The sequence below is a fragment of the Amycolatopsis sp. NPDC051128 genome, from assembly GCF_040682715.1.
In the GTDB taxonomy this organism is placed as follows: domain Bacteria; phylum Actinomycetota; class Actinomycetes; order Mycobacteriales; family Pseudonocardiaceae; genus Amycolatopsis.
Map to the genome: position 1 here is coordinate 86142 of NZ_JBFBBN010000025.1, position 41892 is coordinate 128033.

At 72.4% G+C, this 41892-nt stretch carries 46 protein-coding genes; 15 read left to right on the forward strand and 31 right to left on the reverse strand.

Annotated features, from left to right (window positions below; genetic code table 11):
- Positions 1 to 120 precede the first annotated feature (120 nt).
- Together AB0M82_RS24540 and AB0M82_RS24545 are read right to left on the reverse strand one after the other, a co-directional pair.
- On the reverse strand, positions 121 to 1668 hold the full coding sequence (locus tag AB0M82_RS24540) for a multicopper oxidase domain-containing protein (protein ID WP_364725984.1): 1548 nt from the start codon (positions 1666 to 1668) through the stop codon (positions 121 to 123).
- Positions 1661 to 2056, reverse strand: a complete 396-nt coding sequence (locus AB0M82_RS24545; RefSeq protein ID WP_364725987.1) for a hypothetical protein — start codon at positions 2054 to 2056, stop codon at positions 1661 to 1663. The genes AB0M82_RS24540 and AB0M82_RS24545 overlap by 8 nt, the downstream gene beginning before the upstream one ends.
- 76 nt (positions 2057 to 2132) lie before the next feature.
- Between AB0M82_RS24545 and AB0M82_RS24550 the strand changes: the two genes are divergently transcribed.
- A complete protein-coding gene (locus AB0M82_RS24550) occupies positions 2133 to 3014 on the forward strand; it encodes a LysR family transcriptional regulator (RefSeq protein WP_364725990.1) in 882 nt (293 codons plus the stop codon).
- 91 nt (positions 3015 to 3105) lie between these two features.
- On the opposite strand, the gene ligD is transcribed toward AB0M82_RS24550, so the two are convergent.
- Both ligD and AB0M82_RS24560 read right to left on the reverse strand, forming a co-directional pair.
- Positions 3106 to 5097, reverse strand: coding sequence for a DNA ligase D (gene ligD / locus AB0M82_RS24555; RefSeq protein ID WP_364725992.1), 1992 nt, complete (start codon positions 5095 to 5097; stop codon positions 3106 to 3108).
- Between the two features lie 82 nt (positions 5098 to 5179).
- Positions 5180 to 5731 carry a helix-turn-helix domain-containing protein gene (locus AB0M82_RS24560; protein WP_364725995.1) on the reverse strand — a complete coding sequence of 184 codons (552 nt, stop codon included), beginning with the start codon at positions 5729 to 5731 and terminating at the stop codon, positions 5180 to 5182.
- Between the two features lie 121 nt (positions 5732 to 5852).
- Here AB0M82_RS24560 and AB0M82_RS24565 point away from each other — a divergent pair, with 121 nt between their 5' ends.
- The gene (locus AB0M82_RS24565) at positions 5853 to 6557 is read left to right on the forward strand and encodes an alpha/beta hydrolase (protein WP_364725998.1); all 705 of its coding nucleotides are present in this window, start codon (positions 5853 to 5855) and stop codon (positions 6555 to 6557) included.
- Between the two features lie 21 nt (positions 6558 to 6578).
- On the opposite strand, the gene AB0M82_RS24570 is transcribed toward AB0M82_RS24565, so the two are convergent.
- Entirely contained in the window at positions 6579 to 7478 is a 900-nt protein-coding gene (locus tag AB0M82_RS24570; RefSeq protein ID WP_364726001.1) for an RNA polymerase sigma-70 factor, read from the reverse strand.
- Between the two features lie 168 nt (positions 7479 to 7646).
- Here AB0M82_RS24570 and AB0M82_RS24575 point away from each other — a divergent pair, with 168 nt between their 5' ends.
- Positions 7647 to 8120 (forward strand): carboxymuconolactone decarboxylase family protein, encoded by a 474-nt coding sequence (locus tag AB0M82_RS24575; RefSeq protein WP_364726003.1) that lies wholly within the window; start codon positions 7647 to 7649, stop codon positions 8118 to 8120.
- A 1-nt stretch (position 8121) separates the two neighbouring features.
- Here the strand turns inward: AB0M82_RS24575 and AB0M82_RS24580 are convergent, their stop codons facing one another.
- Complete coding sequence (locus AB0M82_RS24580; RefSeq protein WP_364726006.1) at positions 8122 to 8874, reverse strand: HAD family hydrolase; 753 nt, start codon at positions 8872 to 8874, stop codon at positions 8122 to 8124.
- Positions 8875 to 9054: 180 nt separating this feature from the next.
- Here AB0M82_RS24580 and AB0M82_RS24585 point away from each other — a divergent pair, with 180 nt between their 5' ends.
- The 3 genes from AB0M82_RS24585 to AB0M82_RS24595 all read left to right on the forward strand — a co-directional run bounded on the left by AB0M82_RS24585 (position 9055) and on the right by AB0M82_RS24595 (position 10634).
- Positions 9055 to 9213 (forward strand): hypothetical protein, encoded by a 159-nt coding sequence (locus tag AB0M82_RS24585; RefSeq protein ID WP_364726008.1) that lies wholly within the window; start codon positions 9055 to 9057, stop codon positions 9211 to 9213.
- Positions 9214 to 9301: 88 nt separating this feature from the next.
- Entirely contained in the window at positions 9302 to 10027 is a 726-nt protein-coding gene (locus tag AB0M82_RS24590) for an ATP-binding protein (protein WP_364726010.1), read from the forward strand.
- A 154-nt stretch (positions 10028 to 10181) separates the two neighbouring features.
- Entirely contained in the window at positions 10182 to 10634 is a 453-nt protein-coding gene (locus AB0M82_RS24595; RefSeq protein ID WP_364726012.1) for a hypothetical protein, read from the forward strand.
- Here AB0M82_RS24595 and AB0M82_RS24600 read toward each other — a convergent pair.
- The 8 genes from AB0M82_RS24600 to AB0M82_RS24635 form a co-directional block, all read right to left on the reverse strand.
- Positions 10607 to 10825, reverse strand: coding sequence for a DUF2188 domain-containing protein (locus AB0M82_RS24600; protein WP_364726014.1), 219 nt, complete (start codon positions 10823 to 10825; stop codon positions 10607 to 10609). The two genes, AB0M82_RS24595 and AB0M82_RS24600, sit on opposite strands and share 28 nt — an antisense overlap.
- A 62-nt stretch (positions 10826 to 10887) precedes the next feature.
- Positions 10888 to 11754: a 4-hydroxyphenyl-beta-ketoacyl-CoA hydrolase gene (gene couO, locus AB0M82_RS24605; RefSeq protein WP_364726016.1), complete on the reverse strand. Its 867-nt coding sequence runs from the start codon at positions 11752 to 11754 to the stop codon at positions 10888 to 10890.
- Positions 11755 to 11767: 13 nt separating this feature from the next.
- Positions 11768 to 12679: a 3-hydroxyacyl-CoA dehydrogenase NAD-binding domain-containing protein gene (locus AB0M82_RS24610; protein WP_364726019.1), complete on the reverse strand. Its 912-nt coding sequence runs from the start codon at positions 12677 to 12679 to the stop codon at positions 11768 to 11770.
- Complete coding sequence (locus tag AB0M82_RS24615) at positions 12676 to 14601, reverse strand: acetoacetate--CoA ligase (protein ID WP_364726022.1); 1926 nt, start codon at positions 14599 to 14601, stop codon at positions 12676 to 12678. The genes AB0M82_RS24610 and AB0M82_RS24615 overlap by 4 nt, the downstream gene beginning before the upstream one ends.
- Complete coding sequence (locus tag AB0M82_RS24620; protein WP_364726025.1) at positions 14598 to 15380, reverse strand: crotonase/enoyl-CoA hydratase family protein; 783 nt, start codon at positions 15378 to 15380, stop codon at positions 14598 to 14600. Before AB0M82_RS24620 ends, AB0M82_RS24615 begins: the two co-directional genes overlap by 4 nt.
- Positions 15377 to 16927 carry a long-chain fatty acid--CoA ligase gene (locus AB0M82_RS24625; RefSeq protein ID WP_364726028.1) on the reverse strand — a complete coding sequence of 517 codons (1551 nt, stop codon included), beginning with the start codon at positions 16925 to 16927 and terminating at the stop codon, positions 15377 to 15379. Before AB0M82_RS24625 ends, AB0M82_RS24620 begins: the two co-directional genes overlap by 4 nt.
- An 11-nt stretch (positions 16928 to 16938) precedes the next feature.
- Complete coding sequence (locus AB0M82_RS24630; protein WP_364726031.1) at positions 16939 to 18048, reverse strand: NAD(P)-dependent alcohol dehydrogenase; 1110 nt, start codon at positions 18046 to 18048, stop codon at positions 16939 to 16941.
- Between the two features lie 18 nt (positions 18049 to 18066).
- Positions 18067 to 19560, reverse strand: coding sequence for an aldehyde dehydrogenase family protein (locus AB0M82_RS24635; RefSeq protein ID WP_364726034.1), 1494 nt, complete (start codon positions 19558 to 19560; stop codon positions 18067 to 18069).
- Positions 19561 to 19917: 357 nt separating this feature from the next.
- Between AB0M82_RS24635 and AB0M82_RS24640 the strand changes: the two genes are divergently transcribed.
- Complete coding sequence (locus AB0M82_RS24640) at positions 19918 to 20340, forward strand: STAS domain-containing protein (protein WP_364726037.1); 423 nt, start codon at positions 19918 to 19920, stop codon at positions 20338 to 20340.
- A 63-nt stretch (positions 20341 to 20403) separates the two neighbouring features.
- On the opposite strand, the gene AB0M82_RS24645 is transcribed toward AB0M82_RS24640, so the two are convergent.
- The 3 genes from AB0M82_RS24645 to AB0M82_RS24655 form a co-directional block, all read right to left on the reverse strand.
- A complete protein-coding gene (locus AB0M82_RS24645; RefSeq protein ID WP_364726040.1) occupies positions 20404 to 20736 on the reverse strand; it encodes a MerR family transcriptional regulator in 333 nt (110 codons plus the stop codon).
- Positions 20737 to 21535: 799 nt separating this feature from the next.
- Entirely contained in the window at positions 21536 to 23518 is a 1983-nt protein-coding gene (locus AB0M82_RS24650; protein WP_364726043.1) for an amino acid transporter, read from the reverse strand.
- Positions 23519 to 23638: 120 nt separating this feature from the next.
- Positions 23639 to 24571 carry an NAD-dependent epimerase/dehydratase family protein gene (locus AB0M82_RS24655; RefSeq protein ID WP_364726045.1) on the reverse strand — a complete coding sequence of 311 codons (933 nt, stop codon included), beginning with the start codon at positions 24569 to 24571 and terminating at the stop codon, positions 23639 to 23641.
- 134 nt (positions 24572 to 24705) lie between these two features.
- Between AB0M82_RS24655 and AB0M82_RS24660 the strand changes: the two genes are divergently transcribed.
- Positions 24706 to 25386 carry a TetR/AcrR family transcriptional regulator gene (locus AB0M82_RS24660; protein WP_364726048.1) on the forward strand — a complete coding sequence of 227 codons (681 nt, stop codon included), beginning with the start codon at positions 24706 to 24708 and terminating at the stop codon, positions 25384 to 25386.
- Between the two features lie 7 nt (positions 25387 to 25393).
- Here the strand turns inward: AB0M82_RS24660 and AB0M82_RS24665 are convergent, their stop codons facing one another.
- Genes AB0M82_RS24665 through AB0M82_RS24680 form a run of 4 tightly spaced genes read right to left on the reverse strand, consistent with a single transcriptional unit; the run spans position 25394 to position 27756 of the window.
- The gene (locus AB0M82_RS24665) at positions 25394 to 25720 is read right to left on the reverse strand and encodes a hypothetical protein (RefSeq protein WP_364726051.1); all 327 of its coding nucleotides are present in this window, start codon (positions 25718 to 25720) and stop codon (positions 25394 to 25396) included.
- Positions 25707 to 26096 carry a hypothetical protein gene (locus tag AB0M82_RS24670; protein WP_364726053.1) on the reverse strand — a complete coding sequence of 130 codons (390 nt, stop codon included), beginning with the start codon at positions 26094 to 26096 and terminating at the stop codon, positions 25707 to 25709. Before AB0M82_RS24670 ends, AB0M82_RS24665 begins: the two co-directional genes overlap by 14 nt.
- Complete coding sequence (locus AB0M82_RS24675; protein ID WP_364726056.1) at positions 26093 to 27325, reverse strand: divalent metal cation transporter; 1233 nt, start codon at positions 27323 to 27325, stop codon at positions 26093 to 26095. The genes AB0M82_RS24670 and AB0M82_RS24675 overlap by 4 nt, the downstream gene beginning before the upstream one ends.
- On the reverse strand, positions 27322 to 27756 hold the full coding sequence (locus AB0M82_RS24680) for a hypothetical protein (RefSeq protein ID WP_364726059.1): 435 nt from the start codon (positions 27754 to 27756) through the stop codon (positions 27322 to 27324). The genes AB0M82_RS24675 and AB0M82_RS24680 overlap by 4 nt, the downstream gene beginning before the upstream one ends.
- A gap of 102 nt (positions 27757 to 27858) precedes the next feature.
- Between AB0M82_RS24680 and AB0M82_RS24685 the strand changes: the two genes are divergently transcribed.
- Positions 27859 to 28416: a phosphatase PAP2 family protein gene (locus tag AB0M82_RS24685; protein WP_364726062.1), complete on the forward strand. Its 558-nt coding sequence runs from the start codon at positions 27859 to 27861 to the stop codon at positions 28414 to 28416.
- On the opposite strand, the gene AB0M82_RS24690 is transcribed toward AB0M82_RS24685, so the two are convergent.
- The 4 genes from AB0M82_RS24690 to AB0M82_RS24705 are packed head-to-tail and all read right to left on the reverse strand — an operon-like array spanning position 28347 to position 32568.
- A complete protein-coding gene (locus tag AB0M82_RS24690) occupies positions 28347 to 29303 on the reverse strand; it encodes an anti-sigma factor RsbA family regulatory protein (RefSeq protein WP_364726065.1) in 957 nt (318 codons plus the stop codon). The genes AB0M82_RS24685 and AB0M82_RS24690 overlap by 70 nt on opposite strands.
- Complete coding sequence (locus AB0M82_RS24695; RefSeq protein ID WP_364726068.1) at positions 29300 to 30391, reverse strand: SDR family oxidoreductase; 1092 nt, start codon at positions 30389 to 30391, stop codon at positions 29300 to 29302. The genes AB0M82_RS24690 and AB0M82_RS24695 overlap by 4 nt, the downstream gene beginning before the upstream one ends.
- A 31-nt stretch (positions 30392 to 30422) precedes the next feature.
- The gene (locus tag AB0M82_RS24700; RefSeq protein WP_364726071.1) at positions 30423 to 32216 is read right to left on the reverse strand and encodes a thiamine pyrophosphate-requiring protein; all 1794 of its coding nucleotides are present in this window, start codon (positions 32214 to 32216) and stop codon (positions 30423 to 30425) included.
- Complete coding sequence (locus AB0M82_RS24705; protein ID WP_364726074.1) at positions 32197 to 32568, reverse strand: DUF6292 family protein; 372 nt, start codon at positions 32566 to 32568, stop codon at positions 32197 to 32199. Before AB0M82_RS24705 ends, AB0M82_RS24700 begins: the two co-directional genes overlap by 20 nt.
- Before the next feature lie 144 nt (positions 32569 to 32712).
- On the opposite strand from AB0M82_RS24705, the gene AB0M82_RS24710 reads away from it, so the two are divergent.
- Positions 32713 to 33195, forward strand: coding sequence for a DUF6098 family protein (locus tag AB0M82_RS24710; RefSeq protein WP_364726077.1), 483 nt, complete (start codon positions 32713 to 32715; stop codon positions 33193 to 33195).
- A 150-nt stretch (positions 33196 to 33345) separates the two neighbouring features.
- Here the strand turns inward: AB0M82_RS24710 and AB0M82_RS24715 are convergent, their stop codons facing one another.
- The 4 genes from AB0M82_RS24715 to AB0M82_RS24730 are packed head-to-tail and all read right to left on the reverse strand — an operon-like array spanning position 33346 to position 35829.
- The gene (locus tag AB0M82_RS24715; RefSeq protein WP_364726080.1) at positions 33346 to 33717 is read right to left on the reverse strand and encodes a VOC family protein; all 372 of its coding nucleotides are present in this window, start codon (positions 33715 to 33717) and stop codon (positions 33346 to 33348) included.
- Positions 33714 to 34478 (reverse strand): MarR family transcriptional regulator, encoded by a 765-nt coding sequence (locus tag AB0M82_RS24720; RefSeq protein WP_364726083.1) that lies wholly within the window; start codon positions 34476 to 34478, stop codon positions 33714 to 33716. Before AB0M82_RS24720 ends, AB0M82_RS24715 begins: the two co-directional genes overlap by 4 nt.
- 32 nt (positions 34479 to 34510) lie before the next feature.
- Positions 34511 to 34645 carry a hypothetical protein gene (locus AB0M82_RS24725; RefSeq protein ID WP_364726085.1) on the reverse strand — a complete coding sequence of 45 codons (135 nt, stop codon included), beginning with the start codon at positions 34643 to 34645 and terminating at the stop codon, positions 34511 to 34513.
- On the reverse strand, positions 34642 to 35829 hold the full coding sequence (locus AB0M82_RS24730) for an oxygenase MpaB family protein (RefSeq protein ID WP_364726088.1): 1188 nt from the start codon (positions 35827 to 35829) through the stop codon (positions 34642 to 34644). The genes AB0M82_RS24725 and AB0M82_RS24730 overlap by 4 nt, the downstream gene beginning before the upstream one ends.
- Positions 35830 to 35965: 136 nt before the next feature.
- Here AB0M82_RS24730 and AB0M82_RS24735 point away from each other — a divergent pair, with 136 nt between their 5' ends.
- The 4 genes from AB0M82_RS24735 to AB0M82_RS24750 all read left to right on the forward strand — a co-directional run bounded on the left by AB0M82_RS24735 (position 35966) and on the right by AB0M82_RS24750 (position 40231).
- Positions 35966 to 36631, forward strand: coding sequence for a helix-turn-helix domain-containing protein (locus AB0M82_RS24735; protein ID WP_364726091.1), 666 nt, complete (start codon positions 35966 to 35968; stop codon positions 36629 to 36631).
- A gap of 268 nt (positions 36632 to 36899) precedes the next feature.
- Positions 36900 to 38144: an MFS transporter gene (locus AB0M82_RS24740; protein ID WP_364726094.1), complete on the forward strand. Its 1245-nt coding sequence runs from the start codon at positions 36900 to 36902 to the stop codon at positions 38142 to 38144.
- Positions 38145 to 38407: 263 nt separating this feature from the next.
- Positions 38408 to 39673, forward strand: a complete 1266-nt coding sequence (locus AB0M82_RS24745; protein WP_364726097.1) for a GGDEF domain-containing protein — start codon at positions 38408 to 38410, stop codon at positions 39671 to 39673.
- Positions 39674 to 40090: 417 nt separating this feature from the next.
- Positions 40091 to 40231, forward strand: a complete 141-nt coding sequence (locus AB0M82_RS24750) for a hypothetical protein (protein ID WP_364726101.1) — start codon at positions 40091 to 40093, stop codon at positions 40229 to 40231.
- A gap of 182 nt (positions 40232 to 40413) precedes the next feature.
- Here the strand turns inward: AB0M82_RS24750 and AB0M82_RS24755 are convergent, their stop codons facing one another.
- Both AB0M82_RS24755 and AB0M82_RS24760 read right to left on the reverse strand, forming a co-directional pair.
- Positions 40414 to 40542, reverse strand: a complete 129-nt coding sequence (locus AB0M82_RS24755) for a hypothetical protein (protein WP_364726104.1) — start codon at positions 40540 to 40542, stop codon at positions 40414 to 40416.
- Between the two features lie 108 nt (positions 40543 to 40650).
- On the reverse strand, positions 40651 to 41073 hold the full coding sequence (locus AB0M82_RS24760) for an HTH domain-containing protein (protein ID WP_364726107.1): 423 nt from the start codon (positions 41071 to 41073) through the stop codon (positions 40651 to 40653).
- Between the two features lie 74 nt (positions 41074 to 41147).
- Here AB0M82_RS24760 and AB0M82_RS24765 point away from each other — a divergent pair, with 74 nt between their 5' ends.
- A complete protein-coding gene (locus AB0M82_RS24765) occupies positions 41148 to 41768 on the forward strand; it encodes a GNAT family N-acetyltransferase (RefSeq protein ID WP_364726110.1) in 621 nt (206 codons plus the stop codon).
- Positions 41769 to 41892: the final 124 nt, after the last annotated feature.

A 41892-nucleotide genomic window follows, 5' to 3' on the forward strand; every position in this document is an offset into this window, starting at 1 on the left:
TTCTCGCCTCTTGTCCCCATGCCTTCTAATCCCTCCCAATCCACCCCCCAACCACGGCTGTGGGCGAGCACCTGAAACCGGTCCAATCGGGCCAATCGGGCAGAGTTGCGGGTTTCCGGGTCAGGTCACTTCGAGGTTGGCCATCATGCCCATGTCCTCGTGTTCGGCGTTGTGGCAGTGGAAGAGGAACCGGCCGCGGTAGCCGTCGAACCGGGTGATGATCTCCACCGCTTCCCCCGGCCGCAGCGAGACGGTGTCCTTGAGCCCCGCGTCGTGCGGCCGCGGCGGCCGGCCGCCGCGGGACAGCACCCGGAAGCCGGCCAGGTGCAGGTGGACCGGGTGGTGGACGTCCGCGACCAGCCGCCACACCTCGACGTCGCCGAGCCGGACGGTGACGTCGGCACGGGCCGGGTCGAACGGCAGCCCGCCGACGAGCCAGCCGTGCCCGCCGCCCGGCAGCCGCCCGGCGCGGAAGGAGAACTCGCGCACGCGCACGGGGTGGTCCCACGACGGCAGGTCCGTCGACAGGACCGGCGGGATCCGGCTGTCGTCGCGGGCGGTGCGGGCGATCCGGAACGCCATCACCTCGCCGGTGCGCCCGGAGCCGAGCCGGTTGACGAGCCGGACGCGGCTGCCGACCGGGAGACCCGTGAAGTCGACGACCAGGTCGTAGCGTTCCGCCGGCGCGATGGGCAGGGACCCGTGGGAGACCGGCGCCGCGAGAAGGCCTTGGTCGGCGCCGATCTGGACGAGGTCGAGCCGGCGGCCGTCGTCGGTGACCGCTTCGAGTTCGTAGTGCCGCGCGTTCGACGCGTTCAGGACGCGCAGCCGGTACCGCGCCGCGTCGGCCTCGTGCACCGGCCACGGGGCGCCGTTGACCAGGATGACGTCGCCGAGGACGCCGCCCAGGAAGCTGTCCCGCACGCCCGGCCGTTCGCGCAGCGTGCCGTCCAGCGACGGGTAGTCGAGACCGCCGTCGGCGGTGAAGGCCCGGTCGGCGATCATCAGCGGCAGCTCCCGCGGCCCGGACGGCAGGCCGAGCGCGTCCTCGGCGTCGTCCCGCACGACGTGCAGCCCGGCCAGGCCGCGCCAGATCGCCGGGGCCGTGAAGTCCATCCGGTGGTCGTGGTACCAGAGCAACGCGGACCGCTGGTCCAGCGGGAACGTGTAGTCGCGGGTCAGGTGCGTCCGCACGGCCCGCGGGTCGGGCATGGCGTGGTGGTCCGCCGCCCAGTCTCCCGGCAGCACCAGGTCGGTCGGGTAGCCGTCGGAGTCCGCCGGGGTGCGCCCGCCGTGCAGGTGCACCACGGTCGGCACGGGCAGCTCGTTGCGGTGGGTCACGGTGATCGGCCGACCGCGGCGCGACTCGATCGTCGGCCCCGGGAACGTGCCCCCGTAGGTCCACATCGGCGTCCGGATCCCGGGCAGGATCTCCACTTCCGCCACGCGCTGGGTGATTTCGTAGCGGCCGGGTGCCACCGGCTTCAGCACGGCGGGCAGCGGGAGCGGCACCTGGAACGCGGGCGGCAGCGGCACGGCGCTGCGCAGTTCGGCGCCGGTGACGGCCGGGCGCCGGGACAGCGCGGCCGCGGTGGACAGCCCGGTGGCGGCCAGCAGGCCCAAGGCGCCGCCGAGGCCCAGCACCTGGCGCCGGGAGAGATCACGCATCGCCGGCCTCCCGCGGTCGCAGCGGCTGCCGCCACACGGCGACGACCAGCACGACGAGAGCGGCGATGGTCAGCACGCCCAGCGGGAGGTGCAGCCACAGCGCGCCGTCCAGCCCGGCGAAGTACTGCGCCGTCTCGGCCGCCACCAGCGGTACCGTGGCGAGGAACGGCCAGGCCAGCCGCAGCCGGGCCCAGACCACGATCGCGACGATCAGCTGCAGGTAGGCGACGGAGGAGACGACGTCCGCGCCGGCCGCGTGCAGCCGCAGGCCGTCGTAGTCGCCGCTGAGGTACACCCCGGCGAACACCGGCTGCCCGGCGATCGCCGCGACGTGCGCGCTGGTCACGGCCCGCAGCACCCAGCCAACGGGGTTCGTTCTCGGTTTCACGCCTCGACGCTATGACTTCCGAGTTATCCTGTCTAAGATCAATATCGCTATGCGGTTATGTCCTGGGAGGCATGACGTGGACCTGAGCACGCTGAGGCAGTTCCTCGTGGTGGCGCGGCTGGAACACCTCAGCCGCGCGGCCGAGGAACTGCGCGTCGCCCAGCCTTCACTGAGCCGGACGATCGCCCGGCTGGAGAGCGAACTCGGCACGCCGCTGTTCGACCGCGCGGGCCGGCTCCGGCTGAACGACGCCGGGAAGCTCTTCCGTGGCTACGTCGAACGCTCCCTCGGCGAGCTCGACGCGGGACGGCGCGCGGTCGCCGAGGCCGTGAGCGAAGGCTTCGGCACCGTGCGGCTGGCGTCGGAAACGTTCCTCACGCTCATCGGCCCGCTCGCGGCGTTCAAGCGGGCCCACCCGGCCGTCGAGGTCGAGCTGCACCAGCTGCCCGCCGACGGGATGGCGCGGGCCCTGCTGGCCCAGGAGGTCGACCTCTGCGTTGCCGCGCAACCGATCCCGGTCGAAGGCCTGACCGGCGTCGAGCTGCTGGACGAACCGGTGTGGGTGGCCACGCCTCTCGGCCACCCCCTGGCGGGCCGCGCCTCGGTCCGCGTCGAGGACCTCGTCGGCCAGCCGTTCATCACCGCCCGCCGAGGACACTGGCACCGCCGTCTCCTCGACCGGTTGTTCGCGGCCCGCGACCTGACCCCGAAGATCGTCTTCGAAGGTGACGAGCCCGGCGCCATCCAGGAACTGATCAGCGCGGGACTCGGCATCGGCCTCAACCCCGCGATGGCCCGGCGGGTCGCCGCCCGGACGCCGGTGGCCTGGATCCCGGTGGACGATCCCGACTGCCGCCGCACGATCACGTTGTTCTGGAACACCGGCAGCCACCTCCCGGCCGCGGCGCGGCTGATGCGCACCGCGATCACCGAGTGGGACTGGGACCTTCCGTCGTGATCCCGGCGAGGAAGTGGCGCCGCGCGAAGAAGAACACGATCAGCGGCGGCACGGCGGGAAGCGGTCCGAACCACCGCGGCCGGCGCGCGGCCTAACCGGCCGGGAGCGGCGCGCGGCTGTCGTCCAGGCCGGCCAGGAGGTCGCCGTGGTCCTCGACGCGGTCGAGGACCTCCTCGGCGGTGAACGTCAGGTGGTGGACGTGTCTGCAGGCGCGGACCTCGTCCCAGGTGACCGGGGTCGACACCGTCGGGTGGTCGCGGCCGCGCAACGAATACGGCGCGACCGTGGTCTTCGCCGGGTTGTTCTGGCTCCAGTCGATGAACACCCGCCCGGTGCGCCGGTCCTTGGCCATCACCGCCGTCACCGACTCCGGTGTCTCTCGCGCGAGCCGCTGGGCCAGCCGCTTGGCGTAGGCGGACGGGGCCGCCGGGTCTTCGGTGCGGATGCCGCAGCAGAGCTGCATGCCCTTCGAACCCGAGGTTTTCGCGTACGGGGTGAGGCCGTCGGCGACGAGGACGTCGTGGAGGCGTTCGGCGACGCGGCAGCAGTCGACGATCGTCGTGCCGGGTCCGGGGTCGAGGTCGAACACCAGCCGGTCCGGTGGCCGCCGCGCGCCGCCCGGCTCCACCGTCCACTGGGGAACGTGGAGTTCGAGCGCGGCCAGGTTCGCCGCCCACACCAGGTCCGGGAGCTCGCCGAGAAGCGGGTAGTCGATGGTTTCGCCGCTGCCGCGCGAGCCGGTGCTCGGCAGCCGGACGGTGCGCAGCCAGGAGGGCGCGCCGTTCGGGACGTTCTTCTCGAACCACTTCTCGCCGCTGACGCCGTTCGGGTAGCGGACGAATGTGACCGGCCGGCCGGCGAGGTGCGGCAGCAGGACCGGGGCGACGCGGGAGTAGTAGTTGATCACCTCGCCCTTGGTGAACCCGTCCGCCGGGTACAACACTTTGTCCAAATTGGACAAAGTGAGCCGCCGGTTCCCCGCCTGGACGGTGATTCGCTGCCCCGCCGGTTCGGGTGGGGGCGGGGCGGCGGGCGGCCGGGGGGCCGCGCGCGGAGCGAGGACTTCCCCGGGTTCCTTGTCGGCCCGCAGTCCGCGCCACGCGGTGTGGCGGACGCGGCCGGCGCGGGTGAACTGCCGGTAGACGATCTCGCCCACCAGCAGCGGTTCGACCCAGCGGGCGCGGACGGTGTCCTCCCGCGGCGGCGTCTCGGCGAACGGATGGGTGCGGCGTTCGAGCCGCGTCAGCCGGTCCCGCAGGTCGGCGCGCGTGGCCTGGCTGAAGCCCGTGCCGACGTCGCCGATGTAGACGAGGTCGCCGGTGCCGGGGTCGTGCGCGCCGAGCAGCAGGCCGCCGAGGGTGCCGGTGAAGCTGTGCTGACCGGGGCGCCAGCCGCAGACGATCACCTCCTGCGTCCGGATCAGCGGGTGCTTGAGCCAGTAGTCCGGCCGCTGCCCGGGCGCGTAGCCGGAGCTGCGCAGTTTCGCGACGACGCCCTCGTAGCCGGCGGACGCGGCGTCGGCGAGGAAGTCGGCCGGGGTGCGCCGATCGGCGGCGAGCTCGTCGAAGGTGACCGCGCGCACCACCGAGACGCGGTAGGGGTCCGGCATCGGCAGGCCGGTCAGCAGGCGGCGGCGTTCGTCGTACGGCGTGGTGAGCAGCGGGCGATCACCGAGCTGGAGCAGGTCGAAAGCCAGGAACCGCACGGGGATGTCGTCGAATGGTTCGGCGCGGCGCAGCGAGCTCTGGTGCCGGACGTAGCGGCCACGGCGCTCCTGCATGAGTTCGAAGTCGATCCGGCCGTCCTCGCCGTAGACGACGACCTCGCCGTCGAGGTAGGCGGCCCGGCCGTCCAGGGCCGGTGCGAGCACGCCGGCGAGGTCGGCGAATTCGGCGGTGAAGTCGATGTTGTTGCGGCTGGTGAGCATGGTGGTGCCGGTCGGGCCGATCCGCATGGCCGCGCGGTAACCGTCCAGCTTGTATTCGTAGGCCCACTCCGGGCCGCTGCGCAGCCGGCCGCCGTCGGCCTTGGCGAGCATCGGCTCCAGCCACGCCGGGACGCGCGACGCGTCGCTTGCCGCCATGCCGCACCTCCGTCACCTTACGTGCTCAACGTAACCCGTTCGGCGTAGTTGCGCTGGGTTTACGCAGGTGAAGCTGGTCCGCTCAGGCGGGGAAGAAGTCCTCGACGGCCCGGCGGAGGGTCGCGCGCACCGTCTCGGCGTCGTCGAGTTCGCCGCCGTGCAGCGCGCCGTCGCGCAGCAGGACGAGCACGCGCGCCGCGTGGTCGGGGTCGGGGTGGCCGAGCGCGGCGGCCTGCTCGCGGAGCACCCCGAAGAACCAGTCGCGGTGGTCGTCGATGACCTGGCGCACCCGGTGGCCGGGGTCGGGGTACTCCGCGGCGGCGTTGAGGAACTGGCAGCCGCGGAAGTCTTCGCCGCGGGTCGCGTCGCCGACGACGCCCAGGGTGTCGGCCAGCGCCGCGCGCGGGGGCTTGCCCGCCCGCGCCGCGTCGACGGCGGCGCGGATCTGCCGGCTCGTGGCGGTGAGGTAGGCCGCGACGAGGTCGTCCTTCGTGGGGTAGTGCCGGTAGAAGGTCGCGCGGGTCACGGCCGCTTCGGAGACCAGCCGCTCGACCCCGACCGCGTGGATGCCCTCGGCGTAGAAGAGCCGGGACGCGGTCGCGAGCAGCCTCTCCTTCGGGTGCTCAGGCTTCATCCACCCACCATAGAGAAAGACCGATCGTTCTGCCAGATCGGCTTCGTCACATTGTCACGGCGGTGCCGGAGGGTCATAGTTGCAGGCAGAAAGACCGATCGTTCTCCCTAAGGAGCCAGCCATGAGCAAGCCCACCATCGTCCTGGTCCACGGCGCGTTCGCCGACTCCTCGAGCTGGACCGGCGTCGTCTCGAAGCTGCGAGAGGACGGCTATCCGGTCGTCGCGGTGGCGAATCCCCTGCGCGGTGTCGAGTCCGACGCGGCGTACGTCGCTTCGGTCGTCAACGGCGTGTCCGGTCCCGTGGTCCTGGCCGGGCACTCCTACGGCGGCGCGCTGATCAGCCGCGCGGCCACCGAGACGCCGAACGTCCGCGCGCTGGTCTACGTCGCCGCGTTCCAGCCCGACGCGGGGGAGAGCGTGTTCGAGCTGTCCGGCCGCTACCCCGGCGCCAAGCTCGGCCCGGAGACCACGAACGTCCTCGTCCACGACGGCGAGCCCGAGCTGTCGATCAAGGCCGCGGACTTCGCCGAGGTCTTCGCCGCCGACGTGCCCGCGGACACCGCCGCGGTCATGGCGGTCACCCAGCGGCCGGTCGCGCAGCAGGCACTGGCCGCGCCGTTCGAGGGAACGCCGGCGTGGACCAAGCTGCCCTCGTGGACGCTGATCGCCACGCAGGACAACGCGATTCCCGCCGCGGCTCAGGAGTTCATGGCCGAACGCGCGTCTTCGACCGTCCAGCGGGTCGAGGCGTCCCACGCGGTCGCCGTGTCCCGGCCGGACGTCGTGGCGGAGGTCATCATCGCCGCGGCCACCGCCACCGAGTGACGACGGGGGAGCGCGGGTGGCTCAGCGGCGCAGCGGGGTCGCCCGCGCCAACCGCGACAGCTTCTCCGGATTGCGCACCGCGTACAGCCCGGTGATCAGGCCGTCGTCGACGCGGACCGCGACGACGGTGTCGATTTCGGTGCCGGTTTCGGTGTCACGGTGGAGGATCAGCGCCGGGTAGCCGTTGACCTGGGCCGGCCGCAGCGATCCGGCGGCGGCGAGGTTGCCCAGGCCGGCGGTCAGCAGGCGGGCGACGTCGCGGGCCCCGACGACCGGGGCGAGCACGGCCCGCACGACGCCGCCGCCGTCGCCGAGGAACACGACGTCCGGCGCGAGGATGTCGAGCAGCTCCCGCAGGTCTCCCGTGGCGACGGCGCGCCGGAACGCTTCGAGGGCGTCCCGCGTGGTCGCCGGGGAGACCGTTCCGCGCGGCCGGCGCGCGGCGACGTGGGACCGGGCCCGGTGGGCGATCTGGCGGACCGTGGCCGGGGTCTTGCCGACGGCTTCGGCGATCTCGTCGTAGGCCAGGTCGAACACCTCCCGCAGGACGAAGACCGCCCGCTCGGCCGGCGTGAGCGTCTCGAGCACCAGCAGCATCGCCATCGACACGCTGTCGGCCAGCTCGACGTCGTCGGCGACGTCGGGCGCGGTCAGCAGCGGCTCGGGCAGCCACGGGCCGACGTAGGACTCCTTGCGGCGGCCGAGGGTCCGCAGCCGCATCAGTGCCTGGCGGGTGGTGATCCGGACCAGGTACGCGCGCCGGTCCCGCACGTCGGCGAGGTCCACGCCGACCCACCGCAACCACGTCTCCTGCAGGACGTCTTCGGCGTCGGCGGCCGAGCCGAGCATCTGGTAGGCGACGGTGAACAGCAGGTCGCGGTGGGCGACGAACGCCTCGGTGGCGGGGTCCGGGCCGGCCATGGGGGGCTCCTGTTCGTTCCGGGCGGGTTTCCCACCAGATGCCGGGCACCGCGCCCGCGTGACACCGGCGGCCGGTGACGGTCGTCACGTGCCGGGGGTGTCACGGGTGCCGGGCCGCCCGGCATCTCATGGTCGTCCGCAACGCCAGACCCCAGTGAGGATCAGACCATGGAACCCCGTTTCAGCTTGACCGGCAACGAAATCGGCGCCAAGTTCGCCAAGCGGTTCGGCACCGCGAGCCTGGCGATCATCCAGTCACCGCTCGAGAAGATCACGCAGGAGCTGGTGTCGCTGCGCGTCAGCCAGATCAACGGCTGCGGCTGGTGCGTCGACATCCACACCAAAGAGCTCGCGGCCGCCGGGGAATCCGCCGTGCGGATCAACCTGGTAGCGGCGTGGCGCGAGGCGACGGTGTTCACCGAAGCCGAGCAGGCGGCGCTGGCGCTGGCCGAGGAGGGCACCCGGATCGCCGATGCCGCCCCGGGCGTCTCCGACGACACCTGGGCCCGGGTGCGCAAGCACTACGACGACGACCGGACCGCCGCGCTGATCGCCCTGGTCGCGCAGATGAACTCGGCCAACCGGCTCGCGGTGATCGTCCACCAGAAGGGCGGCGCGTACGAGCCGGGGATGTTCGGCTGAATCAGCCGAACAGGCCGGCCAGCACGCTGTCGTCGAGACCGGCCAGCAGGGCCGCGGCGTCGTCGTAGACCGCGACCGCGCCCGCGTCGGTCAGCTCCGCCGCGCCGATCCCGCCGGAGAGCACCGAAACCGTGCGGACGCCGGCCTTGGTGGCGGCGTGGACGTCCCAGACCGCGTCGCCGACGAAGATCGTGTCCTCCGGGGCCGTCCCGGCCCGGTCGAGCGCCGCGAACACCGGTTCGGGGTCGGGCTTGGTCGCTTCGACGTCGTCGCCGGAGACGATGCCCGCGACCACGTCGTCGACGTCGAGGACCCGGCGCAGCGCGCCCAGCTCGTCGGGCCCGGCCGACGTCGCCAGCACCACGCGCACCCCGCGCTCCGCCAGGACGCGGACGAGTTCGGGGGCCCGGTCGAACGGCCGCAGCAGCTCGGCCGACTCCAGGTAGAAGCGGCTGTGCAGCTCCTTCGCCTTTTCCCCGACGCGGTCGGCGTCTTCCTCGCCCAGCAGGGTGCTCAGCAGCTTGCCGGATCCCTTCCCGATCGCCCGGTGCACGCGCCAGGAGTCGACGTTCCGGTCCAGCGCGTGGAACGCCCGGCGCCAGGCGTGGACGTGGAGGTAGTTGGAGTCGACGAGCGTGCCGTCGACGTCGAACAGGACCGCGGTGGCGATGGTGGTCTCCTCGAGTCGGTTTCTCCCGGCTCGGCACGGGTATTGCCGGGATGATCGGGATACCCCGGCCGGGAGGATGTACACATGGCCGGGCTCGTCGCCGCGGGCTGGCCGCGGGGGAGGCCGCCCGGACGCGGCAGGAAGCGACTTCGCCGAGCCCCTGGGGGCCCGCGGGGACCGCTTGCCCGGCGGCGCGGACGGCAAACGCGTTTCGGCCGCCGATCCGCCGGGTATGCCCCGGGTTTCGCCCGATCGGAGGAAGCCGTGAGCACTCCCGAACTCGACCCCGTGACCGCCGAGAGCATGGAAGACGACGCCGACGTCGGCGCCGAGCACACCGAGCCGACGTTCCGTGACCAGGAGTCCCGGCCCGCCGGGGACGACGAAGAGAACACCGACAGCGGAGGCCTGCCACCCGCGTGACGTGACCGGTGAACCGGGAATCCGCCGTTTGACGGGTTCGGGACCGGATATCCGAACCGGGTGATCGACCCCGGAGGAGGTGGTCCCGGTGCTTGCCCGGCACAGTTCCGTGTGGCTGGTTTCGCGGCGCGGCGCGCCGGCGAGAGCGTCGGTCGTCGGCGTGCTCGACCGGACGACCTACCCGCAGCTGCGTGACCGGCTGCTCGAGTTCGCGGCGGATTCCGAGGACGGCGTGGTGGTCGACATCGAACGGCTCGAGCTTCGCGACCGCGCGCTGGCCAGGGTGTTCACCCTCGTCGCCCGGCGGGTCGGCGACTGGCCGGCGATCCCCTTCGCCCTCGTGACCGGCCGGCCCGAACAACGGGCGGCGCTGGTGGACCGGCGCGTGCCCGTCTACCCCGACCACGACACGGCGGAAGCCGCGCTGCCCCGGCCGGCACGCCGTCGGGTGAGCCGGCTGCTGGCCCGGTCGCCGCTCGCCTCGGCCAGTGCCCGGGGGTTCGTACGGGGCGTCTGCGGCGAGTGGATGGTGCCCGAGCTGGCCGAGGACGCCGAGCTGATCGCGACCGAACTCGTCGAAAACGCGCTCCGGCACACCGATTCGGTGCCCCGGCTGCGGCTCGAGCTGCGCCGCCGGATGCTGACCGTCGAGGTGGCCGACGAAAGCGCGCGCCCCGCCGTCTTGCGGGAGGGGCTCGATCCGGTCGCGGCGGGACTCGGCCTGCGCCTGGTCACCAAGGTCGCGAAGCTGTGGGGGAGCAGCCGGTCCGGGTCCGGCGGCAAGACCGTGTGGGCGGTGCTGGCCCGCCGGTGAACCCGGCGTGGCGACGTGTTTCCGGTGCGGGGGAAGGGAAGTACGGCACGGGACGCCGCATACCGGGTCTTCGTCTACTGTGGACGAGCGTCTTCGCGGGGGTTGTCGGCGCCGGGGCCGGGTACGCGGTGCCGAGCCCGCCGGAGGAGGCGCCATGGCCCACCCGCTGCCGTTCCGAGCCCAGTTCGAGCTGCTGACCTACGACGACCACCTCGCGCACCCGGTGCTCTTCCTGCACCCCGGCGACCCGTTCGACCACCTCGGGCTGTTCCGGCTGCTGGCTTCGGCCGGGCTGGCGCTGCCGGCCCCGTGGGAGTGGCGCGGTGGCCTCTGGCCGCTCAGCGTCACGTGCGAGCTGGAGCTTTCGGGTGATCCGGCGACGGCGGTGATCCTCGCCAACGGCCGTCCCGTGCCCGCCGGCCGGCCACCGTCCGCGTGGACCTCCGCCGTGGCCGCGCGGAACCGCGCGCTGCTGGTCCTCCTGCCGCCGGCCGAGGACCGCGGCGACGTCGAGGAGTTCGCCGTGCCGGCCAGGCAGCCACGGCTCCGGGCCTGCCTGGCCGGGAGCGTCGCGGCGGTTCAGCGCGGGGGACGGCGGGCCCGGTAGTCGCGTTCGGTCTCGACGTCGCCGTCCGGGGTGTGGACCACGTGGCCGACGTGTCGCTTCTTCGCGATCTGCCGGCCGGCCAGCACGGCGTCGACGCGGCGGGGAGACGTGTTGGATGCCCGGCTGCCACCCTCGACCCGGTTCTTCCACAGCCCGTCTTCGTAGTACGTGTGCACGTCACCCTCCGCCACGTCGCCGCCTCCGATCGTGAGACCTCGAAGCTGCGGATGCCCGGGGACCAAGCGGACAAACCTCAGCCCAGGCCGAGGACCTTGACGGCGTTGTCCTTCAGGATCAGCGGCCGCACCTCGTCTTTGAGGTCGAGTTCCGCGAAGTCGGCGAGCCAGCGGTCCGGGGTGATCACCGGGAAGTCCGAGCCGAACAGGACCTTGCGCTTCAGCAGCGTGTTCGCCGCGCGGACCAGCTGCGGCGGGAAGTACTTCGGCGACCAGCCGGACAGGTCGATGTACACGTTCGCCTTGTGCGTCGCGACGGAGATCGCCTCGTCCTGCCACGGCACCGACGGGTGCGCCAGGATCACCGTGAGGTGCGGGAAGTCGGCGGCGACGTCGTCGAGCAGCATCGGGTTCGAGTAGCGCAGCTTGATGCCGTGCCCGCCCGGCAGGCCGGCGCCGATCCCGGTCTGCCCGGTGTGGAACAGGGCGGGCACGCCGAGTTCCTGGATCGCTTCGTAGAGCGGGTAATACCGGACGTCGTTGGGCTCGAACGCCTGCAGGCTCGGGTGGAACTTGAACCCGCGCACCCCGTGCTCGGTCACCAGCCGGCGGGCGCGGCTCACGGCGGCCTTGCCGGCGTGCGGGTCGACCGAGCCGAACGGGATCAGCACGTCCGGGTGCTCGGCCGCGGCGTCGGCGATCTCCTCGCTCGACAGGGCGGGGTGCCCGGTCGCGGCGGGCGCCTCGACCGTGAAGACGACGGCGGCCATCTTCCTGGCCCGGTAGTGCTCCGCGATCGTCGTCACCGTCGGAGTGCGGTCCTGCCCGGCGCGGAAGTACTTCGCGGACGCGTCCAGGAGTTCCTGGTCGAGGGCGAAACAGCCGTGGCCGTCCTGTTCGACGTGGGTGTGGACGTCGATGGCGGTCAGCGAGGAAAGATCCACGGGAGCTCCTGGGTCAGGGCAGGTCGGGCTGCGCGGCCTTGGCGGCCAGCAGGCGGTCGAGGACGGCGTCGCGGGCGGCGACGAGGCGGTCGTGGTCGGTGCCGGCCAGCTCGGCGTCGACCCCGGCGACGAGCGTTTCGGCCAGCTCCGGGGTGAGGTGGACGCGGCCCAGGTCGCGCCACCACGCTTCGGTGGGCGGGCCGAGGTGACGCAGGACGTGCGCCAGTCCGCCCGCGCCGCCGGAGAGGTGCTGGTTGGCGAACGGGCCGAGCACGGCCCACCGGAGCCCAGGCCCGTACGCGATCGCCGTGTCGATGTCAGCGACCGTCGCGACACCGCGTTCGACCAGCGAATACGCCTCCTGCCACAGCGCGGCCTGGAGCCGGTTCGCGACGTGCCCGGGCAGCTCCTGCGACAACCGGATCGGCCGCTTCCCGACCGAGGTGTAGAACTCCACGGCCCGGTCGACGACCTCGGGCGCGGTGTCGCGGCCGGGCACGACCTCGACGAGGGGGATCAGGTGCGGCGGGTTGAACGGGTGCCCGATGACGACCCGCTCGGGATGGCGCGGGCAGCCACGGGCGATGACGCTGGGCAGCAGCCCGGACGAGCTGCTCGCCAGGATGACGTCCGGCCGCGCGGCCTCGTCGAGGACGGCGAACAGCGCGTGCTTGACGTCCTCGCGCTCAGGACCGTTCTCCTGCACGAAATCCGCCGCCGCGGCCGCTTCGCCGGCGTCGGCGACGAACCGCAGCCGGTCGATCGCCGCGTCGTCCGGCGGCAGGATGGCGGTGACGTCGTCGCGGAGCTTCTCCTCGGCGTCGGAGGCCGGATCGGTCGCGACGACGTCGAGGCCATGGGCGAGGAAGTGGGCGGCCCAGCTCGCGCCGATCACGCCGGTGCCGACGACCGCGACGGTGCTCATGCGAGCGTCCCGAAGTGGTCCAGGGCGGTGGGATCGGCCAGCACGTCCCGGCCGACGACGTCGTCGGCCCGGGCGCCGAGCAGGAGTTTCTTCACGGGCAGCTCCAGTTTCTTCCCGGTGCGGTTGCGCGGGATCACCGGGACGGCGGTGATCGTGTCCGGCACGTGCCGCGGCGACAGCGCGCTCTTCAACGCCGTCGCGATCTTCTCGCGTAGCGGTGCGTCCAAGACGCCGTCCCGGAGAACGACGAACAGCCGGAGGTCGCCGTTGCCGCCCGCGGGGTCTTCGAGGTGCACGACGAGGGAGTCGTCGATTTCCGGCAGCTCTTCGACGACGGCGTAGAACTCGGCTGTGCCCAGCCGGACGCCGCCGCGGTTGAGGGTGGCGTCCGAGCGCCCGGCGATGACGCAACCGCCTTCGGGGGTGAACCGGATCCAGTCGCCGTGCCGCCAGACGCCGGGATACGTGGAGAAGTACGTTTCGCGGTACCGCGAGCCCGTGTCGTCGCCCCAGAAGCCGACGGGCATGGACGGCATCGGGGCGGTGATGACGAGCTCGCCCAGCTCGCCGACGACTTCGGCGCCGTGCTCGTCGAACGCCTTGGCGTCGACGCCGAGGCAGGGCCCGGAGATCTCGCCGGCCCGCACCGGCTGCAGCGGGCTGCCCTGGACGATCCCGCTGCACACGTCGGTGCCGCCGCTGCCGACGTTGAGCAGGAGACCCGGGCCGAAGACGTCCCGCACCCAGTGGAAACCCTCGGCGGGCAGCGGGCTGCCGGCCGCGCCGATCTGCCGGAGCGCGGACAGGTCGAACTCGGCGGCCGGGTCGAGCCCGGCCTTCCGGCACGCCATCAGGAAGCCGGGGCTCGCGCCCATCAGCGTCGCGCGGGTCTCGTGCGCGAGCCGCCACTGCCAGGCCAGGTCCGGGTGCAGCGGATTGCCGTCGACGAGCACGATCGACGCGCCGGTGAGCAACCCCGACACCAGCGCGTTCCACATCATCCAGGCGGTGGTGGAGAACCACAGCAGCCGGTCGCCGGGACGCAGGTCCCAGCTGAGGCCGTGGTTCTTGAGGTGCTCCAGCAGCAGCCCGCCGTGGCCGTGCACGATCGCCTTCGGCTTTCCCGTGGTGCCGGAGGAGAACAGCACGCACAGCGGGTGCGCGAAGCCGACCGGTTCGAACCCTGGCGCGCTCTCGGCGAGCAGGTCGCTCCAGGGGAGGGTGTCCGGCAGGTCGTGGTCGCCGTAGGGCACGTGGACGACGTGCTCGACGGTCGGCAGCCCGGCGCGGATCTCGGCGACTTCGGCGCGGCGGTCGATGTCCTTGGCGCCGTAGCGGTAGCCGGAAACGGTCAGCAGCACGCGCGGTTCGATCTGGCCGAACCGGTCGACCACCGACCGGGCGCCGAACTCGGGGGCGCAGGAGGCCCAGATCGCGCCGAGGCTCGCCACGGCGAGGTAGGCGACCACGGCTTCGGGAATGTTCGGCAGGTACGCCACGACGCGATCGCCGCGCCGGACGCCGAGCCGTGTCAGGCCGGCGCGGGCCCGGGCCACCTGGTCGCGCAGCGCGGCCCAGGTCAGCTCGGTGCGCGCCCGCGTCTGGGAATACGCGATGACGGCGACCTCGTCCGAGGGGCCGCCGAGCGCGTGCTCGGCGTAGTTGAGGGTCGCGCCGGGGAACCACTCGGTGCCGGGCATCCGCGGGTCGGGCACGACCGCGTCGGCGGGGGAGTGGAACCGGACGCCGAAGAATTCCTTGACCGACGACCAGAAGCCGTCGAGGTCGGTCACCGACCAGCGGTGCAGCGCGGCGTAGTTGTCGAACGAATGGCCGCGGTTCGTGGCCAGCCAGTCCAGGTAGCGGCCGATCTCGGTGGTTTCCCGGACGTCGGGGGCGACCGGGCGCAGCACCGGCGTCATCGGCCGACCTTCCCGGCGCGCTTGTCGAGGAACGCCTGCATCCGCTCCTTCGCCTCGGCGCTGCCGCCGGCCACCGCGGCCATCAGCGACTCCAGCAGGTAGCCCTCGGCCGGGTTGGCTTCGGCGATGCGGGGGAGGGCCTGCAGGACGGCGAAATTGGTGACGGCGGAGTTCGCCGCCATCTTGCGGGCCAGGTCCAGCGCGTGGCCGAGGCCCTCGCCGGCCTCGACGCGGTACTGCGACAGCCCGGCGGTGTGGCCTTCGTCGGCGTCGAGGACGCGGCCGGTGAGCATCATGTCGGCCATCCGGTGCGCGCCGATCAGCCGGGGCAGCCGCACCGACCCGCCGCCGCCGACGAACAGGCCGCGCTGGCCCTCCGGCAGCGCGTAGAACGCCGAAGGCTCGGCGACGCGGATGTGCGTGGCGGCGGCCAGTTCCAGGCCACCGCCGATGACCGCGCCCTTGAGCACGGCGACGATCGGGACCCGCCCGCGTTCGAGCCGCTCGAAGGCGCGGTGCCACATCATCGAGTGCTCCAGGCCTTCGAACGCGTCGCGCCCGGTGAGCTCGGAGAGGTCCAGCCCGGCGGAGAAGTGCTCGCCTTCGGCGTCGAGCACGACGGCCTTGACTCCGTGCGGTGGGGCGCCGAAGAACGCTTCGAGGCCGAGGACGGTGGCGTCGTCGAGCGCGTTGCGCTTCTCCGGCCGCGAAAGCCGAAGCACGGCGACGTCGTCCTGCAGCTCCAGGCGCAGCGAAGGGGGCAGAAGAGCCGTGGTCATGCGGGTCCGTTCGTGAAGGTGTCGGCGGCGAGCGCGCGGAGTTCGACGCGGCGGATCTTGCCGGTGGCGTTGCGGGGCAAGGCGTCGGTGAACTGGACGTGCTTCGGAACCTTGTAGCGGGCGAGGTGCTGTCCGAGGTGCGCGCGGAACGCGGCTTCGTCGAGCCGGGCGCCGGGCCGGCGGACGACGAAGGCGGCGCCGGCCTCACCCCAGCGCTCGTCGGGCACGCCCACCACGGCGCACGCGTCGACCTCGTCGAGCCCGACGGCGACCGCTTCGATTTCGGCGGGGTAGACGTTCTCGCCGCCCGAGATGATCATGTCCTTGACCCGGTCGACGATGTGGGCCCAGCCGTCGTCGTCGACGCGCACGACGTCGCCGGTGCGGAACCACTCCCCGTCGACGAAGCTCGCCCGGGACTCCTCGGGCCGGTTCCAGTAGCCGCCGAAGACGTGCGGGCCGCGCACCAGCAGCTCGGCGGGGACGTCGCCGAGCGGTTCCGGCGCGTCGCCCGGACCCAGCGCGGCCACGTCGGTGAAGAAGTGCGGCACGCCGGCCGCGACGGGGTGGTCGAGCGTGCCCTCGTGGGTGCCCATCGACACGCCCGGGGAGGCCTCGGTCATGCCGTAGCCCTGCAGCAGCCGGACACCGCGGTCGAGCCACGCGCGGGCGACGCGCTCGGCCACCGGCGACCCGCCGTAGACCACGCAGGTCAGCGAGGAGAGGTCGGTGCGGTCCCAGGATTCGTGGCGCCACAGCATTTCGAGCATCGTGGGGACGGCGGAGAAGCTCGTGATCCCGGCCTCGCCGATCCGGGCGAGGATGGTGCCCGGATCGACCCTGGCCACCGGTTCCACGCTGCCGCCCTTGAACAGCGTCGGCAGCGTGATCTGGCCCAGCCCGACGCAGTGGAACAGCGGGGCGATGCACAACGCCTTGTCGGAGCTCAGGACGTCGAGGTGGGCGAGCTGGTTGACGGTGTTCCAGGTGAGATTCGCGTGGGTGAGTACCGCCGCCTTCGGCCGGCCGGTGGTGCCGGAGGTGTAGAGCAGCAGGCAGGGGTCTTCGAGCCGGACCTCGGTGGCCGGCAGGGCCCCGGAGGTGGCCAGCTCCGCCTCGAAGTCCAGCCCGCCGGCCGGACAGGACGCCGGGTCCGTCGCCACGACGTGCCGCAGGGTGTCCGGCAACGGATCCTTCAGCAGCTCGTCGGTGTCCGGGCTGTGCACGAGGACCGACGCGCCGCTGTCGTCGAGCATGTACCGGATCTCCACGGGGGAAAGCCGGTAGTTGAGCGGCACGAAGATCGCGCCGCACCGGGCGGTGGCGAAGAGCGTCTCGAACACGGTGATGTCGTTGACACCGAGGTAGGCCACGCGGTCACCGGCGCGGACGCCGAGCCGGGTCAGCGCGCCGGCGAGGCGCTCGACCCGGTCGGCCAGCCCGGCGTAGGTCAGGGTCCGGTCCTGCTGCACCAAGGCGGTGCGGTCCGGCGAGATCCGCGCGCGCCGCGCCGGCCAGCTGCCCAGGCCGAAATCGGAAAGGTTCACTGCTGCCTCCTTCACAAGCGGAGCACAGGTTTGATCGTCTTGCCACTCACCATGTCGTCGACCGCCTGCCCAATCTGCCCGAACTCGTAGTGGGTGACCAGCCTTTCCAGCGGGAACCGGCCGGTGGTGACCAGCTCGGCCAGGGTCGGCACCAGCGCCTGGGTTTCCGCGTCGCCCATGGTGAGGCCGACGACGTGCCGGCCGGGGAGCAGGAAGTTGACGTCGACGGGCACCTCGGTGCCGAAGGCCGGCGCGCCGACGACGACCGCGGTGCCGCGCGCGGCGAGCGTCCCGATCGCCGTCCGCAGGACACCGGCGTTGCCGGTGGTTTCGACGACGCCGTCGACCCCGCGGCCGTCGGTGAGCTTCCCGACCGCCTCGGCGAGGTCCTCGCCGGTCGTGTCGATGGTGTCGGTGGCGCCGAGTTCCCTGGCGAGCTCGAGCCGGCCGGGGACGCGGTCGACGGCGATGATCCGGGCCGCCGGGGTCAGGCGGGCGGCCATCACCGCCGACAGGCCGACCGCGCCGGCGCCGGTGACCAGCAGCGTGGCGCCCGGGCGCGGGGCCAGGACGTTCCACACCGCGCCGGCGCCGGTCATGATGCCGCAGCCGAGCGGCGCCAGGAGGTCGAGCGGCGCGTCCGCGGCGACCTTGACGACGCTGCGTTCGTCGACGACGGCGTGCCCGGCGAAGCTCGACTGGCCGAAGAAGTGGCCGCCGAGCGGGCTGCCGTCACGGGAGATCGGGGAGGTGCCGTCCGGGCGCCGCCCGCCGATCAGGTTGGCCGGCAGCCAGGTCTCGCAGTACGCGGGGTGGCCGTCGCGGCAGTTCGCGCAGCGGCCGCAGGAGGTGTAGCTGAGCAGGACCTGGTCGCCGGTGACCACCCGGGTGACCGCGGTGCCGACCTCCTCGACGACTCCGGCGCCTTCGTGGCCCAGCACCCCGGGCAGCGGGAACGGCAGGGCGCCGGCGGCGACGCCGAGATCGGTATGGCACACGCCGGCGGCGACGATCCGCACGCGGATCTCGTCGGGGCGCAGCTCGTCGAGTGACACTTCGCCGATGCTGAACCCGGCGCCGGGGGATTCCACTACGGCCGCGGTGGTTCTCGTGGTGGGCATGGGTTTCTCCTGGAAGTCTCAGGCGAGGGAGATGACGACGGACTTGGTCCGGGTGTAGGCGTCGAGGGCTTCGGGGCCGTACTCGCGGCCGAAACCGGAGTCCTTGACGCCGCCGAAGGGGATCGCGGGGTCGAGCATCGCCCAGTCGTTGACCCAGACGATGCCGGCGTCCAGCCGCGCGGCGACGCGGTGCGCGCGGGCGAGGTTCGTGGTCTGCAGCCCGGCGGCCAGGCCGTAGGGCGTGCCGTTGGCGAGGGCGACGGCTTCGTCTTCGGTGGCGAAGCGCTGAACGGTCAGCACGGGCCCGAAGATCTCCTCCTGCACGACGCGCGAAGTGTGCGGCAGGTCCGCGATCACCGTCGGCTGGAAGAAGAACCCGCCCGCGGCGTCGCCGTCGAGCGCCGGGCGCCCGCCGCCGGCGACGATCCGGCCGCCGTCGGCACGGGCCTGCTCGACGTACTGCTCGACCTTCACCCGGTGCCGCTCGCCCGCCATCGGGCCGACCACCGTGGCGGGGTCGAACGGGTCGCCGACCGGCACGTGCGGCACGGCTTCGGCGAGCGCGCCCAGCACCGAGTCGTACAGCGCGTCGGCGACGAGCAGCCGGGGCCCGCCCATGCAGAACTGGCCGGTGTTGAAGACGAACGCCTTGATCGCCGCGCCGACCGCCTGCTCGACGTCGGCGTCTTCGAACACGATGTGCGCGGCGTTGCCGCCGAGCTCGAGGGTGACCGGCTTGAGCCGCTCCCCGGCGAGGCTCGCCGCGTGCCTGCCGACCGCGGTGGAGCCGGTGAACGCGATCTTGTCGACCCCGGGGTGGGTCAGCAGGTGGTCCCCGATCTCCGAGCCGAACCCGGTGACGACGTTGACCACGCCGTCGGGCACGCCGGCCTCGGCGAGGATCCCGGCCATCAGCAGCGCGCTGAGGGAGGTGTCCTCGGCCGGCTTGTGCACCACGGTGTTCCCGGCGGCCAGCGCGGGCGCGATCTTCGAGGTGGACAGGATCAGCGGGAAGTTGAACGGCGTGATCGCCGCGACCACCCCGAGCGGCTCGCGACGGGTGTAGGCGTGCGAAGGGATCGGGATCGTCCGTGCCGCCCCGTCCACGCTCTGCGCCATGGCCGAGTAGTACTCGTACTGCTCGGCGACGGTCTCGACGTCGACGGCCCGGCACAGCGAGACCGGCTTGCCGACGTCGGCACTCTCGACGGCGACGATCTCGTCCGCGCGGGTCCGCACCAGGTCCGCGACCCGGTGCAGGATCCGCGCCCGCTCCCGGCCCGGCGTCGCGGCCCACCCGGGGGCGGCTTCGCGGGCGGCGGCCACCGCGGCGTCCACATCGGCGGCCGACCCGCGGGCGACCGACGTGAGGGTCTTCCCGGTGCCCGGGTCGACGGCGCCGAAGCGGTCCCCGGCAACGGGCTCCCGCCACCGGCCACCGATGAACAGCTGTCCCGGCTCGACGTCCGGCCGCTGTAGCCGGGTGCCCGGCCGCTCCTCGACTGCGGTCATCGGTTCGACTCCTCACTGAGCGAAGCTGATGTCAGGGTTACTGATATAAGGGACCCTGAGAATGCGGCCGGTTCGCCTCCCTGTCAAGGGGGCGCGGCGAAGATCTCGCGGCAGCGCGCGGAGCACCGAAAACGCGGCGACGGTCACCCGATCGGCGGGTTTGAGATGCGCGGAGGCAGGTCGCGTGCGGGCGCGCCGGGTTCGCCCGTTGGCGGGGTTGCGCCGTTCGGATCAAGGGTTACGCTGCAAGGTGCGGTACAGCCAGCACAGGCGTTTCCCCTCCGACTTGCCGGCGTTCGAGCGGGCCGGGTGAGACCCGTTCGTCGTCACGTCATCCGCTAACGAAGGCGTGTGGAAATGTTAGTCGTCCAGCCCCCAGCGACGGCGATCCCGGTAGCGCCGTCGGCACGCGTACGACTCACCGCCGAAATCCAGGTGGTCCGCCCGTACTTCGGCGCGGTCATGGTCCGGATCCGCGGCGCCCTCGACGAGGACAGCGCACCCCGGCTTCGCTCCGAGCTGAGCACCTGGGCGCACCGCCGGTTCCCGGTCCTCGTGCTCGACCTGTCCGAGGTCGACTTCCTCGACGCGGCCGGGCTTGCCGTGCTCGGCGGGATCCAGGCCCGGTCCGTCCGGGAGAACGCCACCCTGCGGATCGTCACCGGGGACAACCGGGTGGTGCGCCGGGCCCTCGCGGCCAGCGGGCTCGACCACGCGCTGAACGTCAGCCGGCTGCCCTCCGGCTGGGAGCGGGCGACGGAAATCCCCAGCCAGGGCTGACACCTTCGAGCGGATCGGCACGCGGCGTCTCGGCCGCGTGCCGAATCGTTCGGGTGCGCGGGGTCAGTCGCCGGCGCGGAGTTCGATGTTGCGGCGCTGCGCTTCGTGCAGCTGGTCTTCGAGCGTGACGATGCGGCAGGCGGCGTCGACGGCGGTGCCCTCGTCGACCAGTTCCCGCACGCGGGCGGCCAGGCGCAGCTGGTGCCGCGAGTAGCGGCGGTGCCCGCCGGCGGACCGTTGCGGGGTGATCAGGCCGGCCTCGTCGAGGCTGCGCAGGAAGCCCTGGGTCGTGCCCAGCATGTCCGCGGCCCGGCCCATGGTGTAGCCGGGGTAGTTCTCGTCATCGAACTTGCCGGCCCCGCCGTGCGTGGCCGGTCCTTCTTGGTCAGGAATCATTCCACCTCCGCATCACAAAGGACCCCGGGTGCCACTGCGGCACCCGGGGTCCTCAAGGGTTGGGTTTCACCATTGTCAACCGGCGAAGAAGCCGGCGTACTGCACCCGCTTCCGGCCAGGGGCCGGACAATGCGGGGATCGCTCATTCGTAACCGAGAACCACCTCCGAACTCGATGGGACTGCGGTACCCGCGCGGCGCTACCAGGCCGCTGCGGGCGATCCAATGATGTTCCCGTTCCCTTCTTTCCGGTGTTTTCCACTTACTGGGCACTGCTACTTCACTTGCTGGTACTGCACTTGCCGTTGCTGCACTTGCTGCGAACGTCACCGCTGGGACCCCTTCAACTGATCGGTCCCAGCACGCTGACGCCGCTGGTCACTGCCCGGAGCCCCGTTCACAGATCGGCTCCGGCCACCTGACCGGTCCTGCCACTGCATTACCTGAACTGCATTACCTGAACTGCATTACACGAACAACTGCACACTGCTGATCTTCGCGGGCGCACCTGCTCCGCCCGCGTCCTGCACTTCCGCTTCGGGACCGGTACTACTGCGTCTTCACCACATCGGTCCTGAAGTACTGCTCCCGGTCACCAGCCGGAACCTGTTCCTTGATCGGCTCCGCCCTGCCTGACCGCCTTGTCTCACTTCGCGGGTAGTTACGTTCTCTCCCGCGCCTGCTTGACGTTGTCTCTCTCGGTACAAAGAGAAGACTACACACACACGCCGGGGAATGTCTACTCCGGTCGGCATAGATTTTCTGGGCTCACCCGGACGTGGCCGCCCGGGCCCGCCGCATCAGCCGCCGACGTGGATTCCGGGTCGGCGGGCCGGGTCCGGCTCGCTGCTGCGGATGATTTCGCGGACGACCGGCGGGGTGTCGCCGCGGCCGAGGATGAGGTACCGGAACAGGTGCCCGAGCGGGTTGCCTTCGGACCATTCGAAGTGGCACTGGGGCCGGACCCCGGTCACGTCGCGCAGCGCGAGCAGGATCGCGGCGATCGCGTTGGGCGCCGCGGGACTGTTCGCCCGCAGGACCCGGTGCCCGTCGACGTCGACGCCGCGGACCTGGAGCACGTTGCTGAACTCCGACGGGTCCACGACGTCGATTTCGAGGAAGAGGATGTCGGCCGCGCCGGGGACGGGGTTCATCCCGCGCTGTTCGGCCTCCTTGGCGGAGTACTCCGCGTCGTCCCCGCCCTGGCGGCGGTTGGCGACGATGTTCAGCGCGCCGTCGTGGGCCAGCGAATCGGTGATGAACCGGCGGGCGGGCTCGTCGAACTCGATGCGCTCGGCGCGCAGTTCCGTCGTCCGCGAAACCCGCGAAACCAGGGAGACGACGATGATCCCGAGGATGAACAGGGCCGAGATGGCGATCCCGTCGGGCTTTTCGATGACGTTCTCGACGAGGGCGTACAGCAGGACGAGGGTCAGCACGACGAAGCCCGCCGCGGCGCCGCGCTGGCGCCGCCGGATCGCCGAGATGCTGACCGCGACCGAGCCCGAGACCATCATGGCGAGGATCCCGGTCGCGTAGGCCCCGGCCTGGGCGTTGACGTCGGCGCCGAACGCGATCGTGATGAGGACGCTGATCACCGTGTAGACGATCACGACCGGCCGCACGGCGCGGCCCCATTCGGGGGCCATCCCGTAGGAGGGCAGGTACCGCGGGACGATGTTGATCAGCCCGGCCATCGCCGAGGCGCCGGCGAACCACAGGATGAGGACGCTGCTGATGTCGTAGGCGGTCCCGAAGATCTCGCCCAGCTCGTGGTGGGCGAGGTAGGCCATGGCCCGGCCGTTGGCCTCGCCGCCTTCCTTGAACGCGTCGGCCGGGATCAGCACGGTGGTGATGAAACTCGTCGCGATCAGGAACACCGACATGACGAGCGCGGCGGCGGTCAGCAGCTTCCGCGTGTTGCGGATCCGGGACTCCAGCCGCTCCTCCGCGGTTTCGCCCTTGGCCGCGACCAGCGGCATCATGCTGACCCCGGTCTCGAAGCCGGACAGGCCCAGCACCAGCAGCGGGAACGCGATCACGGCCGGGCCGATCACCCCGGTGAACCCGCCGCCGCCGGCGGTCAGCGCGTCGGCCCAGCGGGAAAGGTCCTCGGAGCCGGCGAACAGGTCGATCCCACCGGCGACCACGACCACGGCGTTGAGCGCCAGGAAGATCGCGACGAGCGGGATGGCGACCCCGACCGCCTCGCTGAAGCCCAGCAGGAACACCCCGCCGAGGATCAGCAGCAGGACGACGGTGATCAGCACGGCGTGGCCGTGCAGGAAGCCCGGCAGGTACGGGTTTTCGAGCATGTGCACGGTCGCGTCCGCCGACGACAGGGTGATCGTGATGATCCACGAGGTCGCGACGAACCCGAGCAGGGTGAGGACGAAGAGCTTGCCTCGCCAGAACGGCAGCAGGTTCTCCAGCATCGCCACCGAGCCCTGCCCGTGCGGGCTCTCGCGGGCCACCCGGCGGTACATCGGCAGCATGCCCAGCAGCGTCAGCGCGACGATCAGCAGGGTCGCCAGCGGCGACAGCGCCCCGGCGGCGAGCGCGGCGATGCCGGGCAGGTAGGAGAGGGTGGAGAAGTAGTCGACGCCGGTCAGGCACATGACCTTCCACCACGCCTGCGGCTTGCCGTGGTCTTCGCCGCCCGCCCGGCCGACCGGAGCCACCCGGTGCTCCAGCAGCCACCGGGCCACGCCGGAGGCCGGCGGCTTCGGCGGCACCGGGCTCGCCACACTCTCCGGCACGGTCACTTCGGGTGAAGCACTCATCGTCGTCCCTCTCGTCCCCGACACAACGGTGCCAAGAATGCCCGACGGCGTCCGAGGGCCTGGCCGCAGACCCTCGAACGACCGCCGCACGCGGGCTGAGGTTCCCGGAGAGGACGTCGTTCAGCGCGGGGCGGGCTCGCGCAGGCCCTCGATCGTCTCCCGCAGCGCTTCGTCGGTCGGCGTCGGCTCGATCCCGAAGGCGGCCGTCGCGGCGGAGGAGTCGAGGACGAACGGCCGCCGCAGCTGGTACTGCATCTCGACCATGGCCCGCGCGGCCGGGTTGAAGAGCCCGGCCAGGCGGAGGGCGAAGGCGGGCATCGTGGTGACGCGGGCCGCCGGTGCCCCCGCCAGTTCGGCGGCGCGCTCGGCGAGCCGGCGCAGCGGCACCGCCGGCGCGGTCGGCACGTGCCACGCCCGGCCCCAGGCCCGTTCGTCGGCCGCGACCGCGACCAGGGTGCGGGCGACGTCACCGACGTGGGTCCAGCTGTGCGGGGCGTCCGGGTCGGCCGGCGCCGACGCGGCTTTGCCGGCGAGCACTTTGGGCAGGACCAGCACGCTGAACGGCGACACCGCGCCCGCGCCGAGGTAGTCGGACCCGCGCACCTCGGCCGTCCGGATCCGCCCGGCTTCGTGGGCGGCCAGCGCGTCGGCCCACAGCCGGGCCCGCACCTGCCCCTTCACCGAGTTGGGCCGCGCGGGCAGCTGTTCGGTGATCGGGCCGTCGACGGCGCCGTAGCCGTAGAGGTTGCCGGTGGTGACGAGCACGGCGCCGCTGACTTCGGCGGCCCGCAGGAGCGCGGCGCCGAGCGGCGGCCAGTCGGTGGCCCAGCGGTGGTAGGCGGGTCCCGCGCAGCTGTACAGCGCGACGGCGCCTTCGGCGTGCCGCGCGAGCGCGGTGGCATCGGTGGCGTCCGCCGCGACGCGCTCGACGCCGTCGAGCTGCGGGCCGCCGCCGCTGCGGCTGACCAGGCGGACCGTTTCGCCTGCGGAGGCGAGCGAACGAGCGGTGGCCGTGCCGACCGGACCGGCGCCGACGATGACGTGCAGGGACATGGGAGTAGCCTCTTTCCACCCAGGAGAGAACACTGTTCTCTGATAAGAACACCGTACTGGGCCGCCCGGGTGGTCGTCAAGAACACTGTTCTCGTCGAGTTCGGGTGTTCTCGAAACTGTGCGACACTGGGGCCATGTCCGCCTCGTCGTTGCGCGCCCGGGTCCGCTCGGAGATGCACCAGGAGATCAAGGAAGTCGCCCGGCGGCACCTCGCCGCGGAGGGCGCGAACCTGTCCCTGCGCGCCGTCGCCAGAGACATGGGAATCGTCCCTTCGGCGCTGTACCGGTACTTCCCGGGCCGCGACGCCCTGCTGACCGCGTTGATCGTCGACGCCTACGAAGGGCTGGGTGCCGCGGCGACCGACGCCGAAGCGGCGGTCCCGCGCGAGGACCTGCGCGGCCGGTGGTTCGCCGTGTGCCGCGCGGTGCGGTCCTGGGCACTCGCGCATCCCGCCGAATACGGCCTGATCTACGGAAACCCCGTGCCCGGCTACGTCGCCCCGCAGGAAACCGTGGTCCCGGCGGCGAAGGTGGTCCTCCTGCTCGCGGCCGTCGGGCGGGACATACCGGGTGACGCGCTCCCGGCCGGGCCGCCGGTGCCCGAGCCCGTCCGCGCCGATCTGCGGCGCCTGATCGACGAACGGCCCGGCGACCTGCCGGAGGAACGGCTGGACCGGGTGTTCGCCGCGTGGACGCACCTGTTCGGCCTGGTCAGCTTCGAGGTCTTCGGCCGGCTCGACACCATCATCGTGGCGCGCGCCGAATACTTCGAGCACCACGTGGCCCTGCTGGCCGATCTGGCCGGCCTGCCGTGAGGCGGGCTCAGGGCCGGCTGAGCGGGGCCAGCTCGGCGAACGGCCGCCGGACCCGGACCTCGGGACCGGACAGGTCGAGGTCTTCCCAGGCGACGTAGCGGCTGTGCCGGTGCAGGCGGCGGATGAGCGCCACGAGCGGGGCGGGGCCGCGCTGGTCGTGGCGCTGGTAGCCGAAGAGGCGGACGCGGGTGCGGCCGACGATCACCCCGCGCACCACGAGTTCGGGCAGCCCGTCGCCGCGTGGCGTCGCCTCCGCCCGGATGTCCCGGATCGCCCCGAGGTCGCGGCCCGTGACGTCGCGGACGCGGCGCCCGATCAGCTCACCGGCTCGCATGGCCCGCTCCGGGGATCCGGCCGATGACCTTGCGGCGCAGCCAGTCCTCGGACGGGCTGCCGGTGGCCTCGGCGATGGCGGTGGTCACGACGATCGTCGGTTCGAACCGGCGGATGGCGTTCATCGGGATCCGTTGCGGCGCCTGGGCGCGGAACCCGCGGCCGATCCGCCGCAGCAGTTTCCCGATCGGGCCGTCGATGCGGTCCGCGAGTGCCTCCGGGCCGACGAGCAGCGCGTCGACGACGAGAGTCCCGCCCTCGGCGCGGAGCTCGAGGTCGTCCACCTTGCCCACGACGGTGCCGTCTTCGCCGATGATCTGCCGATCGAGCAGCGAGTCGCCCAGGTCGATCGCGTCGACGTCGGTCCACGGGTTCATTGGCCGGCTCCGGTGAAGATCAGCAGCGGGATCGCCGCCACCGCCGCGACGGCGATGACGACGAGCATGACGACGCCGACGACGTTGCTGAAGCGCCCGTTGGCGTGCTTGCCCAGGTATTCGCGGTCGTTGGCGACGATGAGCACCGGCAGGTAGGTCAGCGGCAGCGCCACCGCCGAGAAGATCAGCGAGATCTCGGTGAGGCCGACCGGGTCGATGCCGGTCTGCACCACCAGCACCGCGAGCAGCAGGCCGGCGCCGACGGTGACGTGGAACCGGGCGGCGTTGCGCGGCGCGCGGCGCTTGCCCCATTCCCAGCCGAAGTACTGGGCCAGCATGTACCCCGACGACAGCCCGGTCTCCAGCGCCGCGCCGAACGTGGCGGCGAAGATGCCGATCAGGACGATCACCAGGCCCGCCGTCCCCAGCGCGAGCGTCACCGGCAGCACGATCTGGCTGACCTGGCTGACGTCGACGCCCGCCGGGAACAGCACGACCGCGGAGCACGCCATCACGGCAAGGGCGAGCAGGCCGCCGAGGGGGAACCCGAGCAGCACGTTGGCGCGCTGCACCGACAGGTCCTTGACGGTCCAGCCCTCTTCGACACCGCCGGAGGAGAAGAAGAACACCTCGTACGGCGTCATCGCGGAGGCGAACAGCGCGACCGCGTGGTAGGCGTAGGTCGGCAGCGCCTGGTCGGGCGGCGGCGCGAACCCGGCGGCCTGCGCGCCGAGCGACGACCAGTCGGGGTGCAGGAAGAACACCGCGACGGCGAACACCCCGATCGCGAGACCGCCGAGGCCGAAGCCGGTTTCCATCTTCTCGAAGCCGACCCGCCACACCACCAGCCAGATGAGCACGCCGATCGGCAGGACCCAGACGAGCCGGTCCACCCCGGACGCCAGCTCGATGACGATCGCGACGCCGCCGATCTCCGCGCACACGGTCAGCAGCGTGATGAGGAACGACCCGGCGAGGTTGAGCAGCGCCATGCGCGGGCCGAGGCGCTCGCGGATCAGGTCGAACACCGGCCGCCCGGACACCGCGACGACCCGCCCGGACATGTCGGCGTAGACGCAGATCCCGAGCACGCCGACGACGGTCACCCAGACCATGGCCATCCCGTAGCGGGCGCCCACGACGCCGCTTTCGACGAGGTCGCCGATGTCGACGAAACCGCCGACCGCGGTGAGGATCCCGAGGGTGACGGCGAGGACGCGCTTGTTCACGACGACACGCCCCACTGGGCGAGTTCGCCGATCAGGCCCTGCAGCTCGGCGTCGATCCGGTCGAGCCCGGCGTCGGTGCCGTCGCCGAGGCCGTCGTCGAGCCGGTGGGCCAGCACGACCCCGCGGTCGGCGATCGACGCCAGCGCCGCGCGGGCGCGGTCGTCGGTCAGCTCGCCGACGTCCTGGCCGGCGGAGCCGAGTTCGTCGGCGGCGTCGCGGACCGTGATCGACAGGCTGGGCACCGGCGGCACCGAGTCGCGGTCGGCGGTCACCACGAGTCGCAGGAGTTCGAGCTGGCCCCGGATTTCGCGCCCGGCGTGCACGGTTTCGGCCTGGGGGTCCGTTCCGCACCCCGCCGCCGGCACCGCCAGCATCGCCACAGCGACCAAGGCGGTCGTCGCGCGGATTCGAGCCGGCCGCGTCACACGCACGCAGGGCAGATACCCGGCCGGCGCGCGCGCAAACATCATCCCGGTCCGCCACGGTGGACAGACGCGTGATTGAACCGGGCCCGTCCCGGGCAATCGGTGGCCATGTCGAGCGAAGCACCCATTCGGGGGGATGAGGGCCCGGACGACAACGACCTTCCCGTCACCCGGCCGGCGTGGCCGGTCACGGCCGTCAGCGCGGTTTCGCGCGGCGGCCTGCTCTGGCTCGTCGTGGCCGGGGCGCTGGCCGCCCGCCCCGGTCCCCGGCGGCGGGCGGCGGGCCGCGGTCTCGTGGCGGGCGCGGCCGGAATGGCGCTCGGGCACGGCGTCAAGGCGCTCGTCCGGCGGAGGCGGCCGCCGGCGCGGCAGCTCCCGGCCCGCCAGGCGCTGCACGACCAGCCGTCGTCTTCGGCGTTCCCGTCGACGCACGCGACGACGGCCGCGGCGTTCACGGTCGCCGTCGCGCTCACCGCTCCGGCCGCGGGGGCGGCGGTCGCGCCGCTGGCGGCCTTCGTGTGCTACACCCGGCTCCGGACCCGGGCGCACTGGCCGACGGACGTGTACGGCGGCGTCGCGCTCGGCGCCGCCGCCGGCTACCTCGTGTGCCGCCCGGACCGGGCGCGGAAGTACGCCCGGATGGTCGTGCCATCGCTGCCGGTGTGAACGCGGACGAGGTCGGCGAGGTGGTTGACGAGCAGGAGCCCGCGGCCGCGGGGCTGGTGGAGCGTCGCGGGGCGACGGCCGGCGAGGGGGTCGGTGAGCTTGCCCCGGTCGTGGACCTCGCAGGTGAACTCGCCGTCGTCGTCCCACAACCGGACGGTGCCGGACCCGCTGCCGTGTTCGACGCTGTTGGAGAGCAGCTCGGTCACGACCACTTCGACGTCGGCGGCCTGCTCTTCGGACAGCCCGCAGCGGATCGCGCGGACGTGGGCCAGCGCGCGGGCCGCGGCGAGGTCCGTGGTGTCCGTCAGCTCGAAGACGCCGTCCGGGGTCGCCAACGGCCGGTTGTACCGGTCGACGACCTCGCCGGGGGCGTAGGCGGGGCTGGTGCGCCGGCCGGCGCCGTCGATCAGGACGGGGTGGGTGGCCTCGGCGTCGGCCAGGACGTCCGGGGTGAGCGTCTCGACGTCGTAGGGGCACAGGATCGTCACGTCCCGGCCGGCGAAGGCCAGGTTGATCAGCGCCTCGTGCTGGACGCACGCCGGGTACTCGACGGCCGACCGCGCCGCCCAGATCGGCTCGCCGATGATCCGCACCGGCCCGTCCACGTGGGCGTCGGCGAAAGCCCGCAGCACGCCGGGGATGATCCGCCCGGGGTTGCGCCCGGCCTCGGTCATGTCGAGCAGCCGCACCCGGCCGGCGTCCGCGCCGAGCTCCCGCCGCAGCAGGTCCAGGTTGCGGCCGGGCACCGCGACCGCGACCGGCTCGTCCGCGGCCAGCCCGCCCCACACGAAGGGCACGGTCCCCGCCAGGTACTCGGCGTCGCCGCGGTAGAACAGCGCTGGGTGCACGAAGGGATCGGCTGGGCAGGCGTCCGCGGTCACGCTCAAGTCGCCTCCTCTTCGGGCGGGAACCCCCTCCAGTATGCGCGACGGCCTAACCGGATCGGGTGACCCCTCCGGGCCCGCGACGGCCGGGCCCGGCGCCACGCCGCCAGCGCCGCCGCGGCGAGCGCGCCCCCGCCGGCGGCGAGGAGGCCGTGGTGCCGGCTGCCCCACAGCTGGAAGCTGCGCGGGGTGGACTTGGCGTCGAACTCGCCGTGGGCGCCGTGGTCGCGCGCCTGGTCGGCCGGTTCCCACAGGTTCGACGGACGGCCGGCCGGTTCGTCCTCGCCGGTCTGCTGGGACCGGTAGCCGGTCTTGGCGAGGTAGCGGTCCAGGATCCCGGGCGCGACGGCGTTCGCGAGGAGCGTGCCGACGGTGCTGCCGCCGACCCAGTACTCGCGCCGGCGCGGGTGGCCGGCGGCGTGCAGCACGGCGCGGGCGGCGACCTCCGGCTGGTAGATCGGCGGCACCGGCTGCGCGTGGTGCGGCAGCTTGGACCGGACCCAGGAGAACTGCGGCGTGTTGACGGCGGGCAGCTGCACCATCGTGGTGCGGACGTGGCTGCCTTCGTGCAGGAGCTCGCAGCGCAGGGCTTCGTTGAAGCCCTGGATGGCGTGCTTCGCGCCGCAGTACGCGCTCTGCAGCGGAATCCCGCGGTAGGCGAGTGCGGAGCCGACCTGCACCACGGTGCCGTGGTCCCGCGGTTTCATCCGCCGCAGGGCGGCCATGGTGCCGTGCACGTAGCCGAGGTAGCTGACCTCGGTCACCCGGCGGAACTCGTCGGGTTCGATCTCGCCGAACGGCGCGAACACCGACGTGAAGGCGACGTTCACCCACACGTCGATCGGGCCGAGCTCCTTCTCCGCCAGAGCGGCCGCGGCTTCGACTTGGTCGAAGTCGGCGACGTCGGTGGGGATCGCCAGGGCGGTGCCGCCGTCCCGGGTGATGTCTTCGGCCGCGGCGGCGAGGCCTTTCTCGCCCCGGGCCAGCAGCGCGACGCGGGCTCGCCGGGCGCCGAAGGCCCGGGCGACCGCGCGGCCGACGCCGCCGCTGGCCCCGGTCACGACGACGACCTGGGCGTCCGTTCCGGTCATGACCGCCTCCGTTCCCCGGCGCGCCGCGTCATCAGTTCTTCCTGCCCGGCAGGAACTCCTGCAGCTTCGTCTTGACGCCCTGCGCGACCAGGTGGAACGCGTCCGGATCGCCCTTCAGCACCGCCTGGGCGGCGGACTTCGCCTGCTCGAAGGTCGCGTGCGGCGGGATCGGCGGCACCTCCGGGTCGCAGCGGACGTCGAGCACGGCCGGCTTGCCCGCCGTCAGCACGGTTTCCCACGCCGACGCGAGCTGGTCCGGCTTGTCGACCGTGACCGCGGTGAGGCCGAGGGAGAGCGCGAAGCCGGCGTAGTCGACGTCCGGCAGGCTCTGGGATTCCTCGAACTTCGGCGCGCCACCCATCGCGCGCAGCTCCCAGGTGACCTGGTTCAGGTCGTTGTTGTGGAAGACGCAGATCACGCAGGTCGGGTCGCTCCAGAGGGCGTGGTACCGCGCGATGGTGATCAGCTCGGCGAGGCCGTTCATCTGCATGGCGCCGTCGCCGACGAGGGCGATGACCGGGCGGTCGGGGCAGGCGAACTTGGCGCCGATGGCGTACGGGACGCCGGGGCCCATCGTGGCCAGCGTGCCCGACAGCGATCCGCGCATCTCCCCGCGCATGCGGAGGTTGCGGGCGTACCAGTTGGTGGACGAGCCGGAGTCCGCGGTGACGATGGCGTTGTCCGGGATCCGCCGCGACAGCTCGGACACGACGGCCATCGGGTTCACCGGCTCCGCGCCGACGGCGGCTTCGCGCTCCACGGTTTCCCACCAGGAAGCGACGTTCTTCTCGATCGTCTCGCGCCACGACCGGCTTGGTTTGCCCGTCAGCTTCGGCAGCAGCGCGCGCAGGGTGACCGCGCTGTCGCCGACGAGGTTGACCTCGGTCGGGTAGCGCATCCCGATGAGGCGGCCGTCGAGGTCGATCTGCACCGCGCGCGCCTGGCCGAACTCGGGCAGGAACTGGCTGTACGGGAAGTTGGAACCGACGATCAGCAGGGTGTCGCAGTCGCGCATCAGCTCGTAGCTCGGCCGGGTGCCGAGCAAGCCGATCGAGCCGGTCACGTACGGCAGCTCGTCGGACAGGACGTCCTTGCCCAGCAACGCCTTCGCGACACCGGCGCCGGTGACCTCCGCGACCTGGCGAACCTCTTCGGCCGCGCCGCGCGCGCCCTGCCCGACCAGGATGGCGACCTTCTCCCCGGCGTTGAGCACCTCGGCCGCGGCGTCGATGTCCCGCTCGGGCGGGACCGGCCGGGACCACGCCGTGCCCGGCGGGCTGGACGGCACCTGCTTGAACGCGTGCCGCGGCGGGGAGTACTCCTCCTCCTGCAGGTCCGCGGGGATGATCAGGGCGGTCGGGCAGCGGGACGACTCGGCCGTCCGGATCGCCCGGTCGAGGGCGTTCGGCAGCTGCTCGGCGACGTTGACCTCGACGAGGTATTCGCTCGCGACGTCCTTGAACAGCGCCTGCAGGTCGACTTCCTGCTGGTAGCTGCCGCCCATCGCGCTGCGCGCGGTCTGCCCGACGATCGCCACGACCGGGACGTGGTCGAGTTTCGCGTCGTAGAGCCCGTTGAGCAGGTGGATCGCGCCCGGGCCCGAGGTGGCCATGCAGACGCCGACCTTGCCGCTGAACTTCGCGAACCCGACCGCCGCGAACGCGGCCATCTCCTCGTGCCGGGTCTGCACGAACCGCGGCTGGTCGTCCGCCTTGCCGAACGCGGCGACGAGGCCGTTGATCCCGTCGCCCGGATAGGCGAAGACCTGTTCCACCCCCCACTCACGCAGGCGCTGGAGCAGGTAGTCACCGACTGTCTGGGCCATGAGAACTCCTCTTGCCGTCCGGGGGCGGTGCCAGTTCGGTGAGCGCCTCCCGCACCCGGCGGGCCACCACCGCGGGCTGCGGCCAGGCCGGTTCGGGCCAGCGGACCAGGACCGACGGCGCCTCCGCACCGTCGGGTTCCAGCGCCAGGCTCCACCCGGCGCCGGCGGTCCACTGCAGCATCAGGAACCGGCCCTCGTGCCGCGCGGACCGATCGGCCAGTGCGACGTAGGCGGTCGACGGGCTGCCGTACTCGCTCCACGACGCGGCGGGCTCGACGCGCAGCAGCTCGGCGACGGCCTCGACGTAGTCGCGCAGGGCCGCGGCGTCGGCGTGCCCGGGATCCGGTTCCACCGGTGCGGACGCCTCCTTCCGTGGTCGCCGGCTCGACGCTCACCCATTCGCTGTACCCGCTTTCCCGGCCCGCTGAACCGGCCCTGGCCGGCCTTCGCCCCGCGACGCTCGTTTACCGGTCCGGCCCGCGGGTACCGGCTGGTCATGCTGCCCACGGTCAAGGATCTCGCCGAGCTGACCCGGCTCTTCGAAGCCGAAGACGACGGCGACCTGTACGTGCGCTGGTCCCACGGCCCGGGGGCCGACCTCGGCGACACGGAGTCGAGCCGGGACGGGCTGACCGGCATCGCGCTGCCCGGGCTGTCGGCGAACTCGCTGCGCCGGGAGCCGTGGTGGCGCGACCGCTCGGTCCGGTTGTGGCTGGCCCGCCGCCTCTACGACTACGAGCACCTGCGCGACCTGCGCGGCCCCGGCGTCCGGCCCTGGGTCCTGCGCGGCCGCGAAATCGCCCGCGGCCCGGACAACGAGCCGCTGGTGGTCGACGCCGAACCCCTGGCCTGGGTGGCCGACGAGGTCCTCCACGAGGCCCGCCGGCTGGTCGACGAACAGGGCTCCGGCGAGTGGGGACCGATGGACCGCCGGAGTTCGCCTGCCGCTGACGGCCGGCCGCCACGCGGGAACAACTGACAAACCATTCCGGCGATGATCGACTTCGTTACCGGATTCGCCGGGCCTGTCCTCCGGCTCCGGTGCAAGCGGCGACCGGTGGAACACCTGAACCCCCGTCTGTCCATTGAGGACGGGCACGGGAAGGCCCGAATGCGCGGTCTTGAGTCCTCACCGGGCGGGCTGGAACAGCTTGACCAGGTTGCCCGCGGGATCCGCCAGGAGGATCTGCCGTCCACCGGGACCGGCGACGACTTCGCCGCGGAAGGCCACCCCGGCGTCGGTCAGGCGCTTGATCTCGGCGTCGAGGTCGGGGACCACGAGGTGGATGCGGTTGCGCCCGGCGGCCGACGCGTCCTCGGGGGTGGCGCGGGCGCCGGAGCTGGCGGGGCCGGAGAGCAGGAGCCGCAGCGGGCCGCGGACGACGTCGGCGAAGGCGGGCGCGGCACTCATGCGCACCGTGAAGCCGAGGTGGGTGGTGTAGAAGGCGATGGCCGCCGGGACGTCGTCGACGACGTACCGGACGCTGGCGTGCTCAGTCATGGCTGGACCTCCTTGTCTTGAGCCACTGCCTCTTGTGCCACTGCGAGATCCGGCAGCAGGTGCCGGACGCGGGTGTCGATCTCGGCCGCGGTCAGCCGGAACGCGCGGTCGCCGGGATCGCGCGCCGCCGCCGGGTCGGGGATGCTCCAGTGGCGGCGCCGCGGGTGGTGCGGAAATTCGGGGCAGGCCTCGCGAGCCTTGTCGCACAAGGTGATCACGTGGTCGAACCGGCGACCGGCGAGCGTGTCCAGGTGCCGCGGCCGCTGCCCGGCGAGGTCGATGCCGAACTCGTCGCGCAGCACCCGCACGGCGGCGGGGTGCAGGGCGGCCTTGGGCCGGCTGCCGACGCTGGTCACCGTTACCGTCCCGCCCGTGCGCCGGCGCAGCAACGCTTCGGCGACGGGGGAGCGGGCGCTGTTGCCGGTGCAGACGAACAGCACGGCGATCCGCGGGGACGGTGGTGGTGGCGGTTCCTGACGCAGCGCCGGGTGCAGCGCCGCGCCGGTCTCGGCCAGCGCGGCGGCGCAGCGGTCGAGATCCAGGTGGTAGTAGCTGTCCCGGCCGTCGTGGCTGCTGCGCGTGGCGGTGACGAGCCCGCCGTCGCGCAGCAGCCGCAGGTGGTAGGAGACCAGGTTCTGCGGCTGGCCGGCGTGGTCCACCAGTTCACGGACCCGCAGGTCGCTGCCGGCGAGGGCCGCCAGCAGCGACCACCGCAGCGGGTGCGCGGCGAGCCGGACGAACGCGGGTGGCTCGGATGCCATTCCCGGAGAATACATCAAATCAGTTTGATGGACTAGCGAGCCGTGCCCGGCGTCGGGACCTGGCTGACCGGGGCGGTGGTGCGGGCGCTCTTCGGGCCGCGGACGCGCCAGGCGAGGGGCGAGCCCGCGGCACCGCGAGCGAAGACGGCCGGGGTCTGAGCACTCACCCGGGCCGGTTGACCGTCGGGATCTCGATGTTCACCGGTTTTCCTTCGGACAGGTAGAACATCAGCAGCTTGCGGATGGCTTCGTCGAGGGTCCAGGCGATCGGCGGGATCAGGGGCAGCGGGATGAGCTTCTCGCGCAGCGCCACGAACTGCGGGAAACCCGTGCGGATCAGCGGGTCCCAGACCGGTTCCCGGGGGACCTCCACCCAGTCGGCGACCCGGTCGCCGGCCACGTAGCGCGTCAACGCGTTCAGCAGCGGCCGCGCGAGGGGCGCGCCGGGGCCCGCGGCCTGGCTGGCCATCGTCAGGAGCGTGTCGGCCAGGGAAACGCCCTCCGGCGTCGGTCCCATGACCGGGTCCAGGATCTGCCGGGACTGGGCTTCGGCCGCGTCCCAGGTCGCCGGGATGTACTCGTCGAGGACGCCGAGCATGTGCGCGTTCACCTGCCACAGGTGCAGGAACGCGGCGGACTCCGCGGCGCTCACCGGGACGCGCCATTCGGTCAGCTTGCGCATGACGAAGGTGGGGAGGCTGTGCCAGGTGATCAGGATTTCGTGCTGGCTGATCGGAATCCGCCCGCCGCCGGTCCCGGACCAGCCGGGCGACTGCGGCAGCAGATGCCGGACCGCGGCGTGCACCAGCCGCGTCTTGACCGCGGTCACCATGATGTGGCCGTCGGGCTGGTAGGCGTTCAGCTCGTGGAGGTCGACGCCGAGCTTCGTCGTCTTCGCGACGCGGTCCTTCATCTCCGCGCCGCCCTTGGAGTAGTAGACGGCGCGGGCTTCGCCGGGGATGGCGGTGCTCATCATCCCGCTGCCCAGGCCGTAGCCCAGCAGGAGATAGGTGCCTTTGGTCTTCGTGAAGCCGGCCGCCCGCTCCAGCTTCGCGCGGTCGGCCCACGCCGGCAGCAGGCGCGCCCGCTCGATGAACGCCCGCAGGTCTTCTGGCAGTCCCGCCGGCAACGGCTGGTCGTTGCGCGTCCAGGTCCTCAGCAGCTCGTTGACGCGGGGCACCACGCCCCGTTCGAACAGGGAAGCCACCAGGGGATCGGCCTCGGCGTCCCACACCCAGCGGGGATCGGCGCCCGTTCCCGCGCCGGCGACCGAGCCACCCGGACCCCACGTCCAGGCGGCCAGCGCCCCGGCACCCGCGATCAGCATCTTCCGCCGGCTGAGTCCGTCCATGCGCTGAGCTCCTCTTCGAGTCTCGGATGATACGGTGATACGCCAGGCGTAATCGCGTATCTCGCCCAAGGAGAGCACAATGCGAGCCGACGGGCCAGGACCAAACGGGGCTTTATCGGTTCAAGGGGGAGTGCGGGTGGACCCGGTACGATCCGGCGGGATGCCGCCGGGCCCGGAAACACTGCTGGAACGCGCGCTCGCCGAGGCCGTCGACCGCGTCGACGACCACGACGAGATGACCGGCCGCGTCCTCGACGGCGCCTACGAACAGTTCTGCCGCATGGGCATCCGGCGCTCCACGATGGAAGACGTCGCCAGGCGCGCCGGGGTTTCCCGGATCACGGTCTACCGGCGCTTCGCCACGAAGGACGCCTTGGTCGAACACGTGGTGCGGCGCGAGTTCCGCCGGTACTTCGACCGGTTCCTCGTCGACATCGAAGAGGCCAGGACCGCCGCCGACCGGGTCGTGCTGGGCTTCGTCAGCGCGTTGCGGGCGATCCGGCACAACCGCCTCATCGGCGGGCTGATGGCGGCCGAGCCGGACGTGCTGGTTCCCTCCATGATCGGCGACGGCGGCCGGACCCTCGCCGCGGTGCAGCGGTTCGTCGCGGGCCAGCTGCACCGCGAACAGGCGGCCGGGAACGTCGCCGCCGAGGTGGACGTGGAGCTGGTGGCCGAGCTGATGGCCCGCGTTTCCGCCTCGTTCCTGGTCATCCCGAGCGAGGTCGTCGACCTCGACGACGACGACCAGCTGCGCGCGCTGGCCCGGAAGTTCCTCGTCCCGATGCTGGAGCCGAGCTAGCTCGCGACGACGAGGCGCACCAGTCCTGTGTGGACAATGGGATGCCGGTCGTCGTCGCGCGGGCCCGGGACCTCGGCATCACCGGAGACGAACCGGTCGACGGTCATCCGCACCGCGGAAGCTGTTCGACGGCACCGTTTTCCCCCGCTCCTGAGGAGCGGTCACGGCGGATCCCCCGCCGTACCCCTCGGGCGGTGGTGGACGACGACCGCAGGCGCTACCGTGAGCCCCTGAGTAAACGCTCTCGGTGACAGCCGGTGGGGTGGGGATGGCTGGTCGGCGCCTGGGCCGGACATGGTCCGCCTTCGCCGTGCGCGGCTTCCGCGTGGTGTGGCTGGCGGGCCTGCTGTCGGTGGCCGGGGACCAGCTGGCGCGGGTCGCGCTGTCGATCCTGGTGTTCCAGCGCACCGGGTCGGCCGCGCTGAGCGCGGCGGCGTACGCGCTGTCCATGCTGCCCGCCCTCGTGTCGGGGGCGTTGCTGTCGTGGCTGGCCGACCGGTACCCGCGGCGCCGGGTGATGGTGACGTGCGACGTCGTCCGCGCGGTGCTGGTCGCGGTGATGGCCGTGCCCGCGGTGCCGCTGGCGCTGATGGCCGCGTTGCTGGTGCTCGTCCAGCTGGCCGAGGCGCCGTTCTCGGCGGCGCAGGGCGCGGTCCTGCCGGACCTGCTGGGCGCCCGGTACGAGGCGGGCCAGGCGGTGCAGCAGGTCACCGTGCAGCTGTGCCTCGTGCTGGGGTTCGCGGTGGCCGCGTTCGTGGTCACCGGCCTCGGCGCGCACGCCGCGCTCGCGATCGACGCGGCCACCTTCGCCGCCTCGGCCGTGCTGATCCGAACCGGGCTCGACGCCCATCCGCCGCCGGTCGCGGAGGCCGGCGGCGGGGCGACATGGTGGCGGCGCTCCTGGCGCCAGGTCGCGGCGGGCGCGGAGGTCGTGCGCCGGGACCGCACCCTGGGGACGTTGGTGTGGCTGGGATGGTTGGCGTTGTTCACCGTCGTCCCCGAGGGGCTCGCGGTGCCGTTCGCCCGGCAGGTCGGCGCGGACGGCGGCTGGGTCGGCGTGCTCCTCGCGGCCGAGCCGGCCGGCGCCGTCGCCGGGGCGCTGCTGCTGCGCCTGGTCGCCCGGCCGGTGCGGGTGCGCGCGCTGGGCGTGCTCGCGATCGGGACGTCGGCCCCGCTGGTGGCCTACTGGACGCAACCGGACCTGGGCACGGCGTTGGCGCTGCTGTTCGTGTCCGGGCTGTGCTCGGCCTACCAGGTCACCGCCGGGGCGACGTTCGTCCAGCTGTCGCCCCCGCACGTGCGGGGGCGGACGCTCGGGTTCGCGCGGACCGGGATGGTCGCGGGGCAGGGACTCGGGATCGTGCTCGGCGGGGTGCTCGCGCAACTGGCCGGACCGGCGACGGCGATCGCCTGGGCGGGGACGGCGGGAGCGCTGGTCGCGCTCGCCGCGGCCGCGGTCTGGTCGCGTCGCCGTCCGGCCGCGATCTCGGCCGCTCTGCCGGCCGAGTCGTGAGCTCCCCGCTCGGGTGGGGTTACCAGCCCTTGTCGTTCATGGCGCGCTCCTTCCGTGGTGGGGGACTGGGGTCGAAGGTGAGGGTTCACCAGCCCTTGTCGCTCATCAAGCTCGCCTTCCGTCGGTTTTGCCGGATACCGGAATGGTCCCAGCCGCCCCGGCGGGTCGCGCCGCGGGGAAACAGCTGACATCCGACCGCAATCCGACTACCGTTGGCAAGCACGTGATTACGGCGTTGCTTGCGGGGTGGGGGAGGCGCTGCGATGAGCGGAGACGAGAGCACGCCGGGGGGCTGGCCACCGTCGCGGTGGAAGCTGTGGTCGTTGCCGGGACGCGTGCGGTTCCTGGTGCTGGGCGCCGATCTGGCGGCGCTGGGCGTGCTGGTGCTCGCTGCGCGGACGCCGCCCGCGCCACCGCAGTGGGCGGCGGCGGGCTGGCTCGCCGCGGCGGCGGTGCTGCACCTGCACGCGTCGCACCTCATCGAGCGACGGCGTCGCGACCGGACAGGCTCGCCCTACGTCGACCTGTGCAGCGTCTGGATCTTCGCCGGCGCGATGGCGCTGCCGCTGGCGCTCGAACTGGCGCTGGTGGCGGTGATCTACGGCCACCGGTGGGTGCTGGTCAACCGGTTCGACCCGGTCCGGCCGCCGCACCGCACCGTGTTCACCGCCGCGACGCTCGCTCTCGCCGCGGCCGCCGCGACCGTGGTGCTGCAGCTGGCCGGCGCCCAGCTCGGTGCCGGCGGGCCGCCGGGCTGGGGCGAACTGGCCGCCGTGGTCGCCGCCGCCGGGGTGCTGTGGACGGTCAACACCGTGCTCGTCGGCACGGTCATCGCCTGGACCGTCCCGCTCGAACACCCCGCGCAGGCACTGGGCAGCGCTTCGGACAACCTGCTGGAGATCAGCCAGCTGGCGCTCGGCGTGTTCGTGGCGCTCGCGCTGCTGTGGTGGCCGCCCGCGGCGCTGCTGATGATCCTCCCGACGTTCGCGCTGCACCAGTGCGTCCAGCTCGACGAGTTCAAGCTCGCCGCCCGCACCGACCAGCGCACCGGGCTGCTCAACGCGATCGCCTGGCAGGAACGGGCCGAGCACGCGCTCGAGCGCGCCCGCTCCACCCACGCCCGCGTCGGGGTGCTGATGATCGACCTCGACTGGTTCAAGCGCATCAACGACACCCACGGCCACCCGGTCGGCGACGACGTTCTCGCGGAGGTGGCGACCGTGCTCACCAGGACCGTCCGGCGCGGCGACACGGTCGGCCGGTACGGCGGGGAGGAGTTCGCCGTCCTGCTGCCCGACGTCGACGAGGAAGAAGTCCGCACGATCGCCGAGCGCATCCGGGTGCGGATCCGCGGGCTGCGGATCAGTGCGCCGACGGGGGAGCTGGTCACGCTGTCGGCCACGATCGGTGCGGCGCTTCACCCCGCGGTGGCGGAGAGCGATCTCGACGGGGTGATCCGGGCGGCGGACGACGCCCTCTACGCGGGCAAGAAAGCGGGCCGGGACCGGGTGGCCGTCGCCGGCCTCTGACGGGGGCGGCAAAGTCTCTTGGCGAGTGGTGGCTGTGAGGGGTTTCGTTGTCCCGAATGACTCATTCGGGACCTCGTTGTCCGGAATGAGTCATTCGCGACACCCCAGGCCGGGCAGCGAGCTGCGGCAGCGAGCTGTCATGCTGCCCGATTGGCCCGATTGGCCCGGTTTCAGGTGCTCGCCCAAGGTCGTGAATGTCGCATTGAGGGACATAGAGTCCCTCAATGTGCCATTCACGGCCTTCCGTTGACCGCTTGCGCGGCAGAGGAATCCTTAGCTACCCGGCCTTGGTCATTCGCGACACCAAGCCGAGTGGTGGGGCCGCCCAGATGCGGCGGAAAGCGACTTTGCCGGAACCCTGGGGGGATGCACCGAACCGGATGTTTGCCCCGGCGCCTGGTGCGGGCATCTGCTGGCATGGCTGAAGCGGGAATCACCGAAATGACGGGCCGGGCCGGGGCGATCGCGGCGCTGCGCCGCGTACTCCTCGCCTTCGGAGTCGGAGGTGCGCTGGGGTGCGTCGCCTGGCTGGCGTTCTGGCTGGCGATGCACGTCTAGGGCGTGTTTCTTGGATCTCGTTCGATGAGAGTCGGGGTCCAGGTGGTTCCTGGCGGTGCCGCGGGAACGCCCTCGTACCGGGTTGTACTCGGGCGATCCCGCGGTGCCGCCAGGCCTGGGCCCGGCCATCGCGAACACGGATCCGAGAAACACTCCCTAGCTGCCCCGGCCCGCGCCGACGGTCACTGGCAGGCTTCGCAGTCCGGGTCGTCGATGCGGCAGGCGGCGCCGTCGGTGAGCGGGAAGTCGAAGTCCTCCAGCACGGGCACGGCCGGCGCGGCGGTGGCTTCTTCCGGGGCGGTGGTGGACATGGCACTCCTTTGCGGGCTGACGGGTTCTCTTCTGGTGTAGCGCCGAAGATCGACCGGCATTCCGTGACGCGCGCCACAGTGATCGAAGTCGACATATCGATGGAACTTTCAGTGCGGGACACGCGTGGCCGGTGCGGAAAAGGCGGTGACCAGCTTTTCCAGTGCGCTGCAGGCGGTGGCGGAGGTGTAGGGGCCGAGGGCCACGAGTGACGCGACCAGGGCGGCGACCTCGCCCGCGCTGAAGGTCAGCGGCGGCACGCGGGACAGCATGGCGAGCCGGTAACCGCCGCCGGCGCCGCGTTTGACTTCGACCGGGATGCCCGCGGCCCGCAGGCGGGTGACGTCGCGCTCGACGGTGCGCACCGTCGTTCCCGTTCGCTCGGCCAGGACGCGGCCGGGCACGAACCGGGGTGCCCGCGCGCGCATCTCCTCGATCAAAGCGTGTTGCCGTTCGACCAGGGGCACCGCCTGGTGCAGCTGGGTCATTCCCGGGTGCCGGCCGGAACCGACCAGGCGCGGCGGGGCGGGCATCGCTCCCCCTTCCGCCGGCCGGAATCCCGAAAGCCGACATGGCTTTGTCGTGAATGCGATCCTAACGTGATCCCATGTCCAGCCCCGCAGACCAGCGATCGTTCGAAGTCCGTCCTGTCGACGCCACGTGCTTCGACGACCTGGCGGTGATCCTCAACCCCGGCGGGAAGGAGCGCGCCTGCTGGTGCCTCGCCCACCGGGTCACGTCGGCCGAGTACAACGCCTTGCGAGGTGAGCAGCGAGCCGAGCGGATCCGGGGCTTCTGCGCCGAACGCCCCGCGCCTGGCGTGCTCGCCTACGCGGGGGACACGCCGGCCGGGTGGTGCGGAGTCTCGCCGCGGTCGCGGTTCGAGCGACTGAAGCGGTCACGGACGATCCCCACGCTCGACGACCAGCCGGTGTGGAGCATCGTCTGTTTCGTCGTCGCGTCGCCGTTCCGGGGGCGCGGGGTGGCGAAAGCCCTGATGGACGGGGCGATCGGCTACGCGCGCTCGCAGGGCGCGCCGGCCGTCGAGGGCTACCCGGTGGACACCGAGGGTGCGCGGATCGGCCCGACCGCCGCGCACGCGGGCACGACCGCGTTGTTCGAGGAGGCCGGCTTCCGCCGGATGGAGCCGACACAGTCTCGCGTCGACGGCCGGATCCGGTGGCTCATGCGGCTCGACCTCAGCCGGCCAGAGCTTCGAGATCGGTGACGAACTCCGTGATCGGCGGCTCTGCCGCGCAATCGGTCAACGGAAGGCCGTGAATGGCACATTGAGGGACTCTACGCTCGCCGCGCTCCAGCAGCGTCCGCACGGGCCGCCCGCGCGTGACCTC

Excerpts from the sequence above, each read along its gene's own strand:
- AB0M82_RS24750 (WP_364726101.1), top strand. The coding sequence starts at position 40,091 with ATGGCTGAAGCGGGAATCACCGAAATGACGGGCCGGGCCGGGGCGATC.
- AB0M82_RS24720 (WP_364726083.1), bottom strand. The coding sequence starts at position 34,478 with ATGGCATCCGAGCCACCCGCGTTCGTCCGGCTCGCCGCGCACCCGCTG.
- AB0M82_RS24655 (WP_364726045.1), bottom strand. The coding sequence starts at position 24,571 with ATGTCCCTGCACGTCATCGTCGGCGCCGGTCCGGTCGGCACGGCCACC.
- AB0M82_RS24730 (WP_364726088.1), bottom strand. The coding sequence starts at position 35,829 with ATGGACGGACTCAGCCGGCGGAAGATGCTGATCGCGGGTGCCGGGGCG.
- AB0M82_RS24660 (WP_364726048.1), top strand. The coding sequence starts at position 24,706 with ATGTCCGCCTCGTCGTTGCGCGCCCGGGTCCGCTCGGAGATGCACCAG.
- AB0M82_RS24640 (WP_364726037.1), top strand. The coding sequence starts at position 19,918 with ATGTTAGTCGTCCAGCCCCCAGCGACGGCGATCCCGGTAGCGCCGTCG.
- AB0M82_RS24760 (WP_364726107.1), bottom strand. The coding sequence starts at position 41,073 with ATGCCCGCCCCGCCGCGCCTGGTCGGTTCCGGCCGGCACCCGGGAATG.
- AB0M82_RS24740 (WP_364726094.1), top strand. The coding sequence starts at position 36,900 with ATGGCTGGTCGGCGCCTGGGCCGGACATGGTCCGCCTTCGCCGTGCGC.
- AB0M82_RS24615 (WP_364726022.1), bottom strand. The coding sequence starts at position 14,601 with ATGACGCCGGTGCTGCGCCCGGTCGCCCCCGACGTCCGGGAAACCACC.
- AB0M82_RS24650 (WP_364726043.1), bottom strand. The coding sequence starts at position 23,518 with ATGAGTGCTTCACCCGAAGTGACCGTGCCGGAGAGTGTGGCGAGCCCG.
- AB0M82_RS24665 (WP_364726051.1), bottom strand. The coding sequence starts at position 25,720 with ATGCGAGCCGGTGAGCTGATCGGGCGCCGCGTCCGCGACGTCACGGGC.
- AB0M82_RS24630 (WP_364726031.1), bottom strand. The coding sequence starts at position 18,048 with ATGCCCACCACGAGAACCACCGCGGCCGTAGTGGAATCCCCCGGCGCC.
- AB0M82_RS24570 (WP_364726001.1), bottom strand. The coding sequence starts at position 7,478 with ATGGCCGGCCCGGACCCCGCCACCGAGGCGTTCGTCGCCCACCGCGAC.
- AB0M82_RS24685 (WP_364726062.1), top strand. The coding sequence starts at position 27,859 with ATGTCGAGCGAAGCACCCATTCGGGGGGATGAGGGCCCGGACGACAAC.
- AB0M82_RS24745 (WP_364726097.1), top strand. The coding sequence starts at position 38,408 with ATGAGCGGAGACGAGAGCACGCCGGGGGGCTGGCCACCGTCGCGGTGG.
- AB0M82_RS24710 (WP_364726077.1), top strand. The coding sequence starts at position 32,713 with ATGCTGCCCACGGTCAAGGATCTCGCCGAGCTGACCCGGCTCTTCGAA.
- AB0M82_RS24700 (WP_364726071.1), bottom strand. The coding sequence starts at position 32,216 with ATGGCCCAGACAGTCGGTGACTACCTGCTCCAGCGCCTGCGTGAGTGG.
- AB0M82_RS24575 (WP_364726003.1), top strand. The coding sequence starts at position 7,647 with ATGGAACCCCGTTTCAGCTTGACCGGCAACGAAATCGGCGCCAAGTTC.
- AB0M82_RS24620 (WP_364726025.1), bottom strand. The coding sequence starts at position 15,380 with ATGACCACGGCTCTTCTGCCCCCTTCGCTGCGCCTGGAGCTGCAGGAC.
- AB0M82_RS24670 (WP_364726053.1), bottom strand. The coding sequence starts at position 26,096 with ATGAACCCGTGGACCGACGTCGACGCGATCGACCTGGGCGACTCGCTG.
- AB0M82_RS24635 (WP_364726034.1), bottom strand. The coding sequence starts at position 19,560 with ATGACCGCAGTCGAGGAGCGGCCGGGCACCCGGCTACAGCGGCCGGAC.
- AB0M82_RS24565 (WP_364725998.1), top strand. The coding sequence starts at position 5,853 with ATGAGCAAGCCCACCATCGTCCTGGTCCACGGCGCGTTCGCCGACTCC.
- AB0M82_RS24560 (WP_364725995.1), bottom strand. The coding sequence starts at position 5,731 with ATGAAGCCTGAGCACCCGAAGGAGAGGCTGCTCGCGACCGCGTCCCGG.
- AB0M82_RS24610 (WP_364726019.1), bottom strand. The coding sequence starts at position 12,679 with ATGAGCACCGTCGCGGTCGTCGGCACCGGCGTGATCGGCGCGAGCTGG.
- AB0M82_RS24595 (WP_364726012.1), top strand. The coding sequence starts at position 10,182 with ATGGCCCACCCGCTGCCGTTCCGAGCCCAGTTCGAGCTGCTGACCTAC.
- AB0M82_RS24695 (WP_364726068.1), bottom strand. The coding sequence starts at position 30,391 with ATGACCGGAACGGACGCCCAGGTCGTCGTCGTGACCGGGGCCAGCGGC.
- AB0M82_RS24715 (WP_364726080.1), bottom strand. The coding sequence starts at position 33,717 with ATGACTGAGCACGCCAGCGTCCGGTACGTCGTCGACGACGTCCCGGCG.
- AB0M82_RS24540 (WP_364725984.1), bottom strand. The coding sequence starts at position 1,668 with ATGCGTGATCTCTCCCGGCGCCAGGTGCTGGGCCTCGGCGGCGCCTTG.
- ligD (WP_364725992.1), bottom strand. The coding sequence starts at position 5,097 with ATGGCGGCAAGCGACGCGTCGCGCGTCCCGGCGTGGCTGGAGCCGATG.
- AB0M82_RS24765 (WP_364726110.1), top strand. The coding sequence starts at position 41,148 with ATGTCCAGCCCCGCAGACCAGCGATCGTTCGAAGTCCGTCCTGTCGAC.
- AB0M82_RS24645 (WP_364726040.1), bottom strand. The coding sequence starts at position 20,736 with ATGATTCCTGACCAAGAAGGACCGGCCACGCACGGCGGGGCCGGCAAG.
- AB0M82_RS24755 (WP_364726104.1), bottom strand. The coding sequence starts at position 40,542 with ATGTCCACCACCGCCCCGGAAGAAGCCACCGCCGCGCCGGCCGTGCCC.